Consider the following 57,671-nt stretch of genomic DNA (forward strand, 5'->3'; position numbering starts at 1 on the left):
TTAGAAAGGGGGCGGCAGTATATGAAGGAGAATCGGACTGGAACCCTTCTCCAAATATGTTGGACATTTATGAAAATCAGCCCTGTTACGTTTGGGGGCGGGTTTGCGATGATGCCGCTCATGCAAAAAGAAATCGTTGACAAACGAAAATGGATGAGTGAAGAAGAAATTGTTGATGCCTTTGCGCTTGGACAATCGGCACCGGGGTCGGTAGGGGTTAATTCTTCAGCTTTTATCGGATACCGGATCGCCGGTTTAAAAGGAGCGCTGGCCGCGACAGTCGGAATGATGACGCCGACATTTTTCATTGTCATTGTGTTAAGTTTGCTCTTTTTAACGGTGCGGGATCACGATTTCGTCGAAGCGGCCTTTCGAGGAATTCGCCCCGCCGTTGTAGCGCTTATCGTATATGCGGCTATTACTGCTGCAAAATCTTCCATTTTGGATAAAAGTACTTTCGGTTTAGTGGTGATTGCGCTGTTCTTATTAATTGTCTTCCATGCCCATCCGATTGTTTTAATTTTTGCCGGAATGATCTCCGGTGTTGCGATCCATCGCGTAAAAAGGAAGAGAAAAAACGTGTCCGCATGCAAGTCACAATCGGAAGGGAAGGCTGATTAGATGCTGTTGGATCTGTTTTTGACCTTTTTGTTAATCGGCTTTGTATCTTTTGGGGGCGGATATGCGATCATACCGATGATTCAGCTTGAAGTGGAGCGCCATGGCTGGATGACTTCCCAAGAACTGATCGATGTTATCGCGGTGGCGGGCATGTCCCCAGGACCAATCGCCACAAATACAGCGGTTTTCATTGGATTTCATGTGGCGGGGTTTTGGGGCGGAGCAACGGCGGCCCTTGCCATGACACTGCCTTCCGTTTTGATCGTTCTTTTGCTTGCTTCTTTTTTTTACAAAATCAACGAGGCTCCTGTTGTTCAATCCGCTTTTTACGGCATGCGCCCGATCATCACGGCACTGATCATCTTTGCCGCTTTTTCATTTGCCCAATCAAACGGGCTGCTCGCTTTTACAAAAGATTCTTTGATTGGAGGTCTGCTCTTTTTACTTTGCTTACTTGCTTTGCTGAAATACAAATGGCATCCGATGTTGGTCATCGTGGTCGCCGGAGGGCTGGGCATTCTTCTTTACTAAATGGCATAACAAAGTTGCGCCTCTTTCGTTGCTGGGCTAATCTAGTATCACCAGGCCAGGCAACAATCAAGGGAGGTGCATGTTTCTGTTTAAAAAGACTGCTCTGTTACTCGCAATCTTTTATCTGTTCTTTTTTGTTACAGCATTAGCAGACACTGATCAGGAAGTAAACGGCGGTAAAGAGACGGTGCCTGACATTCGGGAACAACACGTTCTGTTAGTAGGATTCGATCCGAATTTTCCCCCATACCAGTTTGAAAAAGATGGCGAATACACCGGATTCAATATCGATTTTATGAATAAAGTGGCCAAGCACAGCGGTTTTCGTGTGAAATATATCCCGATGAATGTTGAAAAGAGCATTGAAGCGTTGCAAAAACAGGAAATAGACATCATACTCGGGGTTCCCTTTACGGGGGATTTAAGTGAGCGTGTGGAATTTTCCGAACGGTACATCGTGTCTGCAGCGGGTGTGCTTGTCCCAAAGAACAGCCCGGTACAAAGTGTAACCGATTTGCAAGAACAGCGGATTGCGATTCAATATCGGACGCCGGAATATGATTTTTTACGAAATATCCGGGATATCCATTACCATTCGGCCCATCAGCCTAAAACAGCTATCAACATTTTGTTTAAAGAGCGTGCTGACGCTTTTGTTGGAAACTATATTACTGCGAAATATTTTTTGGAAGAAAATGGATTGGAAGACAAATATCAGTTGATCAACACCCATTTGCTCCCCCTCGAATACTCTTTTGCCGTTCAAAAGGGAAACTACTCGTTGCTGCACCAACTAAACCTTGGAATCCGGCAAATCAAACTGACGGAAAGTTATTCCGATATCTATCATAAATGGTTCGAGAATTTTGAATCGCCGCTAAGTGAAAAATTGAAGAAAATAAGGGAATTTCTCATATTTATTGTCATTTTCGCTATTGTAGTATTTTTAGTCGTTTATAAGTGGAACCGCGAACTGGAGAAAGAAGTGGCTTTAAAGACGCATGATTTGCAAATGATGAATGAATCTTTAAAGCGGCAAATTCAAAAAACCAAAAACAGTGACCAACTAAAAGAACAGATTCTGGAGTCAAGCGCGCGGGGGGTTATCACTTTTTCCCTGTACGGATACATTACATCCATTAATAGAATGGCCATGAATATGCTCGGTGTAGAACAGAAGCCGACCGGCAGGCGCATGAATGAATTTTCTTTCCTGTCCAAGATGCTGAAAGGGCGAAAACACGCTGTGCTTGGTTCTGGTAAAAATATTATGGGAGAGGAATTAAAAACCACATCGCCAAGCGGGGCACCCGCCATTATCCGATATGACATCCATCCTCTCTATGATATTGACCAAAGCATTTCAGGAGTATTGCTCATGTTTGAAGACGTTACAGTTGAAAAACAATTAAAGGACCAATTACAAGAGGAGGAAAAAAGCCGGGCACTCATTCAATTAGTAGCCGGAATTGCCCATGAGATTCGAAACCCGCTCACTTCTATCAAGACATTTGTCCAACTCATTCCAAAAAAAATGGAAAATGCGCGGTTCAGAAATGAAATAGCAACGCTTGTCCCAAAGGAAATTGATCGGCTCAATCAACTAATTGAAGGGTTAATCCATTACGCCAAGCCGGTTTCCAAGGAGAAAAAACGGTTTGATATCGGGCCATTATTGAAAAACGTCATTCGATTGTTTAAACAGAATATGGAAAATAAAAATATCAAAATCGAATATGACATTGTGCCGAATCTTTGGATTGAGGCCGATGAAAGCCAGGTGAAGCAAGTATTGATCAACCTTTTTTTAAATGCCATTGAATCAATGGAACATGTGCGGCGAGAAAAAACATTATATGTAAACGCTTTATGTTTGGGAGATGAAGCCGTCATCACTATTAGAGACAAAGGGGAAGGCATGACGGCTGAACAGGCAAAGAAGATTTTTGAGCCCTTCTATACTTCCAAAGAACATGGCACCGGATTGGGCCTTTCACTTTCCAAACAATTTGTCATTGAGAATAACGGGAGTCTCGCTTTGGAGAGCAAGCTCGGGGAAGGGAGCACTTTTATTTTAAAATTCCCAAAAAAGGAGAGCAGGCATCATGAAATTGTTAATCATTGATGACGAAGCAGCCATTTGCTCATCCCTCCAATTTGCATTGGAAGATGATTTTGATGTACAAACTACCACTGATCCATTAGAAGGATTACAACTGATCAAGCAGGAAGAAGTGGATCTCTGTTTACTCGATTTAAAATTGGGGCATACAGATGGCTTACAAGTATTGGAAGATATAAAGAGTATCCAGCCTGAAACGATTGTCATTATGATGACAGCCTATGGTTCTATTTCGTCTTCTGTTGAAGCCATTAAAAAAGGGGCGTATTCATATCTTACCAAACCTCTTCATATGGAAGAATTGTTTTCCGTTCTTAAGCAGGCGGTCGAATTTTTACAGTTAAATAAAAGGGTTGAACAATTAAGCCAGGAACTGGAAAAAAGATATGCTTTTGAAGGAATGATTGGAACATGTCCCAGCATGAAAAAAGTGTTTGAACTGATTGATAAAGTAAAAGATATTGATTCTACTATTTTGGTAACTGGCGAGAGCGGGACGGGAAAAGAGTTAGTTGTCAGAGCCATTCACTTTTCGGGTAAAAGGAAAAAAGAGCATTTCGAGGTTGTCAATTGCTCCGCCATTCCCGAACAATTACTGGAAAGTGAGTTGTTTGGCCATGAGAAAGGCGCATTTACAGGCGCTTTGTATAAAAGAGAAGGAAAATTTCAGTTGGCGCAAAAAGGAACCATTTTTTTGGATGAAATAGGGGATATGCCACTTTCCTTGCAGGCCAAACTGCTTCGCGTCATCCAGCAGAGGGAAGTTACTCCTTTGGGCGCGGACAAGGCGATAAAACTTGATGTGCGGATGATTGCCGCGACCAATAAAGATTTAAAAAAAGCGGTTGAAGAAGGAACATTTAGAGAAGATCTATACTACCGTTTGAATGTGATGGAAATCCGAATGCCCCCTCTTCGGGAAAGGCGGCAAGATGTGCCGCTTTTACTGAATCATTTTATTGCAAAGTTTAACAAAGAAATGAATAAAAAAGTAGAAGGCTTTTCCGAAGAGGCATTAAAGTGGCTGATCAACTATCATTTTCCGGGAAATATTAGAGAATTGGCGAATATCGTCGAATCGGCCATGATTGTCGTACAAGGAAAAACGATTCAGTTACATGATTTGCCCAACCGGTTTATCGACGAAACAAAAGCTGGCGTCCTTCGACAACATGTCGATACGGCAATCGACACGCTCGTTGGCTTGCCGTTAAAGGAAATCGAAGAAAAAGTAATTCTTGCTACACTGAAAAGGAATGAAAACCACAGAAAAAAAACAGCAAAAATGTTGGGAATTAGCGAGAGAGGTTTGCGGGAAAAATTAAGATGTTACAAAGAAAGCGGCAAAACATTCCGGTAAGCGGAAAAATTTGCCGCTTTTTAACGGTCTTTTTTATGTAAGCGCTATATATAACAAGAGGTTTGAAGATGGCATGTTTTTTGCAATTTTAACAATGAGCGAACAAACAATAGAAAGAGGGTCAAAAATGAAAAAAATATCGGTTTTATGTTTTGTTTTCATTCTGTTTTTGGCTGCCTGCGGGGGTGGTGAGAAGACTTCCGGAGGAAAAGATAATGGAAAAGACGGAGAGGCTTCATTTGAAGATTTATTTGTGACGATTGCGACCGGAGGTACTTCTGGAGTGTATTACCCGTTGGGAGGAGCACTTGCCACGCTTTTGCAGGAAGAGTTGGGAGCGGATGCCTCTGTACAGGCGACACAGGCATCAGTAGAAAATGTCAACCTTGTTTTAAGTGGAAGGGCGGAACTTGCTTTTATTACGGGAGACACTGGATTCCAGGCATATGAAGGATCAGGCGCTTTTGAAGGCGAAGACCCGAAAAAAGATTTAAGGTCGCTTGCGGCATTTTATCCAAATTATCTGCACATTATTACGACAGCAGACTCCGGTATTGAGTCTTTTAGCGACTTAAAAGGAAAAAAAGTGGCAGTCGGAGCACCAAATTCAGGAACGGAGTTGGCTGCCCGCGTCTTATTTGAAGGGCATGGGTTGAGCTATGATGACATTACACCAGACTACTTATCTTTTGCGGAAGCGGTAGAACAAATGAAAAATGGCATTGTTCATGCAGCAGTGCTCAGCAGCGGCATTCCAAACTCGGCGATCATGGACTTGGAAACATCTCATGGTGTAAAAATCATTCCCATAGAAGATGATGCCATGGAATATTTGACAAAAGAGTACTCATACTTGGGTAAAACTGTTATCCCGGCCGGAGCATACAGCAATAAAGAGGACGTTCCAGCTATTTCCATTACCAATGCCATGATTGTCAGTAAAGATTTAACAGAGGAAGAAGTCTATCATATGACGAAAGCGATTTTTGAAAATCTCGATGTGTTAAAAGATGCCCATAGCGCGGCAGAAGACATTGATATCCAACATGCGACAGAAGGTTTGGGCATTCCGCTTCATCCTGGTGCGGAAAAGTATTTTAAAGAGGAAGGCGTATTAAAATAGAAAGCATTCCAAGCGAAAGAAGGGGTTTTTGGCGTCCCCTCTTTCGAAAAAATGTACTTTTTGTTAGCGCAATAGCTGTCTGTCTTATGCTTATCAATTTATTATTTGCGATGAAGAAGCCGCTCCAACTCGTGATCTGTGACAAGGACACAGCTGAGGAATGTGTAAGAGAAACAGTTTACCCCGGAGATGAAATTGTTATCCATTGGCGGCATTCTGTTGAAAAAACAATCTGGGAAGAAAAGTTGTTAATTGAAAAAAACAAGACTTTTACATTAATCGAAACGAAGTTTCAATCTTTTGGGGCCGGCGTGCCGAATGAAAAGGAAGGAAGCGTGAAAGTGGAAGATGGATTTGTCATTATGGGGGATTTGCATGAAACGAAACCCGCATACTACTGGATCCATTCACAAATTGCCGAGCTGACCGTTTTGCTAAACGGAAAAAAGCTCCTGCTTCCTGAAGCAATTCCCCATCATCATAAAGTGGAAATGACAATAGAAAAGGGGTGAGGTAATGGAGAAAGCAGTAAATCAAGACGAGCATACTCCAGATGGACATTTGAAAATTTTAGAAAAATACGATACGGAATCTCGGTTCAGGGTATTTAAAAATAAAAAAATGACACTCGTTATCACTCTGATTGCCGTCGGTTTTTCCTTATATCATTTATATACTTCGGTGTTGGGGGCACCTCCAACATTAAAACATCGTTCGATACATGTTGCGTTCGTATTGGCGCTCATCTTTTTGCTTTATCCCGCCCGCAAAAAAGGGAGCCGCAGCCAGCTTGTTTGGTATGATGTGATTTTGGCGCTTTTATCGGTGGCGACAAGCGTTTATATTTTTGCGGATTATTTAGGGATCATTCAGCGGGGAGGTATACCGAACAATACCGATATTGTATTTGGTGTACTACTTGTGGTGCTCGTATTGGAAGCGGCAAGAAGGGTAACAGGATGGGCACTGCCGGTTTTGGCCGTTCTCTTTTTCTTGTATGCGCTATATGGGAGAAATTTTTCAGGCATATTCAGGCATCGCGGTTATGAGTGGGACATGGTCGTCAACCAGCTTTATGTGACAACAGAGGGAATATTTGGAACCGCTATCGGTGTTTCCGCCACTTATATTTTTCTGTTCATTTTATTTGGTGCCGTGCTCGGCAGGTCGGGAATGGGACAATTTTTCAATGATTTTGCCCTGGCGGTTGCGGGCCACACAAAAGGCGGACCCGCCAAAGTAGCTGTTTTGGCGAGCGGCATGCTTGGCAGTATTAACGGCTCGGCCATTGCAAATGTAGTGACGACCGGGGCTTTTACGATTCCGCTGATGAAACGGATCGGTTACAAAAATAACTTCGCTGGTGCTGTAGAAGCGACCGCCTCCGTCGGGGGGCAAATTTTGCCGCCGATCATGGGAGCCGCAGCCTTTATCATGGCAGAAGTATTGAGTATTCCGTATTCTACCGTTGCCCTTGCAGCCATCTTGCCGGCGGCTTTATATTATTTGGGCATCATCACCCAAATTCATCTTCGGGCTTCCAAAGAAGGATTGGAGGGAATCAAGCGTTCAGAGTTGCCGAAAATATCAGAAGTGATGAAAGAAAGAGGACATTTGTTTTTGCCGCTCGTATTTTTAATCTACATGCTCTTTTTCAGCGGAAAGACAATCATTTTTGCGGCCTTTTGGACGATTATCATCACTGTCCTTGTTGCCCAATTAAGAAAAACAACCAGAATGTCTTTTAAAGATATTGTGGGCGCTTTGGAAGATGGGGCCCGATCCGCGTTGTCGGTAGCGATCGCATGTGCCGCCGTGGGCATTATTGTCGGAGTCGCAACATTAACCGGCTTTGGCTTAAAGCTTGCAAATGGGATCGTTGCGATAGGTGGAGAAAGCTTAATGTTGACTCTTATCTTCACGATGATCGCCTGTATCATTTTGGGAATGGGACTGCCTAGTATCCCCACTTACATCATTACTGCGACTATGGCCGCTCCCGCCCTTGTAAAATTGGGAGTTGAACCATTCGTCGCTCATATGTTTGTCTTTTACTTCGGACTGTTTGCAAACCTGACCCCTCCAGTGGCGCTCGCCGCTTTTGCTGCGGCAGGTATTTCAGGGGGGAGTCCGATGCGAACCGGCTTTGTGTCGATGAAACTGGCCATCGCCGGGTTTATCGTACCGTATATTTTTGTTTACAACAATGCATTGCTCATGATAGATACAACCTTTTTAGAAGGAGCGGTGGTAACACTCACTTCCATCACGGGTGTCATCATGCTCGGAATCTCTGTGGAACGCTACTATTTCGTTCCGCTCAGTTGGCCGCTAAGAATCATTATGTTCCTTGGCTCCATCATGCTGATTACGCCAAACATGCTTCAAGACTTGGCCGGCTTAGTGATCTTAATCATTATAACGATCCTTCAATGGATGAAAATGAAAAAGAATCATCAAGAACTTACGGCTGCATCCTAAATGGGATGTGGCTAGCCCTTCAGCTTGCAGAGGAAGTGGATGGCAAGCCGTAAGTAAATCGAAAAAAATGGCAGTCATTATCTGAATCGGCGAGTGAATGGGAACATGACGAATTATTACCTGAATCGGCGAGTGAATGGGAAAAGTGGACAGTGACTTTCGGCGTCGCGAGTGTATAGTGATTTCCAGAAGCCGCAAGTGAGTCTTAAAAGTGGATAGTAACTTCCAGAGGTGGTGAGTAAATCGTAAAAGTGGCTAGTGACTTCTAGAATTGAAAAGTACTTCCAGAAGTTGCGAGAAATCGAAAAAGTGGATAGTAAATCGAAAAAGTCGCTGGTTAACCCCAAAAAAGACGAGTAAATCCCAAAGGGTGTAACGATTTGCTGTCAATAAGCTTTTGAGGGTTTCTCGACAATTTGGGGCTGGGACACAACTAAATCAGCTGATGAAAAAACGAACAATAAAGTGAAACTTCATTTCTTGGTATGCCTTTTCCAAGAAATGTTAGTTGAACCAATCGGGCATTTAGGTGCCGTTTTCTCCCACTTAGACCTTTTGTATCAACTCAGGTCTTGAAGTGGTGTATATGGCACCTTACATGCGGGATAAAGTGAAACTTCATTCAGTAGGGCTCCTACTGAATGTTAGTTGAACGAATCGGGCATTTAGGTGCCGTTTACTCCCACTTAGATCTTTTGTATTCACTCAAGGTTTTGAAGTGGGAGTCTTACGGCACCTTACATGCGGGACAAATTGTCCTAGGTAAATACGCAAGCTTTTAGCGTAGTCAAAATAGGTAGACTCCTGCGGGAATAGCTCGAGCTGAAGATCCCGCAGGAAAGCGACCTTTGCTTTTCGAGAAAGCTGAAGAGACCTGCGGAAAGCGAAATATTTTGACGTAGCGATGATAGGGCTTTTTTTTACACAAAATTTAAATGAATTGTTCGGTTTTTGCTATTTCGTATTTGCTTATGTCCCAGCTTCTTTTTGCACAAAGGATATAGGGGAATGTATTTCATCATCGCGGACATGTTCATGACTCAAGTATAGGCGCAACTGGGAATGATCCCCTGTTGCGCCTTAAACGGTTTCGCGCTTTCCTTATCATGCACATGAAAGATCTAAATTGGTCTGCTTAAAGAATAAAAGCGGTCACCTAAAGAGAACGATTTACATAAAAAGATAATAAGGTTACAGGATGAACTTCATCCGGCCTTGTAAAGGCGACAACACCTATTGACTGCACCGTCCTTCTTTTTTTGATGTTGGCGATCCATTAACTGACGTGAGGTGCTTTTTCATAAATACAGTTACGGGCATTATGATTCTCTGTAACTGTATTTCGAATATATGGATACATGAAATATTCAGAAAATTTTCTTGTTCAATAAAATTACTTTTGTTATACTAGCACTATATCCAAAGGATCTAAAGAAATAAACTGCAGTTATATTGAATAACATTTTATGAGTACGCTTTTATGAAAACGCTATCAAAAAAGGGGGAATAAAGATGCATAGGAAAAGAAGGTTGGGTTTCCTGGTGCTGATGATGGTGGTTATGTTGACCCTGGCCGCATGCGGGGGAACCGGAGAGAAGAAAAAAGTGGCGATAGGACCTCCAGCCAGTGAGACAAACACTGCTTCGAAGTTGATTTTAGACGCGTATGGGATTGAAGAAGGGCATTTTGAAGAATTTCAGGAAGGATTTGGTGATGCGGCAGAAGGGGTACAGGATGGGAATATTGATGTGTCCGTTGGTATTCTTGGGTTGCCTGCTGGAAGCATCGAGAGCCTCCAAGCATCAGTAGGGGATGTGAAAATGCTTGAGCTTTCAGATGAAGCCATACAATACATTGAAGAAAACAGCGGCTATAAAAGGTATACGATACCGAAGGATACGTATGATTTTCTTGATTCGGATATAGAAACAGTGACAGCTTACGCTATATTAATGGGGAATACGAATACGATTGACGAGGAACTTGGTTATGAGCTGGCTAAAACGATGATTGAAAAAGCGAGTGAAAATACACACGCCCAAGCGGTACACATGACGCTTGAAAATGCGTTAAAAGGCGCTGAAGGGATGCCGATCCATCCCGGTGCGAAAAAGTATTATGAAGAGCAGGGAATAACGGTGGATAATCCAGTAGCGGAATTGAAGGCTGACAAGGGAGATAGAAAACAAGAATTGATTTTGGGCACGGGAAGCCAAGGCGGCACCTATTACCCGCTCGGTGGAGAAATGGCCAATATTTGGAATAAGTATTTGGACGGCATTAATATTACAAATACTGAAACTGGCGCATCCATTGAGAATCTGTCCAGCATTCGCGATGACAATATGGATCTGGGCATGACTGTCCATGTACCAGCTCTTGCGGCCATAAAGGGAGAAGGGGACTTTGAAGGTGCCGAAGCGGGAAATGCGGCATTTATCGGCCATATTTATCCTGAAGTCATTCAAATTGTGACTCGTGAAAAAACGGGAATTAACAGTTTGGAAGATTTAAAACAGTAATCGGTGAAGAGAATGGAACAAAAGCGAGTAGAAGATTGAATCGTTACCAAGGAAATACGCCTGAGAAACTTAAACACCAAATTAACAAGAACGTATCCAGTTGTATACATGAAAAAGCGTATTACATCAATACACAGAAGTCTTTTAAGCGTTAAAAGAAATTCTATCACACTATTTAATGAAGGAAAGAGATGATTTGAAGTGGTCATCTCTTTCTTGCCTATTACTTCTAAAGGTGGTGGCTTGCGCGCATGAACGAAAACCTCAATAAAAATGCCCAGGAAATCCTGGAGAGATATGATAGAGAAAGTCAATTTAGACAAAGAATAGGGAGGTGGAAATGGGTAGTCACGTTTTTAGGTGTTTATTTGACGGTCTTTCACTTATATACGGGCTACTTTGGCACACTCCCTTCTCAAAAGCAAGGAGCTGTCCATCTGGGAACAGCCCTGGGAATCATTTTTTTGTTATATCCGGCCAAAAAAGGTATGCACCGGTTACAAAAAAATGTGCCATGGTATGATGTTGTGTTGGCTTTTACGGCCATGTATGTTACCTACCATAAAATCATTTTTTTCGACGCCCTCTTAAAAAGCCGTGTGACAGGGTACAGCACAATCGACATTATTATTTCCGCCATCGGCATTTTACTCGTACTGGAGGCAACCCGCAGAACAGTCGGCGTACCGATTGTTGTAGTGGCGAGCATTACGATTTTGTATGCCATTTTTGGCAAACACATTCCGACTACGATATTATCTCATCCGGGCTTTTCGATTGACAGGATTGCACCCAACATCTGGTATCAGGAAAGTGGTGTTTTCGGGACCCCGATTCAAATTTCAGCAAAATTTATTTTCCTGTTTTTATTTTTCGGGGTCATGTTGATTCATACGAAAATTGGTCAGTTTTTTAATGATTTGGCTTTTTCCTTGACAGGGCGATTTACGGGAGGTACGGCAAAAACAGCTGTGGTGGCAAGTGCCTTGCAAGGAATGGTCTCCGGAAGTTCTGTCGGAAATACGGTTGCCTCAGGGTCTTTTACGATTCCCATGATGAAAAAGTCCGGATTCAAGCCGGAGTTTGCCGGCGCAGCAGAAGCCTCTGCTTCGACAGGAGGACAAATCATGCCGCCCATTATGGGGGCTGCCGCTTTTATTATGATGGAATATTTGGGCGTTCCTTACTCAACCATCATGCTGGCAGCGATCATACCAGCAACATTGTATTTTACGGGAATCTTCATCGGCACCCACTTCGAAGCAAAAAAGCTAGGTATTTTTGGAATGAAAAAGTCTCAGCTTCCTGTATTTAAGGATTTAATGCTTCGCAACGGCTATATGTTGCTTCCGATCATTCTCATGATCGGCACCATTCTTTCAGGATTTACGCCGCAGCGTGCCGCGATGTTGGGGATCGGCGCCGTTTTCGTCATCAGTTTTTTTCAAAAAGGCACAAGGCTTTCTTTCCGGAAAATCATTCATGTTTTGGAGCAGGGGGCAAGGGTAGCCCTCCCGGTCATTGCCGCGGTTGCTACCGCGGGGATTATTGCGGGAGTCGTCAGTATTACAGGACTAGGAGCCAAATTTGCAGCAGGGATCATCGCCTTATCCGGAGGACACTTGATTTTGGCACTTTTTTTTACAATGATTGCTTGTATCGTCCTTGGGATGGGCCTTCCGACGACGGCCAACTATGTTGTGACAGCAACTGTAGCGGCACCGGCGCTTATTAATGAATTTGGACTCGCACCTATTGCCGTCCACCTGTTTGTGTTCTACTTTGGTATTGTCGCTGATATTACGCCGCCGGTTTGTTTGGCTGCTTATGCCGGAGCGGGGATTGCCCGGGCCAATCCATTTAAAACCGGAGTAACGGCCGTAAAACTGTCTATTGCGGCATTTATCGTTCCGTATATTTTTATTTATAATCCCATATTTGTGTTGGTGGACGTTACACCAATAAAGCTCATCATTGCTTTAATGGGCGCTATCGTCGGAATGATTGCCGTCAGCAGCGCCGTTATCGGCCACTTTTATCGCAATTCCCTTCCTTGGGAGCGCATGGTCCTGTTTGCCGGCGGCATCATGATGATTTTCCCCGAAACCATTTCGGATTTGGTTGGCGCCGCGCTGATCATCGGAATATGGTTTATACAAAAACAACGAAAGGATGTTGAGAGGGGAAGCGCGAATGAGAGGGCTTCCGTATAGCGTTCGTCATGGTCTGCAAAGGAAGTGGTTTATAATCATAAGCTGGGAAAAACCTATAAAAATGAACAAACCGCATGAAATCAAATGTAAATACCTTGATTTCACGCGGTTTTATTTTCACGATTTGCAGGGAATTTCAATTTGTTTTCTACTAATGTCCCAGCTTCAACTTATGTGGTCAATGGTTTATTCATTGGTATGATTGTAAATCCTTCACTCTAGCAATCTATTTTTACTTTAAATACCAACGCCAATAAGGTTTTCAGCGGCAGAGCAAATGGTATTTCACTTTACGAATCTATTTTACTTCTAAATACCAACGCCAAGTGAGAAGAGAATGACTGCGAGAATGACGGTGATGATGGGAACGGCCACTGTCATAGCTCCAAACGCGGGGTATGCGTCTTTATGAGTTTCCCCTGATATCGCCCTTATTGTCGTCACGGCATATCCGCCATGCGGAAGAGAATCGAGTGTGCCCGATGACATGGCGACCGTCCGGTGCAGTGCTTCTGGATTGACACCCATATCTAAATAAAAAGGTCCTAAGATGGGCAAAGCAATCGATTGTCCGCCAGAAGACGAACCTGTTAATCCGGCGATTACCATGACCGCCAAGGCCCCTCCAATTAAAGGGTCTCCGGGAATACTTGTCATGAAATCAACTGCGGATTCAAAAGCAGGGGTTATTTTGGCAACTCCCCCAAACCCTACAACAGCAGCCGTATTTCCAATGGCAATGAGAGCGCCTATCGTACCTTCGCCCACCGCAGCCGAAAAGTTTCTAAAATACTTTCTATTTAATATCCATGTTGAAAGAATACCGCTAAGCAACGCTAGTATAAGTGCCGACTGGGCTAATGTATCATGAAAAATGAAAGAAACGATCAGAACAAATAATAAAGGAATCAAACTGATAAGTGGATGCGGCAAATCGTTTCTGATTTCGGTATGATCGGTGGCCCTCTCCATAAAATGTTCACCGTTCCTAACGGCTTTTCTGATCATTTTCATCAGCCACCAATAGCCGAAAATAAGCATAAACATCGCGGTGATGAAACTTACTTCCCATCCGGCATATGGGCTTGTACCCAGGTAGGGGATTGGAATCCAATTTTGAATTTCGGGTGAACCCGCAGATGTCATTGTAAACGTCGTGGAACCAAAGGCCATTGCGGCAGGAATAAATCTCCTGGGCAAATTGGCTTCCTTGAATAAGCTAACTGCCATAGGATAGACTGCAAAGGCTACCACAAACAAGCTGACTCCGCCATATGTCAGTACGGCACAGGCAAGGATGATGGCGAGCACAGCATTTTTCATACCGATTTTTTCGACAATCCAGCGGGAAACGCTATCTGCAGCCCCGCTGTCCTCCATTACCTTTCCGAAAATGGCCCCTGCCAAAAACATCAGATACCATGATGATATAAATCCGGCGAAACCATCCATATATCCAGTGATAAAGTCCGTCTGGTCTTCAGAAGCAAACGGGGGAAAGAGAGGGATTCCATTCAACACTGCTACGAAAAATGCCGAAAGGGGAGCAACGATCAGAAGATTCATCCCTCTCATCACAAGAACGGTTAATAAAATCAGTCCGCCAATCAATCCGAACATATTGATCATAAAAGGCACCTACTTTTTTTAAAAAACATAAATTATTTCCCTTTATTTCCATATTTCCGAACGCGCAGTAAAGCCTGCTCCGCGTGACCGGAAAAATTCTCCAATTGGCATAGCCTTGCCGCATATTCTCCAATAAAGGCACTTTGTTCTTTCGAGGTGATTTTTTGATAAGTGACCGTTTTAAGGAACTTTCCTACCCAAAGTCCGCCTGTATATCTGGCCGCCCTTTTTGTCGGCAACGTGTGGTTTGTTCCGATTACTTTATCTCCATAGGCTACATTTGTCTCAGGACCCAAGAACAAGCAACCGTAATTTGTCATATTCTCCAAAAAGAAATCAGGATTTTTTGTAAGGACTTCCACATGCTCAAATGCTAATTTATCAGCTTCTACTAAAGCTTCCTGTTCATTTTCCACCAGGATAATTTGTCCATAATCCTCCCATGACGCTTTGGCCACATCGGCAGTAGGCAATATTTCCAACTGCCTCTTGATTTCCTCGAGGGTTTGTTCGGCAACTTTTCTGGATGTTGTAATTAACGCTCCTGGTGAAGTTGGTCCGTGTTCACCTTGCCCAAGAAGATCCGTTGCGATCATTTCTGGATCACTTGTTTCATCGGCAATCACCAATGTTTCCGTAGGACCAGCAAACAAGTCAATTCCTACACGGCCGAAGAGTTGCCGCTTGGCTTCCGCGACGAAGGCGTTACCAGGGCCCACAATCATGTCGACTGCTTCAATGGTCTCGGTTCCAATAGCCATTCCAGCCATCGCTTGGATACCACCAAGAATATAAATTTCATCCGCTCCTGCTTTATGCATGGCATAGACCGTCGCGGCTGGAATTTGTCCATTAATAGGAGGGGTACAGGCAATTACTCTTTTGACTCCGGCTACTTTTGCGGTTAGCACACTCATATGCGCGGAGGCTACCATTGGGTAACGACCGCCAGGAATGTAACATCCTACACTGTTTACCGGGATGTTTTTATGCCCGAGAATTACGTTTGGCATTATTTCCACTTCGATATCTTGCATCGATTTTCTTTGTTCTTCTGCAAACCTTCTTATATTATTTTGGGCAAATTCAATATCTTTGGCTGTTTGCTGAGGAATGGAAGATACGATTTCATAGATTTGATCATTACTTAATCGAAAGCTGTTCGGGTTCCAATGATCAAACTTGAGCGACAATTCCCTGATTGCCCGATCCCCTCCTACTTCGATTCTCTTAATGGTAGAGCTTACAATTTGAGAAATTTTCTCATCGTCTTGTTGAATTGCTTTTGCTACTTTCCCTTTCTTTAAATAAGTTGCCATTTTTTTCTCTCCCTTTTGGTGCATACGTATGCAAGGCATGGTAAAAGGTTTTGCATACGTATGCAATTCAAAATATATGTTTAAAATATTATATTAACCGTTTTCACTTGTCAACATGTTTTTATGAAAGTGATAAGAAGCCCCGCGTAAGGGGGGCCCACGCATAAGGGAGAATACCCACGTATAGAGAAAAATACCTGCGCATAGGGGAAAATACCCGCGCATGTGGGAAAAATACCCGCGTATAGAGAAAAATACCCGCGCATAGGGGAAAATACCCGCGTATAGAGAAAAATACCCGCGTATAGGGGAAAATACCCGCGTATAGAGAAAAATACCCGCGCATAGGGGAAAATACCCGCGTATAGGGGAAAATACCCGCGTATAGGGGAAAATACCCGCGTATAAGCAGAAATACGCGCATATAAAGCAAAATCCGCGGATGAGCGGAAAGTTCTTGACATGCGGCGCTCCGTTTTTTCAATATGTGACTTTCATTAAATTACGATCTTCTCTTTTGCAGATCGATCTCTCCTGCTTCCTAAGAAGGCCTCTTTTCATGTAGTATGAGATGGCCTTCTTTGAGAACAGGGTTTTTAAACGGTTGTGTTCCGGTGAATAAAGTGTCCCTTCACTTTGATTGTTTGCGGCTCTTTTCTTTGTTTACTGGACATTAAGATATTGATCGTCTCATCAACCATTTCCTGAACTGGCTGGATCCATGTGGATAAAGCGTAGTTAGGCCAAGAAGACATTCTAATATCATCGAATCCAATAACTGCCGTCTCTTTGGGGATGCGAACGTTTTTTTCTTTAAGCGCGTCCAGCGCACCCAGGGCGGTTATATCATTAGCGCCGAAAATGACCTCCGGTTTGTGCCCGTCTTCTATGAATTGTTTTGTCACATGGAATGCTCTTTCGTATGTATAATCTCCCTCTATTATTTTTACATCTATTCCTTTTTCTTTTAGATATTCTGTGAACCCTTTTTGCCTGTCTCTATTGGTAGATGTATTGATTTTTCCAGTAATATATACGATATCTGTGTACCCTTTTTTATAGACATAAGCCGCAATTTCCCTTGCTGCATATATATTATCACAGCTAACCGAGTTGCATAATAAACTCTTTTCATACCGATTGAACAATATGACAGGGATATCATTTTTCCTTAGCTGTTCGACCAGCTTCGAAGACAAGAGGGCATCTGTCACAATGATTGCTTCTACATTGTATTCCAGGAAATGATGGATTTCATCTTGCTGGATTTCTTCATTTTCCGTATAAACGAATAATACAAAATATCCTTTTTCTCTAAGCTTTTTTGAAAAAATTCCTAATACCTCATGGTAGAATGGGTTTTGAATATCTTTCATGGCCAGGCCAATGATATTCGTTTTTTTGGTAATCAGGCTTCTAGCTAAGGCATTCGGATGATAATTCAGTACTTCTGCGGCTTCGAGCACTTTTTTTCTTGTTTTTTCCGATACACTAGCTCCTGGGGTAAATACCCTAGATACCGTTGATTGCGATACATTGGCTAATTTAGCAACTTCAGTGGCTGAAACTACTTTCTTTACCATTTAAAATACTCCTTAAACTGTTCCAATGAATTTTTAATGTGACATGATAAATCGGTTTTAAATGGACATCTCTCGCTAATAACATCATTCAAAATCTCAATTCAATTAAATCAAATGATGACACTTCGGCTAAAAGCTGTGCCGGGAGTGCGTTTGTCACCTATATGCGCTTATTTTACCCAAGCTCCCGATCGGAAACAATGACGCCATCTTCATCGGCATACACGTAATCTCCGGGTTTCCATGTAACTCCTCCAAACTCCAAAATACCTCCGCGTTCTCCTTTTCCCTCTTTTTTACTTTTCAAAGGGTTTGTTCCAATGGCTAATATGCCGACATTGATATTGGCTAGATCCGCCGAATCTCTGACACAGCCGTTGATAATCACTCCAGCAAGTCCTCTGGCTGCGGCGATGCCCGCCAAACGATCTCCCATTAAAGCGCAGTTCCTGGAACCTTCTCCATCAACCACCACAACCGAATGTTCAGGGACATTTTCCAGTGCTTGTAAAAAAAGGACGTTGTCTTCATGTACTTTTACAGTCTCCACTTTTCCGAAAAAGCGAGCTTTTTTCCCGTATGAGTGAAAGTCTATTTTACATACTTGCACATGCTCGGAATGATGGTCGCATAGATCCGCCGTTTTGAAATTTGTCATGGAATCTCTCCTTCTACATCATTTCAGCTTTGTCGTATACCTTTAGTATACAAAGTTTTGGAAAATTTGTCGCAGCTCCTTCTTATTTTGGCCTGCCTTTCATAAGCCAATGACAGCATCATAGAGCGTTATCATCATCAAAAAGGGTTTTTTAACCCCTTTTTTAAGAGCGGACAAAAAAATTCACCATTTGGAGGTGGATGAGTCAACTATTTTCGTTACAGCATCAGCTAAGCTCATCATCAAAGAATGGAGGTAAAACGTTGCTAAGTGGGGAGCAACTGCCCAATAAAGGCCCGATTAATCCGGGTAGACAGACAAGTAATGTTTCCAGTGACATTCCCAAGCTTTCAAGGGTGCCGCACTCACAAAGGCGAAACGATGTTTGTTCCAAGCCAAGAGGGTTCGGGTGTAGCAAGGTTGTCATTGCCTTTCCGTTCCTTATCATCATTCCGCTATTGCTTCATTCCGTTACCGCTTCAAGGCATTGACAACCGCCAAGTATTTTTTTCCTCCCAAAGATTGTTGCAACCCGCGGCAATCACAATACACAAACATTGACAACCGCCAAGTATTTTCCTTCTTCCCAAAGGCGCCGTGACGTACAGGTGTGTTTGTGCACAAGACAAGCAAAGTTTTGATCGCATCGTCAAGCCGCGAAGATAAAGAGTAAGTTTTATCCAGAGTCTCGCCGTCTATGCATCTTGCCAACAGCGCGCTTTGGTCTGAGCCTTTGTTCCGCGTCTTAGCAGTGGGGTTTTGAGTTCGCTGACTCAACATTTTACTTTGATGGCTATGGATACAGCTCTTGATGTTGGCGTTTCGAGGTTTTACTGGCCAACATGTTACATCGTGCGGCCATGTTCCGAGGGCTTTTTCCTACTACTCCTTAATTCCCTTTTTGATAAAAGTCTTTTAGATGCTGTAAAAACGCTTGAATAGCTGTTGAAAAAATCATTCCTTTTCGATATATTGCGCCTATTTCCATAACCGGAACGTTGTCTGCTATTTTAACCAATTTAATAGGCAGGTCAGTGGCGTAATCTGCATAAAGCTTGGGAAGTATAGTAAAACCGTTGTTCAGAATGGACATTTTAATGAGTGAGTTTGTATCGGATAATTCAACGATCGGCTCTAATCGGAAACCGGATTTTTTACTAAATAAATCTACCTCTTGGCGGATCAAATATTGTTCAGGCAATAAAAACAGTGGGTACTCTTGTAGTTCTTGCAAATGAACTGTGTCTTTTTCGACTAATGGGTGATGGTTGGATAATACGACATATAGCTTAGAGGAAAAAAGTGGAATGGTCTCTATTCTTGGATGATGAATCGGCAAAAAAACGATGCCCAGGTCAAATTCGGAATTCAAGAGCCTCTCGACGGTTTTTTCAGTTTTAAGGTCAAAGACAGAAATTTTAATGTTGGGATATTGCTTATGAAAGGAAAGCAATGATGAATAAATGAGATGATTTCCAGAGCTCCCTATTCGTAATTTTCCCCGGTTCAGCCCCTTCAATTCTTGAATAATCGTTTTTGCTTGATCCAATTCGAAAAACACTCTGTTCACGTGCTCCAACAGAATCCTTCCGGCTTCAGTCAATTCAACCTTTTTCCCGCCTCTATGAAATAAGACAGTGTCTAACGTGCTTTCAAGCAAGCGAATTTGCTGGCTGAGTGTGGGCTGGCTAATTCCCAGCCGTTCGGCGGCCCTTGTAAAGTGGAGTTCCTCTGTAACGGCCCAGAAATAGTTCAGCAAACGCAGTTCCATGTTTTCTTCCTCCTTTTTCATAGATCATATCTATCAAAAGTATAGATGTAATCGTATTGTACTGACGTCCTAATGGAATTACAATTTAATTAACGCGATTTTCATTTTTCAAAAAATAACAGAAGGGTGTAGTGGACTTGAGTATGTATACAACAAGTAGAGCATTTCTTGAGGCTTTGCAAGAAGCGGGGGTATCATACCTTTTCGCCAATTTTGGCAGTGATCACCCGGCTATGATAGAAGCATTGGCTGATGCCAAAAGAGAAGGTCGAACATTGCCGGAGGTCATCATTTGTCCACATGAAATGGTCGCGCTCAGTGCCGCCCACGGCTATGCTCAGATAACCGGAGAACCACAGGCAGTCGTTGTCCATGTTGAGTGCGGAACGCAAAACTTGGGTGCGGCTATCCATAATGCTTGGAAAGGCCGCGTTCCAGTTCTCATTTTTGCGGGAACCTCACCTATTACGCAAGAAGGAGAGCTTTTAGGAAGCAGAAATGAATTTATTCACTGGATTCAGGATGTTCCCGATCAACGAGGCATTGTAAGGGGATACATGAAATATGATTATGAAATCAAAACGGGAACGAATCTAAAACAAATCGTACATCGGGCATTGCAGATTGCCAAGACAAGTCCCCAAGGCCCGGTTTATTTAATAGGTTCACGAGAAGTAATGGAAGCGGAAACCGAACCGGTAAGCATCAATCCAGAGCAGTGGGAACCAGTGGCGCCGCGCGGTTTGGCGCCCATGGAAATACAGCCGATAATAGAAGACTTGAAAAAAGCTGTCAATCCTCTGGTGGTTACTTCGTATATTGGAAAAAACGAAAGGGCGGTAGAACAATTAATCGCATTTTGTGAAAAATTGGCGATCCCGGTACTTGAGTCTGTTCCCAATTATATGAACTTCCCGTCTGATAACATACTCCATTGTGGTTATCAGTGGAATACCCCTGCGCAAAATACCGTTCTGGAAGAAGCCGACTTCATTCTCGTTATTGATAGTGATGTTCCTTGGATTCCCTTTAAAAACAAGCCATCAAGGGATGCTGTCATTTATTATATCGACGAGGACCCATTAAAAGAAGGCATGCCGCTATGGTACATTCCCGCAAAACGTTTTTTCGCCGCTGATGCGGAAATAGCCCTTCAGCAATTAAACGCGGCCTTGCTTACAACCGACATTCATAGGGAGCAAGTTATAAACCGAAGACAGCGGATCAAAGAATATCATGATGCGATGCGCGGGAAACAGGTTGCCGCGGAGAAATATCCAAAAGATGTTATTACGCCCGAATATCTGTTGGCGGCGATCCGGGAATTATGTGATGAGGACACCATCATAACCAATGAGTTAATTTCAAGTTATGAAGTATCGTATACCCATTTGAACCGGAAGAAGCCCGGTTCCATATTGGGCAGCGGGGCTGGGGGACTTGGCTGGAATGGAGGCGCGGCCATAGGAGCCAAGCTTGCAGCCCCTTCCAAAACAGTGATCAACTTAATTGGTGATGGGTGCTATCTGTTTAGTGTACCTTCTTCCGTCCATTGGATTTCCCGTAAATATAAGTTGCCCTTTCTTACAGTTATTTTTAATAACAGGGGCTGGAAATCTCCCAAACTTTCTACTCTGGGTGTTCACCCTGACGGGATTGCCAAGCAAATGAATGAGTTCTTTGTAGATTTTACGCCGCATGCAGATCTTTCGAAAATCGCGGAAGCAGCAGGAGGAGCCTATGCAAAAAAGGTTACAAGACCGGAAGAAGTGAAAGCAGCGTTAAAAGAGGCGCTTCAAGCAGTAAAGTCTGGCAGGTCCGCTGTTTTGGATGTCTATTTGCAAGCTATTAATAAAGAAAATGAGGAAGGAGATTGAGTATGCAGAGCTTTGAGCAGATGACCCACAGTTTTATCAATGGAGAATGGGTTGCAGGAGACAGCGGGAGAACATATCAGAATATAAATCCTTACGATGGTTCACTGATTGCCGAAATGAATATCGCATCCAAGGAGCAACTCCAGGACGCTTTCCAGGTTGCCGAAGAGGCCCAGAAAAGCTGGGCTCGATCTTCGGTTGAGGAACGAAAGCAAGTCATTGAAAAAGCAATGGAATACATGAATGAACATCAGGAAGAAATTGTTCAACTCATCAGCAGGGAAACCGGTGGAACGATTTTAAAAGCAAATGTGGAGCATCAGCTTGCTGTGGGAGTAATGGCAGAGGCGCTCAACTATGCTCATGAAGTGGGAAAAGCCTGGGAGGTTCCCGGCGGTCCGGAAGGAAAAATCAATAAGGTTTATCGTCTGCCGCTCGGTGTCATTTCATCCATTTCTCCGTTTAACTTCCCAGTGAATTTGTCGCTTAGAACAATCGTTCCGGCCATCGCGCTTGGAAATGCGGTTGTGCATAAGCCAGATATCCAAGTGGGCTTGGTTGGCGGTGTCGTACTGGCGAAAGCATTTGAATATGCAGGCCTTCCCCCCGGCGTGTTTAACATGTTATTAACCGATATAGAAGAAATTGGAGATGAAATGATAGAAAACCCCGTTCCCCGCCTGATCAGTTTTACGGGCTCTACAGCGGTAGGACGCCGTATAGGAGAAATAGCAGGAAGGAACTTAAAGAGAGTCGCCTTGGAGCTGGGCGGCAATAGCCCGTTTGTTGTCCTATCAGATGCCAATGTGGATCAGGCAGTAAACGCATCCATATTCGGAAAATTCATACACCAAGGGCAAATATGTATGATCATTAATCGAATCATCGTTCACAAAGATAAGTATGAGGAATTTGTGGAAACATTTGCGGCCCGAGCGAAAGAACTTCCATGTGGAAACCCCCAAGATCCACAAACAGTTATTGGCCCGCTGATTAATGAGCAGCAATTGAAAAAAGCGGCGGGCTATGTAGAGCTGGCTAAAAAAGAAGGAGCCCGGACCGTTCTGGAAGGAAGCATTGAAGGCAATGTGATGACCCCTTTTATCTTTGCCGATGTAAAAAATGACAGTGATATTGCGCAGACAGAATTATTCGCTCCAATCGCTCTTGTGATAAAAGCGGAGACGGATGAAGAGGCCATAAAAATTGCTGGTGAAACGGACCGTGGTTTAAGTTCCGCCATTTTCACCAGCGATTTGGAAAAAGGAGAACGGTATGCCTTGGAACTTGATGCCGGGATGACTCATATCAATGACCAAACAGTAAACGATGCCCCCAATATTCCCTTTGGCGGCACGAAAGCCAGTGGGCTTGGCCGGTTTGGAAATCCCTGGGTAGTAGAAGAATTTACTAGCGCAAAATGGGTGTCTGTACAAACGAAAGAAAGGGAATTTGCTTTTTAACCAATAAAAACTTCTATTTTCATATAACAGTTTTAAACTGATCAATTCCCTAGAGGTGGGAGTAATCGTGAAGGTCTCGATCATTGGGGGAGCCGGGACTCTCGGCTCCGCAATTGTTTTTTCGCTTGGGCCAAGTTCGGGAAAGGAATTATGCTTGCTGGATCTCAATGAACGACTTTTGTTACATCATTTGCTGATCTCCAAAGTGTGTGCCGATAAAGAAATGTCCTAAGGGAGAATGTAGCGATTTGGCAGGAAGTCATATGATAATGATTATTGCAAGAGTTGAACCGAAACGATGTTGTATCAAACAGGACTTTTTTAAAAGGGAATATCAAGCTCTTTGAGCAATCAATGGCAAACAAATGAAGGAATGATGCAAAAGACGCACTGGTGATAACCGCATCCAATCCCGTAGTACACTGAATTATTTTTTATACAAACGCTTTGCTTTCTCGCCTGGCAAATACGTTACATGATTCTCTCCAGTTTGAAGGTTTTATTAGGGGTGTTCAGGTGGGGAACCGATATACAGCCCGGTAATCGGGGAGCTTGGGAGTTCTCAAGGTCCTTTGTTTAGCAAAGTGCCAGTAGATTGGAAACAAACAGTCATAGCAAAAGAAGACAAAGAAAAGATGAACGCTTGTTTAAGAGACTTCTTCATTTAAACATAAATCGTACGATTGGATGGGCAACTGCTTCCTCATGGCACGGATCATAGAAGATTATCTGCTACTTGAAGAAAAAGTCGATACGTTAGGGTCTGTTCTATTAAATGATCCATACGGCATTCATGATGTCAGTAGTGGAGCACCTGTCACAATGAGCCGACAAAGGAATCGAATTCATTCATGAATGGAAACGGAGCTATCGGGAGCTGATTGATTACCAACATTCGGCACAAAAATAAAGGAATTAAGCGAGTCCATTACACATTCATAGGGCCATTTTTTCTGATCCAATCATTTTAGTTCCATATACAGGAATAATGCGCTCATTTGTAACCGCTATCACAGCTATAATCAAATAAAATGAGGAGGATTTAGGTTATGAGAAAAAAGCTCATTTTTAAGCTGTTGCTATCTTCTATCATTTTGGTCATGTTGTCAGGGTGCGGCCAATATTCAGCAAGCAATACTTCCAATGACAAAAAAGGAAGTAATCAATCCTCATCTGTAAGTAAGGCCACTTACCAGTTTAAGCTTGGTCACCAGGCTCCTGAAAATTCAAACTACCAGAAGTTTTCCCAGTTGTTTAAAGAAAAGCTGGAGAAAAAGACGGATGGAAATGCAAGCGTTTCCATTTATCCCTTTAGACAATTAGGGGCGGATCGCGAATTGCTTGAGGCTATGCAATTACAAACACTTGACTTTGGCGTCATTAGCGGACCGCCGGTTTCACAATTTGCCCCGCAAGTGTCGCTAGTAGACTTGCCTTTTCTATTCAATGATTGGGAACATGTAAATCAATTTGTATTTTCTGATGCTGGAAAAGAGTTTATGGGCTTAACAGAGGATGCGAATTTAAAAATGTTGGGAGTTATGAACAGAGGATTTCGTCACGTTACGAATAATAAAGGACCTATTGAAACAATCGAAGATTTTCAAGGTCTGTCCATACGGGTCATTGAAAGTGATTTTTATACTGCTTCATACAAGGCATTGGAAGCAAACCCGCAACAAATGAACTGGGGAGATGCGTATACGGGGCTTGAACAAGGGGCAATCGATGCGCAAGAAAATACGTTGGATATCATTCATGATGAAAAAGTGGATGAAGTTCAAAAATATGTTTCCAAGACAGGCATCCATTTTGTCTTTGCTTATTTAATGGCGAGCAAGCCGATATTGGACAATCTTCCGGATGAAATACAACAGGTAGTGATGGAAGCCGCCGCCGAGGCCGGACAAGAAATTTCTAAAGAAAATGAAGCCAACGATGAAAAGTATGAGGAAATCTTAAAAGAAAAAGGCATGGAGATCAACGATTTTGACAGGGGCCAGTTTGATGGGAAATTTGATGAAGTATATGAACTTTACACAAAAAAATATGGCGACGACTTACTAAAAAAGATTCAATCTATTGAATAAGTCAACCGGAGCTAACCGAAAAGTCATATTGCAGCTTGAAAACTAAAAAAACAAAACCCAAGAATGCTGTAAAATCAACATTCTTGGGCTTTGAATTTTAGTTGATTACTCTACATGAGACTTTTTAGACAGGCCCCTTATTTTGAATATATAGGGAGTTGGCAGTGATGAAGAAAATAATGGATAAGATCAGCGATGGGATAGATATGGTGACCAGAGCATTCATTACTTCTCTTTTGTTCATGATGACGATTGTGTTAGCCATTCATATTGTTTTACGTTACTTTTTTCAAGGAGGCATTCTTTGGTCTGATGAATTATCTCGTTTTGCAATGATTGGCATCGTCTATCTCGGGGCAGCCTCCGCCACCCGCGACAACACTCATATTACGGTTTCCATTTTTGAAGACAGATGGCCAAGCTTGCGCAAGTGGCTCACTCCTGTTCAAGGGGCCGTGATGATTGCTTATTCCTTTTTTCTTATTATTTTTGGAATTCAAGCTCTTGAAGTTGTTGGTACACAAAGCTCGGCGAATATCGGGATTTCAATGGGGTGGATCTATTCGGTTATTCCAATATCTGCTGTTATCATGATGATTCATATATTGGCGAAAATAGGTGCAAAACGACATGCCGCGACAGAGGAGGAACAATTATGGTAGCCATGTTTTTTATCTTAACAGTTGTGTTCTTTTTACTCGGTGTTCCGATGGCAATCACAATCGGTTTTTCATCTATTATTTACATAATCATAGCTGATATAACACCAACCATTGTGATCCAGCGTTTATTTTCCGGTGTAGATGTGTCAGCTTTGATGGCCATTCCCTTTTTCATCCTGGCGGGAAATCTGATGCTCACTGGAGGATTGGCTCAAAGAATTTTGGATTTAGCGAATTCTATTGTGGGCAAAATGACAGGTGGTCTGGCATTGGTAACGATACTTGGGTGCATGTTTTTTGCGGCTATTTCGGGAAGCTCTATCGCAACAGCTGCGGCACTTGGCACCTTGATGATCCCGGCAATGGTCGAAAAAGGTTATGACCGCGGCTTTGCCACCGCGATTGTGTCTACGGCAAGTCCTATGGGGGTTATCATACCGCCCAGTATCTCTTTAATTATTTATGGCAGTCTTTCGGGGGCCTCTATATCAGATTTATATGTAGCCGGTTTGCCGGCAGGACTGATCGTTGGCATCTCGCTGATGATCGTCGTTTATATCATTTCAAAGAAACGAGGTTATAAAGGAAGCAATGCGCCATTTACCTTTAGTCAATTTTTGAAAGCATTAAAACGTTCTCTATGGGCATTGGGCACACCACTTATATTATTGGGCGGAGTGTTTTTGGGCATTTTTACCCCGACAGAGTCCGGGGTCATAGCTGTCGTTTATGCAACGATTGTCGGCTTTTTCATTTATAAAGAATTAAAGATGAAAGATGTATGGAAAATTTTTTTAGATTCCTCTAAATCTACAGCTACGATCATGTTTGTGATTGCCAATGCCGCATTATTTGCCTATGTCTTGGCTTATGAAAACATTCCAAACACAATTGTCAGCAGTTTCTTGTCATTGTCGGAAAATCCGATTGTTATTTTATTAATCATCAATGTCATTTTGCTTTTTTTTGGCGCTTTTATGGATACAATGGCGATTCTAGTTATCGTTGTTCCTATGTTTCTCCCGATTATCCATATGCTTGGGATTGATCCAGTCATTTTTGGCATCATTGTGGTAGTCAATACCGCCATTGGAATGGCAACACCGCCGTTTGGGGCCACGCTTCTCATCTCATCGAACATAGGAAAGTCGCCGCTTTTGACAGTATCCCGTCATTCTGGATGGATGTTGCTGGCTTTAATAGTCGCATTGTTGGTCATCACCTATATTCCTGTTTTGGTCATGTTCCCTATTTGGGGCTTTTGATGGAAGGCCTGCCTCCATTTTTCGGGCAGGTTTTTATCTAAAAATGATAAATTGATAAGGAGACGGAAAGATGAATATTGCCATTGTGGGTGCCGGAGCAATGGGATGCCGGTTTGGGGCTGCGCTGTTTACAGCCGGTTATGAGGTGATCCTTGTTGATCGTTGGCAAGCTCATGTGGAACAGATTAACCAATACGGGTTGAGCGTAGAAAATGAGGATGGAGTTCATCAAGTACGTATAAAGGCAGTCGCTCCGGAATGCATAAACACTCCTATCGATTTGATCATCGTTTTTACAAAGTCAGTTGATACTGAAGACATGATGGCAAGATGCCAAGCTATCATAGACGAAGACACGAGCATCTTAACGTTGCAAAATGGCATAGGAAATTTGGATATATTGGCGCGCTATGTTCAAGAAGAGCAGCTGTTTGCCGGAACGACAACGTATGCGGCAAATTTACAAGGGCCGGGGAGTGTTGCGGCATTTGGCTCTGGCTATAGTGAAATCATGCATATGGGTGGAAAAAGGAAAAACGGCGCCGAACAGATCGTTTCCCTGTTTCAGCAAGCAGGTTTACATGCCGGTGTGTCGGAAAATGTCATCAAAAGTATATGGGAAAAAGCGGCCTTTAATTCAATCTTAAATCCTCTTTGTACGCTGACATTAAGCTCGGTTGCCCAAGTTGGTTCATATTCAGGCATTTCCGAAGTCATTGATGGAATGCTAAATGAAATAGATCTTGTCGCCAAAGCGGAACAGGTTGATTTTGATAAGGAAAAGGTAAAGCAAACCATATATCGTGTATGTCATCCCTCTATGTCCGGAAATCATTATTCCTCTATGTATTATGATATTCAAAATAGGCGTAAGACAGAGGTTGATTTTCTAAATGGAGCCATATGGGCAAGGGCGAAAAAACATCATATACAAGTCCCGCACCTATCACTTCTCTATCATTTGATGAAAATCCTTGAGCAGAGCGCGTGTAGGAGCTGATGGTTAAACGTTTTACAAAACTACTAAACACATAGGTACTATGAAGATGTAAAAGGTTTATTGTACAACTTGCATGGCAAGCCCCGTGTGAGTGAAAGCGCATGAATCAAACAATAAAGTAGAGAAAGGATAAATGAACATGAAAAACATACATACAATCAAGGTGGCCTTTGGAGATACAGATGCGGCCGGGATCGTCTTTTATCCAAATTTTTATCGCTGGATGGATCAGGCCGCTCACGAGTTGGTCGGAGCGGCACTGATGCCTGTATCAAAGTTGCAAAAAGAGAAGAACATCATTTTGCCATTATTGGAAACTTTTTGCCAGTTTAAGTCTCCTTTATTTTTTGAGGATTTGGTAGAAGTCCATTCACAAATCATTGACATGAAAGAGAAAGTATTTAAAGTAGAACATGTATTTCAGAGGGAGAACAAGATTGTTGCCAAGGGCTATGAGGTGAGGGCTTGGACGTCGATTGAAAATAGTCAGCCGAAAGCCGTACCGATTCCAAAAGAAGCACAAGAAGCATTTGGATTTTTTAAACGCGAAAAATAAAAGGAGTCTTTTGGCAACATTTGGGAGCGCGTAAAATGGGCTGGGGCATAAGCAAATAAGAAATAGCAAAAGCCGAACAATTCGTTTAAAATTGTTCGGTTTATTTGTGTTTAGAAAAACTTGGCTTGTCGCCAAGCTTTTAGCGAAAGCCATCGTTTTTCTTATACTATAAACCATAAACCATAAACATTTTATACTCTCTTATAGTGTAAAAAAATCCCTATCATCGCTACATCAGCATATTTCGCTTTCCGCAGGTCTCTTCATCTTCCTGGGAAAGCAAAGGTCGCTTTTGAGGTCTACTTATGTGATGACTTTTGGAAAATACTCTCCATTTTTTGAATTGCTCGCCACCTTTGGGAAATACTCTCCACTTTTTCGAATTACTTGCCGATTCCAGTAATTCCTCCCCATTTTTTGATTTGCTTTTTTTTTTTTGGGAAATACGCCCACTTTTTTGATTTACCGACGACTTTTGGAGATACTGCCCATTTTTTTGATTTACCTTCTACTTTCTATACAAGTACAACCCTGTTTTTTTAACAGGTTTTTCCTCCCTTTGGTATGTTGGTTCATTCCATTTGTAATGAGTTCCGCATACAGGAACAATCCACTATTTTGGAAACGCTATCCCGAATATAATGTAGTCAAACAAATGAAGGGATAGAAGAATATGACAATCCATAAATATGATGTGGTTGTAGTCGGCGCGGGACCTGTTGGACTTACCGCCGGGTTGGCGCTGCAAAAAAAAGGGATATCTTGTGTGGTGATTGAAGCCAACCCTAAAGATCATCCAAGGCCGGGAAGCCGGGCGATTTATTTGCATAGTGCCACTTTAAAGCTGCTGGAGGAAACCTCGAAAGGACTTGGCTTTGAATTGGCCAGAAACGGAGTGATTTGGCCCGTTAAGCGGACGTTGTACCGTGGGAAAGAAGTATATGTCCGGAATTACGGCATAACGGACAATCAAGATCCGAATACATTGCCGCATTTTACTTCACTTCATCAGCATGAAATTGAAAAGTATATGTATGAAGCGTGTGTGGAAGCAGGGGTACCATTCATTTGGGGAGAATCTGTTGAGAAATTGGACATTCAAGAGGACGATGTTTATATTACAACTGATTCTGGAAGCAAGTGGAAAGCGAAATACGTGATTGGCTGCGACGGTGCGCGCTCTGTTGTAAGAGAACAAGCGGGTTTGAAATTTGAAGGTCCCCGAACACATGACACTTTCCTTGTTGTTGATTTGGAGGAAGACGAGAATGATCCGCTGCCGATCGAAAGGGTATTTCATTACCAGCATCCGGCAATGGGCTATCGCAATGTGATGCATGTTCCATTCAAAGGCGGCTGGCGAGTTGATTTACAGCTATTAAAAGGTGACGATGTGGAAGAGTTTACTAGTTTAGAAGGGGTAAAAAGCTGGATTCCCAAAGTGATGGATCCAAAATATGCAGATAGAATTACGTGGGTTTCGAGTTATCGTTTCCACCAAGTAGTGGCCGATTCTTTTACAGATGATCAGTGCCGAGTGCTTTTAGCCGGTGAAGCGGCTCACTTGTTTGCGCCCTTTGGTGCGCGGGGATTAAATTCGGGTGTTCCTGATGCATTGATTGCTGTCCGCGGTATTGAAAAAGCGCTGCATGCAGGAAACGAGGAGGAAAGAAGGGAAGCCATTTTGACGGCGGCCAATGAAAGGAGAATCGCCGCTAAATGGAACCGGGATGCTTCCACAACCGCTTTACATCATCTGCAGGGAGACTCACCGGAAATGAATATGAAAAGGGAACTGGCGGCTTCGCTTGTCTCCATTGTGCCAAGACTGGGCCGCTGGCTTGACGAGGGGCCATATGGACCGAAATTTGGACCTCCTGAATTGACAACCAAATATTAAATGATACTTATCCAAAAGGAGGATGAAGAATGGCTGTGATGCTCAATCAAGACCAATTCGGGGTGTTGATCAATGATCTTGCAGACAGGTTATCAAAAATAGAGTGGTATAAAAATGCAGGTAAGTCTCATGAACAAGCTGAAGTATTATTGCGGGATTTTATGAAAAAACTACATGTAACCGATTATGTGGTCAAGTGGATTTCCAAGGCGGAAGCGGCAGAGACGATCAGCAAACTGCGTTTTGAAGAGAGCCCATTATGGGAAGTGCTGAGCGCGCTTCCCGATCAGTTTAAAAAGAAAGTGGATGAACGGGGGCAGGGGCAGTTGTTGGAAAAAGCAGTGGACGCATTGCCCGAATTTGTATTCCATGTTGCTTTTAAAAGGGCTTTTTCCGTCTTTCAAGAAGAAAAGACCGTCCGTTTTTTGACGGGTCATGCCATGTATATCGCCGTATTGATTGCTGCTGCGGAAATAGCCGGACAATCGGAATTGTTTTCGCCATTGATGGAGTTGCTTGAGCATGGCCACGTTCCGCTTGGACTGGAAGGAAACGTTATATACTTGTTATAATAGTAAAAAGCTGTACCGGGAAAATGTCCGGACAGCTTTTTGCGCTTCTCATATTGTAATTCTGTTGTTCCGTTGATCCATAACTCGTTTCGCTTTCATGGAAAAGCGGGGTAACACGCCTGGCTCAACAGCTTCTGTTTCAATGCGAAGCCCAACACGTTCACGCAGCTCGCTTGAAAGCTTCTTTTCAACTCTGTCATCTGTCGTTTCGAATTGGACTTTGATTTGATCCATGTCTCCGCTTGTATAATAAATAATCCGAAATTCCTTGATTTCCGGATATTCCCGAACGATTGCTTCGATGGAGGATGGATAAATATTAATACCGCGAATGACGACCATATCATCGGCGCGGCCGATAATGCCGCCCGGCAAGAATCGAAAATGATTTTTACACGGGCATTTTTCCTGATGGTTGATCACGACATCCCCTGTTCTGTATCTGATAAGCGGATATCCGTAACGCCCCAAATTGGTTAGTACGAGCTCACCTTTCTCACCATGTTTCACAGGTTCACTCGTCTCCATATTCAAAATCTCGACAATAAACTGCGATTCATTCACGTGAATGCCGTTTTGTGTCTGGCATGAATAACCGTAAGCTCCCATTTCCGTCATACCAACATGGTCATACAACTTTGCTCCCCATGCTGTTTCAATTTGCCTGCGAATCGATGGAACAGATCCACCCGGCTCTCCCGCGGTGATAATCGTTTTAATGGATGAGTTTGGAAGATCAAGGTCCATGTCCTCGGCAACTTCGGCTAAATGAAGAGCATAGCTTGGTGTGCAAAGCAAGACAGTTGCATTATTTTCCATCATTGTTGCCAATCTTTCTTTCGATGTTTGGCTCCCAGCGCAAATTACAAAAGCTCCAATCTTTTTTGCGGCCTCAAATCCACCCCAAAAACCGATAAACGGGCCGAAAGAAAATGCCAGGAAAACGGTATCATTTTTATTAATACCACTTGATCGGAAAACTTCTTCCCAACATGTTTCCCACCATTCCCAGCTCTCTTTTGTGTCAAGCACTTTGAGTGGCCGTCCGGAAGTACCCGATGTCTGATGGTAGCGCGCATAGCTCTGGATGGGATATGTGTGGTTTTTCCCGTAAGGAGGAAATTGCGTTTGATCGTCTACCAATTCTTGCTTTGTCGTAAAAGGAAGCTGTAATAAATCATCCATGGAACGAAGAGGTAATGTGATTCCGGTTAATTTGCTGCGATAAAATTCATTTTCTTTTACAAGAAAAACAAGCATTTGATTGAGTTTGTGTAATTGGTAGCTTTCAAGAGTCGTATGAAATTCATAGACAGGATAAGCTGTATGACTGGCCATGTTAAAATTCTCCTTTCGTCCGGCATATAAGTCATTAACTTTATGTTATGGATAGAAAGTGCTTTTAAAAACTATATAGTTCCTCTATATGGAACTTTCGAAAAATTCATCACTTCAAAATATAAACGAGAGGAGGATCTTCCATAGAAAGAGGCTTGGTGGTCGCGAATTTTTCAGTCGAAAATGATGTTTCCATACGTTCTTTTCTATAGTGCAATCGGTACTGCAGGTGTACTGGTGATGCCATCTTCCTTGGAATAGTTGCGTGGATTGAAAAGTTGGGGAAAACAATCATTTTATTCCGCTACGTAATGGAGTCTCCTCGACTTCGGAATGGACCACAACAGGAACGATTATAGGCGGAGGTGGGGAAGGGATGAAGAATTCTGTCAAGGTAAGCAACTTGGCTATGGGTTTCCCGACCTTTTAAGACTGACGATTTATAGAAAATTGGACATAAGCGCTTTAGGGCGCGATTGCTTGGTCTAGGAACAAAATATCCCTGGGAAGAAAAACAAGCCGTATTTGCGATTTTCATTTCACGCGCTTATTTTACTCTGCTTATTCCAGTGCTTTTTCATTCAAAGCTGTGTTTACTGGCTGTTGATGATTTTGTCCTTCTTTTATCCGTTCACTGGGCGTTGGTATGATAATGGGACTGTCTTTCCAGATATAGTGACTGTGGTATAAGCAAGTTTTATGGAGGGATGTCGCAATGGCCACGGGATAGAGCGGCTTCGGACGGGGGCTTTTTTTCAAGCTTTCCCGAAGCGCTGATCGGGCTTTTTTCGATATCGGCATTGGGGGAGGCGCACTTATCGCCGGTGCATGGAAAGGATGATGGAACTTGGAACGATTTACGCCGGCAGTTCCATCTCTATTTTTACGAGTGCGTCGTCGCATGCGTGGATTGGAATAAAAAATCATCCTCTCGCGCCAACACCGGTCGCACTCTATACGGTGCTCTCTGTTTATTCCTGACTCAAAAGAAATTTAGCTTTCTTTTTGCCAACCAAAGCATTCGGAAAGTTCGAACGCCTGTTCAATTACGAATGTACTCATACCATTTTCATGGGAGGTGGGAATAAGCTGGGTAAAGCCAACGATCGTAATACAGCCAATCATATCGTATTTATAGTCGAGTACTGGAACGCTGAAAGAGGATATCTGCTTTACGAGTGGTTCAGCCGCATATGAAAAATAATGCTGTTTGATGTTGGGCAGTTCTTCTTCAAGCTGTCGTTTCGACTCAAAGGGCATGTACTCCAGCCCTTTCTGTTTCCATTCTTTGACGGCGGCTTCATCTTTAAAAGCCAAATAGGCTTTCCCCGCCGATGAAAGAACGGGCAGCCGAGTCCCAATTTGCGCGCCGATATTCAGTCCCGGTTGACTGTTCCAAATATTGGCGATGACAGGGCCATCATGTGTCCAAACGGATAATAATGCGGTAAGTTGCAACTCCCGGCTGATCTTTTTTAAATAGGGGGTCGCCTTCTGAATTAAATCCACACTTCCAATTGCAGCATTTCCAAATTCGATTAATTTACTTCCAAGATGGTATGTTCCCTGGTCTTTGTCGCGATGCAGCAATCCTGTAATCGTTAATGTGTTTAAGTATTTATGCAAGTTGCTTTTTGTGATGCCCGTCAGCTCCTGAATTTCGGAAAACTTTAGGGGCCGGTCTTCGCTTACAAATAATTCCAGTATGCCAATCCCTGTTTGCAGTGACTGTATAACAGGGAGTGTTTTCTTTTTTTCCACCCCAAAAACACTCCTTTTAACGTTTGAAATTATCATGTCATAATTTTATTCATCTGTCCAACTGTTGTTTTTTCAATATTGACATCTGAAAGCGGATACGATACATTTTATTTAAGAGAACAATGTTAACTATAAGTGAATTAAGAGGAGAGGATAAAATGAAGCTGGTCACTTTTACACACAACGGTTTTACAAGAATCGGCGCGGTTGAAGGGGAACAAGTCATTGATCTGAATGCGGCGTTTCAAGCGAAGTTGCAAGCAGAAGGAAAAATCAGGGCCGAAAAAATTGCAGAAGCCTATATTCCGACTGATATGGAAGGTTTTCTGCAAGGAGGAGAAGAAAGTCTTGCATTTGCAAAAGAGTCTGTTCAATATGCTTTGAACAATGAAAGCGCTGTGCCGCTTGTTTTCGGAAAAGGAGATGTAAAAGTAGGGGCTCCTGTAACCAATCCTGGAAAAATGATTTGTGTTGGCCACAACTACCGGGAACACATTTTGGAAATGGGACGTGAATTACCGACACATCCGGTTGTTTTCGCGAAATTTGCCAATACGATTGTCGGACCGGAAGATCATATTCCATTTTTTCCAATCTCTGAACAGCTTGACTATGAAGCTGAATTTGCCTTTGTTGTAGGAAAGCGTGCAAAAAATGTCTCTCAAGAAGAGGCGCTTGAATATGTTGCGGGTTATACCATTGTCAACGACGTCACATACCGTGACATTCAGCGGCGGACGATTGAATGGCTTCAAGGAAAAGCTGTAGACGGTTCTGCGCCGATGGGGCCTTGGCTTGTTACATCTGATGAGTTGGCCGACCCTTCCGGACTTGAAATTTCCTTAACGGTTAATGGAGAGGAAAGGCAACGCTCTAATACTGCGAATCTCGTATTTACTGTTCAGCGTCTCATAGAGTTTTTATCAGAATTAATGACGCTTGAACCGGGAGATGTCATTTTGACTGGTACACCGGGAGGAGTAGGTGTGGCGAGAGAACCCCAAGCGTTTTTGAAAGATGGAGATGTCGTTCGTATTGAAGTCGATAAAGTAGGAGTTCTTGAGAACAAAGTAAAAAGAGTGGAGGGATAATGGGCATGACCGGAAAAATCCAACAACAAGCCATTCGTGATGTGGAGAAAGCAATCAATGAGATGGTGAATACGGTAAAAGATCTTTCTGAAGATACGATCCGTTGGAAGCCATCAGCCGAAGAATGGTCGATTATGCAAGTGATCGCACATGTAGCTGAAGCGATTCCTTTCTGGCTGGGAGAAATTCGTCAAATTATTCAAAGCCCCAAAGATGTGTGGGGAAGAGACCATACAAATAAGATTCGTTTAGAAGCTGTAGACGAAGCGGCGGTAGATCAGTTGGCAGTTGAAAATGTCATCAAAGATCTAGAGAACATTCCGGCTCAAACAGAGGAAACGTTAAGTAAATTGACGGATGAACAGCTTCAATTGATCGCGCCAAGCCGCAATCCGAACTTTGACGGAAAACCGGTCCAATTTATTATTGACAAATTGATCGTCGGGCATATCCAAGGTCATAATGAACAGATTCAACGCAATTTGTCCAAGATACAATAAAGGGGAGAAGGAAAATGGCTGAAAAAAGTTCGTTTTTTGAAAGCAGTTTAGTCCAGGATTTTAATAAAGACATTGAGCAATATCACCTTGGACCGCTATGGAACGCAATCCCTGATCTGATGAAGCATACTCCCGAACCGCATGCGCAAGCATATCTTTGGAAGTATGATCTGCTCCATAAAAAACTAATGGAGGCAACCGAGATTTTTACACCGGACCGAGGCGGCGAACGGCGTGCGATTTATTTGCAAAACCCTGGATTGAATTACCGCAAGCCTTGGGGATGGGCATCCACGACGCAAACCCTGTATGCGGCAGTTCAATTGATTTTGCCTGGTGAAGAAGCACCATCCCACCGTCATGTGCAAAATGCTTTAAGATTTGTCATGGAAGGAGAAGGAGCCTACTCCATCGTTCAAGGAGAGCGCCTGTTCATGGAACGGGGCGACTTTTTAACAACACCAAACGGACTTTGGCACGGGCATGGACACCCTGGTGACAAACCGATGATTTGGATGGACTGCCTTGATATTCCAACCATCTACTATCTTGGCGGAACATTTTTTGAGCCTTATCCCGAAAAACTTGAGAAGCCTTCTTTGCCGGATAACTATTCCCAGCAGCGTTATGAAGGTGGAATGGTCCGTCCGATTGGGGATCGCTATGAGAAAAAAGCGCCGCTCGGAAATTTTAAATGGAAGCATACCGAAGCTGCGCTCCAAGGTTTGAGCAGATTCGAGCCAGATCCATTTGACGGCTATGCTGTCGAGTATATCAATCCTTCCAACGGAAAAACAGCTTGTCCGACCATTGCCGCCTGGATGCAAAAGTTGCCGAAAGGATTCCATTCACAGGCACATCGCCATACTCATGCGTCCATTTATCATGTTCATGAAGGTGCTGGTTATACGATCATAAACGGTGTCCGTTTTGACTGGGAAAAAGGCGACTACTTCGTTGTTCCAAACTGGGCATGGCATGAGCATGTAGCAGAGAAAGACGCATACCTTTTCCAAACAAACGACCTGCCAATCCTGGAGAAATTCGGTCTCGAAAGAAAGCAGGAGCTTGATATGAATAATGGCCATCAGGAAGTGAAATCAGAATTTAAGCCTGTCATCGTGTAAAAATAAATGAAAGTCCATTTCCGAGAAAAGCTTTGGAAATGGATTTTTTTGAGCGGAAAAAAACGGTGTATATATAGAGAGAAGGAACTCGACTTTGTAAGATTGGATTCATTCTTGAGGTGATGTGAACAAAGGAGATAGATTTATATAATCTGGCGCAGTTTGGCAATATCAGCCTCTTGATCAATCGAGCGCCGTGAAAGCAAGTCCAGTGTGCGTTCGTGTTTTTCTTGGGTTTCTTCCATTCGTTTGACTGCCTCTGATATTTCCATGACAGCCATGTTGATGTGGGGAATGTCGGCAACATCGGCAATATCTTCTTTTGTCACCATCGTTTGTTTGATGGTTGATATCTCCTCTTTCATCACTTGTTGTTCTGCTTCTAAATGAGACACTCTCATTTCAATTTTCGATATTCTTGTTTCCAACAAGTCAAAACGGCTGTTCATGTTAGATTGTAAATCTTGAATCTTGTCGAGAATTTGCACCATTAGTTTTTCCATTATTTCACCTCATTTCTGTTCCAGTAGTAATACAGCTATTATAGCATCAAACGGTGTGGTTTTATAGAAGGCTTGCGAAAAGGTATGAGGAACAAATAAAGGACCCACCACATAGGAGAGTCCTTGTAAAATCTCTAAATTTTATTTCGTTATGGACGGCAGCCAAAGCGTTAAATCAGGCCAATATGTGATCATCAGCAAGGCGATGAATGATGCGATTAGAAATGGCCAAATAGCTTTAATAAGGCTTTCCAGCTTGACTTGTCCAAGTGATGATGCAATATATAATCCCGCACCGACAGGAGGAGTTAATAAACCGAGCGTCAAGTTGATACAAATTATGACGCCGAAATGAACTGGGTCAATTCCATAGTTGGCGATAAGCGGCGAAAAAATAGGGACAAGGATAATGAGTGCTGCAATCCCGTCCATAAACATACCGACGATCAGCAAGAAAATATTCACGATTAATAGGAACAACAGAGGGTTTTCAGTTAAGGATACCATCCAGGTGGCAATGTTTTGTGGAACTCTTTCGAAAGAAAGCATCCAGCCAAACAGGTTCGCCATGGCGATTAGTAATGTAATGGTTGCTGTTGTTACGGCGGTATTGATAAATATGGAAGGAAGATTCTTTACTTTTAACTCCCTGTAAAAGAAAAACCCTACAATGAGCGCCACAATACAGGCAATGGCTGCCGATTCTGTCGGTGTAAAAGCTCCGCTCAAAATGCCAAGGACAATTATAGCAGGTGCTAAGAGTGCGGGAATTACTTTGATGAATGAGATCATTACTTCAGATATCCGTTCACGCTTTTGTGTAGGCCATTGTCGCTTTTTTCCAGTATAGCCGATCAGGATGATAAATGTAATGGCAAGCAAGATTCCGGGAAAGATGCCGGCCATAAACATGTCTCCGATGGAAGCACCCGATTGGACACCATAAATAATAAACAGCATACTTGGCGGAATAATGGGTCCCAGCAAGCCGGCAGATGCTGTCGTAGCGGAGCTGAATTCTCGGGAGTAGCCCTCTTTTTCCATTGAAGGAACCATTATCCGGCTCATCATCGCAATTTGGGCGGTGGCCGATCCAATAATCGAAGCCAAAAGCATATTGGCGATAACGTTCACGTACGCCAATCCACCTCGAAAATGGCCCACAAGAGATTTGGAAAAATGGATCAGCCTTTTTGTAATTCCCCCGGAGTTCATCAACTCGCCAGCAAGCATGAAAAGGGGAATCGCCAGTAGACCGTAGTTCTCCAGACCGGAATACAGCCGCTGGGGAGCGGTTTCCATAAGCCCCATATTGTTTGATACGATAATATAAGCGATTGTTGTAATGCCAAGAACGAAGGCGATAGGTATTTGCAAAAGCAATAAAATAATAAAAACGAGGAGTGCAAGAGTCATGCTTCATGTCCTCCTTCGCTGTTTTTGAGATTGTTGACGAATAATTCGATGGTATGAATCATCATAAAGAAAAAGCTTACAGGAATGCTTGCATAAGCGTAAATCATCGGCATCCCCATAGAGCTTGAACGTTGGATGGCAATGTTTGAAGAAGAAAGCCAAATAAGGGAAAAATAAAAGATATAGATTATAAAACCTGTCATGACGACGATTCCAATTCCTAATAAAGCCTGGCGGAGTTTTCCTTGTAATTTATCCATAACAATGGAAACGGCGGCAGAGTCCTGCCGTTTAATGCTCATACTGCCGCCTATAAAAGTAAGCCAAATAAGAGAAAAAATCGCTGTTTCATCCGACCAAGTAAGTGGAGAATTGAGGACATAACGATATAAAACGCCAGCTGATAATGAAATCAGCATGACGGAACAAAGAACGATAGCTAATTGTTTTTCAACTTGATAAAGAATGTCGCTTAATCGGTGTAACAGTTTCATGCTTGTTCCCCCGTCATTTCTGTACTTCTTCGAGGAAAGATTTTATTACTTCGGACTCTCCCTCGTACTTGTCGGTAATTGTTTTCTTTGTAGAATCAAATAAAGAAGGGTCTTTTAATTCTTCTACTTTTACGCCAAGCTTTTTCAACTCTTCGAGATTTTTCTCTTCGCGCGCAATCGCTTCTTCTACTCCCCAATTGACTGCATTGGTCATTGCTTCTTTAACAATCTTTCGGTCTTCTTCCGAAAGGCCTTCATATACCTGCTTGCTCATGACAACGACCGTTGGAAATGTCATATGGTTTGTTAATGTTAAATTTTCGGCGTTTTCATAATATTTTTCTGTTACAAGCGCATCCAAGTCAATATCAATTCCATCAATGACCCCAGTTTGCAGCGAGGTATATACTTCAGAAAGCGGCATGGCAGTAGGACCTGCGTCAACTTCTTGCCAGAAATCCTGCATTGCAGGGCTTCCGATTATTCTGATTTTCTTCCCTTTTAAGTGATCAGGTGATTGAACAGCTCCATCTTTAAGAAGTACGTGGCGGTTACCCGCAAACATAAAGTCCAAACCGACGAGTCCTTGACTGTCGAGTTCTTCAAGCATTTGTTTTGCTGCATCGGACTCTCTCATCGCCGCTGCTTCTTTCAAGTTTTCAAAGGTAAATGGCATAAACCAAGCATTTAATGAGTCTTGGCGTGTGCTCATATAGGCATTTGTTAAAAATCCAAAGTCCAATGACCCCGTTTCCAATTGTTGAACCATATCTTTCTCTAAACCTAGCTGGGAACCGGGAAAGATTTCCACGCTCATTTTTCCGTCAGATAGCGTTTCCAACTCTTCGCCAAACTTTTCGACTGTTTTATGCCAGACATGAGATTCTTGTGTAACATGCGAAATTTTAAAAGATGTTGTTTCCCCATTTTTAGACTGATCCGATGAAGCCCCGTCGCTGCTTGCTCCACCTCCGCATGCAGCGAGTGCGAGCATGGCCGAAACTACTAAAGATGTTTTTACAAGCACCTTTACTTTCTGAGTGTAGCCCACTTTCATTCCCCCTTCTCGATGTGTCGTAAGCGAAACGGTTTGTCCACTTTTGGTGAACTATATTCACTAATTGTATAAACAATGAACCTGCTTGTCAATTCATTTTTTTATCTTTTTAGAAAATTTGTTTCTTTTCTCCTTTAAAACCAAAGGTCTTCGATACTAGATAAGCTACATGTTCACGTGCTGGCTGATTTCATCTATGTAACTTTTTGGTATAAGGGGAAAAGCCAACGACAGAATGTCTTGATTAGATTGTTATTAAAATCAAAAAGGGAGGCACTGAAGGAAGAAGATGTTAATTAAAAGGTTCTGTAGAATGCGATAGATGACTTTTTGTCATACCGGTTAACGTTTGGATTTACGAAAATCCTTCATCGAGGAAAAGAACCAGGATGAAAATTTCCGAACTGTAATGATTGAATGTCTTTGTTATTCGGCTGTTTTGTCATTTATTTGGATCATCTTTTTGCTGAATCATTTTGAACCTTAGTGGAACAGCATATCCACGAGAAAAGTGAGTTTTTTCAAAATACAAGATTGACATTTACCCTCATACCCGTTAAGTTTATCCATAAATAGTATACATAGTTCTCTACTGGTGGAGTTAAACAGGGGGCATGGAAAAAGGGGAGCTTTATATGAATGATGTAAGCGATGTAATGGTTGTTGGAGGAGGAATTGGCGGGTTGGCTGCCGCTTTGGGTGTGGTTGAATCAGGAAAAAGTGTTGCAGTTCTTGAACAAGCTCCGGAATTTGAGGAAGTGGGTGCGGGAATTCAGCTTGCTCCGAATGCGCTGGCTGTTTTGGATCGCTTTGGCGTGTTGGAAGATATTTTTAAAGTTGCTGTTTTTCCCAAGAGGCTTGTTTTAAAAGACGTTTATTCGGGAAGTGAATGGGCCGCTTTGGATTTGGGAGAAGAATTCCGTGAACGTTACGGATACCCTTATATCGTTGTACATCGCTCGGATTTGCACAATGTTTTACTCCAGGCATGCAAGAATAAGCCGGATGAAATCAAGCTTTTCAATGGTCAGGCCATTCAAATAGCAAAAGAAAGTAAAAACGATGTCGTTGTGACCAACCAAAACGGACAAACATTTCATGCAAAAGCATTGATTGGTGCAGACGGATTGTGGTCAAATATGAGAAAGCTATTTTCAGATGACAAACCGGCCTGTTCCGAATATGTTGCATACCGTGGCACGATTCCCATTGGGGAGGTTTCGGATGCCAACCTGGAAGACGTTGTTATGTGGATCGGGCCTAACCTGCACCTTGTACAATATCCTGTTCGCCGGGGAGAGTTGTTCAATCAAGTTGTTGTTTTTAAGTCATACAACTACAAACCGAACTCTGATGATTGGGGTACGCCGGAGGAGATGGACCGCCGTTTTGCAGGTGGGCATCCCCTGGTTGAAAAGGCACTTTCGTTTATTGACCGCCAAATTCGTTGGCCCATGTATGATCGTCTGCCATTGGAAAATTGGACGAAGGGAAATATTACCCTCCTTGGCGATGCTGCCCATCCCATGCTTCAATATTTGGCTCAAGGCGGGTGCCAGGCATTGGAAGACGCTTCGGTGCTTGCGGACAGTTTGCTCCGGCAAGATGACTACTCATCCGCTTTTCAAACATATCAAAAAGAACGGATACCGCGGACAGCCAGAGTTCAAGCGAACGCCAGGCTATGGGGGAGGTTTTTGCATGCGGAAGATCCCCTGATTCTCATCATGCGGGACAAACTATTCCAGTCCCACACATCACGAAACTATCAAGTTACTGATTTTTTATACGGATCTCATAAAAGAAGATGGAGCGAAACTCCCATCAGCGTTCATATTGATCGTTAGTTGGTTCAATGGGGCTAATACCGGGAGTTGATTCCCGACTTATCATTCTCGTTTTTCCTCGAATTCTTGAAATCAGAGTCTTACAGGCAACTGATCCCCAAATCTCGATTTCTTGGAGTAATGGGAGCTTACTGCCAGTTAAAGCGGAAAAAAATAGAGCCGCACGGTTTAAAGGGGAGCGGCTTTAATAGTGTCCGAGATGCCGTGATATTTTTTGGGCCGCATTTTGGATTACTGTTATAAACATGTCTTGTTTTTTCTCTGTAATGCGGCTGGAATGTCCGATCACTGAAAGAGAAGACACGACCGTGCCTGTATAATCCCGGATAGGGGCTGCGATGCTTGTATAGTTCTCATAATAAGTATCTTTCATAATACAATAATCGTTTTGTTGAATATCGGCAATGAGGGCGCGAAGATCGTTTGGATCGGTAATCGTGCAGGGTGTATAAGGATATAATTCGGAATCCAGGAGCTTTTGTGTTGTTCTCTTGTCCTGAAAGGCTAAAATACAAAGTCCTTCACTTGTACAGTGAATGGGATTTTTGCGGCCGATTTGTGTTAACAGTCGATCTGGATGACGGCTTTCCACCCTGAATAAATAGACGACATCCATATTCTCCAGCAAACAAATATGAGCCGACTCATCCAATGTTTCAGACAGCTTTTTCACGATGGGAAGAGCTTCCTTATATAATTCGCGATGGCTGAAAATGACACCGCCGAGACTTAGAATAGCCAGTCCGAGACGGTAATGGTTGGTTCGCGGATTTTTTGACAGAAAGCCTTCCTTGACCAAGGTGGCAATCATTCGATGTGTACTGCTTTTTGGCAGGTTTGTATGCCTGACAATATCCGTAAAGCTTAGCTCTTGTCTTTTGGGCGTAAAAAGTCGAAGGATCCGTAAAGCATTTGTAACAGATGAGAGAGTTGATCCGTTCATTTTACATCACTTCTTTTTCTCAATGTAATCATCTCTGTTAATTTACCGGACGCTTTTTGCAGAAGGGTTACATATCTATTTTTTATCCTGTCTGATGAAACTCTTTGTGTTAATGCTGTAATGCTGAGGGAAGCCATAACTTGTTTCTTATCATTATACACAGGCACGCCGATTCCGGTAATACCGTCCCGATATTCTTGTTCAGATATGACAAAGCCGTTCTTTTGGACGTCTTTTAATTTTTTGAAGAAAGCGTCGGGAGATGTGATTGTATTTACGGCATAAGTCCGCAATTGGCGTGAAGCGCGCGCCGCCGTCTTTGGATGAAAGGCGAGGATTGCCTGGCCGGCACTTGTGCAAAAAGCGGGCTTCCGATTTCCCAAATGGATGTAATCAACAGACGAGTAAACTCCATCAATCGTTTGCAAGTACACAACATCGAGCCCCTCCAATATCGCCAAATGGGCATTTTCCCCGATTGTTTCCACAAGCATATTTAAAATCGGAACCGCTTCATTGGCTATTGGAATTTGTGAGTTGACAATTTGAACGAGTGACAAGATGGAAGATCCCAGGCTGTAAAGGTTTGTATGCGGGTCTTTATACACAAAGCCTTCCGAAGCGAGTGACGATAAAAGGCGGTGGGATGTGCTTTTTGCTACTTGAAGCTTCCTCGAAACATCGGTGACGCTCATTTCCGGCTCGTCCATGGAAAAAAGCTTCAAAACATGCAATGCGTTCTCGAGGGAAGTTCTTTTCCGTTCCTCCGGCATTTCTTCACCTTTTTTCGAAAATTTTCTTATATTCATTTTAATGCCAGACATCCGATCGGTCAAACCAAGTTCTAACGGGAAACACATATGTTTAGTACGATTGTAGAAGTGAACATGTTGCATGCTTTCTTTTTTCTTGTGAACTGTCACTTTAGGAGGATCCCGTACATGTAAGCTGTTTACAATTTAAATCAAATCTTGCGTGTTGCATATGAAAGTTCATGTTGACAATGTTCGTAAAATACTTCATTTTAAAAATGAGTGAGTAGCTTACTTAAATAGTGAAAGAAAGAGGGTATGTTCGAATAAAAAATGAATATATCCGGCAAGAAACCATTCTACGAAAGTAAAGTGGAGTTCTTTTTAACAATCAATTACAATTTTAACGGAAAACACATGCTTGATAGGAACAAAATATATGCCTCTATGTTAACGGAACGTGCTCGTAAAACTGATCATGTTCCCGAAAAAGTTACACCAATCTTTGAAAAATTAACAAATGTTAAATAATTCCCACCTCCATGATGAAATAACTGGGAATGGCGGTTTAGTAGATATAAGTGGTATATGGATATTTATTAACATTATAGAGCAAATTGTGACTGTGAAAAAACGGAGCTAGATTCAAGATGAGTTTTACTGTAGTCGTCAACCTACGACCCAATTATATGAGTGCGATTTTATAAAACATCTTGTTCTTGGTACAAAGTAATTTAAATCCTGCTCATATTATAATAAACACGACGATTGGTTTACAGTGTTTTCATTCCAGTATTAACTACGCTGCTTTATGTTGGTAAGCAATATATAGAAAAGTAGCTTTTCAATAGAAGCGGCTTCATATCTTAAAGAAGAAGGGAAAATGTCTTTTGAGTTTAAAACATGAGAAACATATAAGGACAGAAAAAGCTGCCAAATCTTATTTGACTAAAGGATGGGGCTATGTTGCAGCTTTTGCGTTGTTGCCGTATGCGATTTTAAAATCGCTTTGGGCATGGGGATCAACCGTGGGGCTTACAACAAAACAAGCTGCGCAAGATGTCGCAGCGTTTGGTGATACATTAAAGGAAGGACCTGCTTATACTATCGGAATAGATTTCACAGCTGTCTTGGCGATACTGGCATCTTTATTTGCTTTAGTTTTCGTGACTTCCTGGGGGGAGAAACTGCCAAAATGGTTATTAATCATACCAGGATGGTCAATTGGGGTGTTGACTGTTCTTATTTGTTTCATGACAACTCTTCAATTTTTCGGAGTGCTTCCAAAAGGATACACCGAAGGGTTAGCCATTTGGGTATATGTGGTAACGTACGGAGGATTGTTCGTGTGGGGAGCAACTGTATTTATTGCGACTCTATCGTTCCAGCATCGGATTAAAAACAAACAGTCTCTCCAAAAAGGTACTTATACCTTATAATGTATTTTGAGTGCGTATCTTGAATATCTTTGCAGATGATGGTGTTCTGCGGCAATTTTCAACGAATAGGCGGGATTGTGGCATATTGATTGGATTTTTTAAAGACTGTATTGTTACTTCCATGAGTTCGATTTAGTAATTAATCAATAACTTTATTTTTAGCTTCAACATAAACAGCGTTTATGATCAACCCAGCTAATTTCACTGTAAAGATAGCTGGGTTTTTATGGATGTGCAAAATACCGCCTCAAATAAGTGAAAAATAACTCTGAAAGTTACATTGTGAACACTTTGTCCTATAATAAATGGATAAGAGAGGAGCGTTTTACAATGGCTGAAGCTCAAAGGGAAAAGGTTATTAGAAAAGTTGAACAGCATTTGAGAAAAACGTCGCGCCAATTAATTAAAATAGATACCGAAGAACAAGCATTGCAATATTTGAGTGACTCGTTTCGCGCGAAGTTATACTGCGATTTTGTCGGTGTGGTATTCGTTGAAGATGCGCATTTTGTGCCAAAGACGTGGAGCGGAAATATCAATGAGGTGAGGGGTTCGTTTCCGCTGAGAGTGGACGAATGTTCCACTCAGTTGCTTGAACGCAGTTTAACAAATAAAGAGGTAAGTTCAGCCGCCGTGAAGTGCAAACTTTTTTCCTTATTAAAAAATTCGAGCGTGCAAACATGGTTTACGGTGCCCATCAAGGATGAACTGCATACGTTTGGATTTTGCATGATCGGTTTCTTACGTTATGTCCCGCTTTTTGAAATGGGAAAGCATTTTGATGAATTCGGGAAGGATGTTGCATTAGCCATTTCCATGACGAGAAGCAAGGAAATACAATTAAAAAAAATAGAAGGTATAGAATGGATTACAAAAAATCTTTCTATTGATGCACCGTTTGAAGAAAGCATTGAAGAAATTACAACGCGAGCTGGAAAAGGGACAAATGCCGAATTTTCCTGTATTTATCTTTACAACGACCCTGATAACTGCTTTATTTTTCAACCCCCTTCATATGGGAAAATGACTGCTCCAAAGCAGGTGAAGATCGAAGATAATTATGTATTAAAAGAATATTTTCCTTTTTTGGAAAAAATAGGCGGGGACCAAATAACGATCCCCATTTCCATAGATTTAAAAACGATCGGCGTCCTTCATGTAGAAAGGAAGAAATCCGGGGTATTTGTAGAAGAAGATTTTCATATGCTTCGCCTGCTTAGTAATCACATAGCCGCCATTTTGGAGAATGCCAGGCTCTATAATAATGAAAAAGAAAATCGAAATCGCTTACATTTCTTGTTGCAATATCAGCAGGCGCTCGTAAAAGAAACGATCAAGCAAGCAGGGTTTGCCGGAATCATCTCCATGCTTGGCGAACTGTTTCGTTCATCAGTTGTTTTATTCGACCGTTTTATGCGGCCGTTAACCTTCGTAATGGAAGATGGAAAGGAAAACCTGATCCCCCATTTGCGGACGGAGGCCGAAAAGGCGAGAAGAAAGAATCATTCTCACATCGTTCTTGCGGAATTCAATCAAACATTTTCACTCTGGGCCATTAATAGCGGGAGTGATTTACTCGGATATTTGGCGGTCGGCATGTCCGGTGATAAACTGGATGACTATGACCAAATCATGATTGAAATGGCCCGAAACATTTGCTCCATTCAATTTATTAAGCAAAAACTGGTGTTGGATGCGACAGAGCAGGCAAAGGAAAACTTCATCAGCAAGCTTCTCGCGGAGGAGGTTGAAAATAAAGAGAGCATCCTTCAGTATGCCAACTTGTTTTTGTGGGATTTGTACAATCCTCATCGTGTGGCATTGCTGGCGATTACACTTTCGGAAACCGAATTAGCAGGCTGTAACTTGCTGGAGCAACAGGAAAAAAAATCAATTGTTTGGGATTATATAAAAATTTTTGTCGTGGAAAAAAGGAAAGACATTTTAGCCGCCACGTTTAAAGAACAATATGTATTCATTGTACCGGCAGAAAAAGATGCGCAGGGGTTTTGGCCGGATTTTTACAAAGGTATTCAGGAGGCCGCCAAAAGAAGTGGAATTCACTGCGATGTATTGCTGGGAGTTGGAGGACAGACAGACAATATACAAGGTTATTATGAAAGCGGCGAGCAGTCGAGACAAGCATTGAATATTGTTCAAAGCCGCTTTAAAGAAAAGGGATATGCCTTTTTTGAAGAACTTGGTTCCTATACGATTTTGCATCAACTTGAAAATGCGCAAGCAACTAAATTATTTATGGAACATCAGCTCGGGCGCTTGGAAAAGTATTCAGAAGGGAAAAACATGGATTTGCTTCATACTTTGAGAGTGTACTTGCAAAATAATGGAAATGCCAAAAGCACTGCGGAAGAATTGTTTATCCACCGCAGTTCGTTATTATACCGCTTAGAAAAAATAGAAGCACTGCTTGGTGAAGATTTAAGAGATGCCGAAGTCCGGTTTAACTTGATGATGGCTTTTAAACTGTACGATATGCGCGGGAAAATGAGCTGAAAAGAAAGAACAGTTAGGTGTGGAGACTGTCTAAAAAGTCCAAATTAGGGTAAATGCACTAACATTTAAAACCCAAGAATGTTGATTTTACAGCATTCTTGGGTTTTAATTTTTTTAATGCTCAAGCTGCAATCTTACTTTTCGGACAGCCTTTTAAAGGATGTCTCGCGGAGTTATGGGGGGACTTCTTGGGTAGAGTTAGTGCAAATCTGGAAAAATCCCTGTATCGTTTAGTCTTTGCGGAAAATGTTTTTGAACAAATGTCGAAATGAGACCATCTTTTTCCTACAATGTGTATGTACATAATCGTACATTTAACATTTATAATTTAGTTAATGTTTTGAATGATGAATAGAGGAGATGGAATCATGTCTATACAAACGATTGGGGTAGTTGGAGCCGGCTCAATGGGGTCAGGTATTGCCAATCTCGCTGCTCTGAACGGTTTTCATGTGATTTTGCGGGATATCGAAGACCGCTTTTTAGATGGCGCTTTATCCCGGATGGAAAAATTTATGTCCAAAAGTGTCGAGCGGGGCAAAATGACGGAAGAGCAAAAACAAGAAACGCTAGCCCGGATTCAAACAACAACTAATCTGGAAGAGATGAAAGATGCAGATATCGTTATTGAAGCGGTTTTGGAAGACATGGCTCTGAAAAAAGAAGTGTTTTCCCTACTGGACGAGATCACTCGCGCAGATGTCATCTTAGCTACAAACACTTCCTCAATGTCTATTACGGAAATTGCTTCTGCAACGAAGCGCCCGGATCGGGTTGCAGGCATGCACTTTTTCAACCCGGCACAATTGATGAAGTTAGTGGAAGTCGTTCGCGGATTTGAAACGAGCGCTGAAACTGTCGAATCGTTGAAAGCGCTATCTACCCGCTTGAAAAAAGAAGTGGTGGAAGTTAAAAAAGATTCACCCGGCTTTATTGTCAATCGCGTTATGATTCCGCAGTTTATTGAAGCAATCCGCCTATTGGAAGAAGGCGTGGCTACGGCGGAGGATATCGATAAAGCAGTAAAATTTGGCTTGAATTATCCAATGGGGCCATTTGAGCTTCAAGATTTTGCCGGGATTGATATCGGCTATTATGTCATGGAATACTTTCAAAAAGAATTCAACGATTCCCGTTTTTCACCGCCGCTTCTCATAAAGCAAATGATGAGGGCGGGAAGGCACGGGAAAAAGACTGGAGCTGGTTTTTATGATTACAACAAATAAACGGGAGAAAAAAGATCTGGAATTTGTACTTTGTGACATCGAGAATCACGTAGCGGTTGTGACAATCAATCGTCCGCCGGTAAACCCTTTAAACACAAAAGTATTTAAGGAGCTTTTGCATCTTTTCGGACAATTGGATGAGGATGAAGATGTCCGGGCAATCGTCTTGACCGGCAGCGGCGAAAAAGCGTTTGTAGCAGGCGCGGATATTAACGAAATGTCCGGACTCGATCTTGTGGGTATTCATAAAATGAACAAGGTTTCCAGAAATGTTTTTACGCAAATTGAGAATGTAACGAAGCCGGTTATTGCCGCGATTAACGGTTTGGCTCTTGGCGGCGGCTTTGAACTAGCCTTAGCCTGCGATCTGCGCATTTGTTCTGAAAGAGCGAAGTTTGCTTTCCCGGAAGTCGGCTTGGGAATTATCCCTGGCGGAGGGGGAACGCAGCGTCTGCAAAAAATAGTCGGACAAGGAATAGCGAAAGAACTCTTGTATTTTGGTGATATGTTCGATGCTGCCCGCGCTCATGAATTACACATTGTAAACAAAGTTGTACCGGCGGACGAAGTGCTCGCTGCGGCAAAAGAGTGGGCCGCAAAGCTTGCCCAAAAACCTCCGATTGCACTTCAAATGCTGAAAGTTGCTGTGAACGCGGGAAGCAATACGGACATGGAAACAGGTTTAACGATTGAAAACACTTGTTTCGGTAATGCTTTCTCTACAGAGGACCGAAAAGAAGGATTGACTGCGTTTGTTGAAAAAAGAAAGCCTGTATATACCGGACGGTAAGGGCGGGTTTATGGAGTATCCGGATATACAGCCTTCTCTACTCATTCCGGATGCTTCTTTTTTAACCTTAGCGATGTGAAAAGTACAGTAAAACTTGAAAAGCGGATCGCCTTTTATGGGTATCAAAGGAGTTGAGCGAATGACAACAAAAAATGCGGGTATTAAAAACTTCTTGGACGGCAACATCTTCCCCGAAGACATTTTTACTCCCGAAGATTTTTCAGATGAACATAAAATGATTGCGGAAACGGCCGAAAAGTTTGTTGTGAACGAAGTCATGCCGGCTTTGGAAAAAATCGAAAAGCAGGAATTTACTGAAACAGTCCGCTTGATGAAACAAGCCGGAGAACTCGGATTGATCGGAGCGGATATTCCTGAGGAGGAAGGGGGATTGGATCTCGGCAAAGTCAGCGGGGCGATCATTGGTGAAAAAATGGCTTTGGGCCGTTCATTCTCGATTACGTTCGGTGGACAAACGGGGATTGGCGTGTTGCCGATAGCTTATTTCGGCAATCAGGCACAAAAAGCCGCCTATTTGCCTGACCTGCTAAGCGGCGAAAAAATAGCAGCTTATGCATTGACGGAACCTTCTTCAGGGACTGATGCAATGAGCTTAAAAACAACGGCGGTTTTATCTGAGGATGGCAGCCATTATATGTTAAACGGTGAGAAACAGTGGATTACGAATGCTGCTTTTGCCGACATATTTATTGTTTATGCCAAGGTGGACGGGGAAAAAATGACCGCCTTTATTTTGGAAAAGGACTATGAAGGGTTGGCCACGGGACCGGAAGAGCAAAAAATGGGCTTGAAGGGATCATCAACCCGTTCGCTCATCTTGGACAATGTGGCTGTTCCCGTTGAAAATGTGATTGGTCAAATTGGCCGCGGGCATATCATTGCCTTTAATGTGTTGAATATGGGCCGTTTTAAAATTTCTGCATCGGCATTGGGATCTTCTAAAAGAGCTATTGAACTTGCCGCCAAATATGCAAATGAACGCAAACAGTTTGGCCAGCCACTTTCGAATTTTAAATTGATTCAACAAAAACTTGCCGACATGGCCATTCAAACGTATGCAAATGAAAGTGCCATCTACCGAACAGCGGGAGCAATGCAGAAAGGGTTTGAAGAAATGCAGGCGCATGGCGGTGATTATGGAAAAACGCTTGCCGGTTTTGCGGTCGAATGCTCGATTAATAAGGTAATGTCAACTGAAGCACTTGATTTTATCAGCGATGAAGCTGTTCAAATTCACGGCGGATACGGATATATGGCGGAGTATGAGGTGGAGGCGATATACCGCGACTCTCGGATCAACCGGATTTTTGAAGGAACGAATGAGATTAACAGGGTGATTATCGCAGCGAGTTTATTGAAAAATGAGAAATCGAAAGCTGATGATCAGCCATTCGAGAACGGCCCGCTTCAACAGGAAAAACAGACTCTTGCGCTCATGAAAGAGTATGGCCATTCAACGATTCAGGCTCTCAAGCAGTCCGAACTGGCCGATATGAATGAAGAACAGGAAGCGGCAGCGTTTTTGGCTGATCTGATCATCGCCATTTACACTGGTGAAAGCGCGGTGTTACGCGCCGAAAAATCGCTTGCCAACTTGGGTGAGGAACAAAGTGCCCAAATGGTTGATTGCGTCAAAGTGTATGTTCATGAAAAAGCTCAATGGTGTTTCGTTAATGCTTTAAATATTCTCCACCATCTCCATCACCACCAGGAATCACTTTTTCATACAGCAGGCCGCCTGATGAGCAGCACTCCTCATAATATCGTAGAACGGAAGCGTCGTATCGCCGCGAGAGTGATTGCAGCGGAAAAATACATCATTTAAACATGATTGCACTTTAAATAAATCTATAATAGTCCGGATGAGTGTGGGGATTCTCTTTAATATGTGTACCTAAGCCCTGCGGAGTGGTCCCGCTTGTACGTTGCTCAACGGGCACTTGCCCTTTTTTTAAGACATTTACTGACATCTGTTTGAAAGGCTTGCGCTTTATGTGAAAAATTCATTTCCGAGATGCGCTAGAATATGAAAGAGGTGGAAACAATGAGTCACATTGTAATGGTAGAAGGCGCGCGAACCCCCTTTGCAAAAATTTCGGGCTCCTTTCGAGAGATAAACGCTACGGAGTTAGGGGTTATGGCCGCAAAAGAAGCGATTAAAAAATCAGGAATCAGTCCTCAAGAAATTGATCAGGTTGTTTTCGGAAATGTACAGCAATCCAGCAAGGATGCCCACATGCTGGCAAGACATATCGGCTTGAAATCAGGCGCCCGCTTGGAAGTTCCCGGCGTTACCATCAATCGTGTATGCGGCACCGGCATTGAGACCATTCTGACCGGGGCGAGATATATATTAACCGGTGAAGCGGATGTTGTATTGGCAGGCGGAACAGAAAATATGAGCCAAGTGCCCCATGTCATTCGCGGGATGAGGTGGGGAAGCCCGCTTGGTGGTCCTATTGTTGAAGACTGGCTTTGGGATGGGCTTCTTGACACAAACTGCGGATATACAATGGCCGAAACGGCTGAAAATGTAGCTGAAAAATACAATATTTCACGAGAAGAAGTGGATGAACACGCACTGGGAAGCCACACGCGGGCAATCAAGGCGAGAAGTAAAGGTTATTTTAAAGAGGAGATCGTTCCGGTTATGGTAAAGGGGAGAAAAGGTGACGAGATAATAGAGCATGATCAGTATATTCGCGAAACAAGCAGGGAACAATTAGCGAAATTGCCGGCGAGGTTTGTCGAAAATGGAGTCGTCACACCGGGAAATGCGAGTGGCATGGTGGATGGCGCCGCAGCCGTCATTATCACCTCAAGTGATTACGCTGAAAAGAACGAACTGAAACCGATCGCGCGTCTCGTCTCATGGGACGTTGTGGGAGTTGAACCAAAATATATGGGAATCGGCCCAGTTCCAGCGATTCAAGGTGCTTTGAAAAAAGCAGACTTGCGGCTGAAAGATATTTCTTTGATCGAGATTAATGAAGCATTTTCAGCCCAATATGTAGCTTGCCAAAAAGAACTTGGGTTTGATCCGGAAATTGGAAATGTAAATGGAGGAGCCGTAGCATTGGGGCATCCATTGGCGGCCAGCGGGACAAGAATCTCCTATACGATCGTCAAAGAGTTAAAAAGAAGAAAGGAAACATACGGTGCATCAGCTGTTTGCATTGGGGGCGGACAAGGAATCGCGGCCATTTGGGAAGCGCTATAAGTATGACCCGTGCAAAAGCTATCACTTTTTCCATGGAAAGGAATGCCATTACAGAAATCGGGTGAGGAAATGAAACAATTACAGAAGACTCTCAATGTCAGCAATACACTGAAGGAAGCCGCAAAAACATTTTACGACAGGGAAGCCGCCGTTGTCGGTGAAAGAAGAATGACTTACGGCGAGCTTGACCAGGAAGCGACGAAGCTTGCCAATCAATTGATCCAACTTGGTGTTAAAAGTGGAGACCACGTCGGGATTGCTTTACAAAATTCATTGGAATTTATAACCGCATTTTATGCCATTGCCCGTGCCGGTGCTGTCATCATTCCGATCAATCCTTTTTTTAGTAAAGAAGAGAGTGCCTATGTTGTTGAACAATCGCAGGCAAAGCTTATTTTTTGTGGAGAAAAAGCTTATTTTCAGGAGCTTCGATATGAGATTGAAACGCTTGAAAATTTGATTTCAGTCGGCTTTGAAGAGGATGAGTTTATTTCTTACTCGAGACTGATGATGCGCGGATCACCAAAAGAACCGCTTCATGTGGAGCCAAAGGAAGATCTGTTTGCCATTCTGTTTACCTCTGGAACGACTGGGCGTTCCAAAGGAGCGATGTTGACACATGAAAACGTGCTGTATAGTACATTATCAGCCGCCAAGGTAATGAAATGTACCGAAGAAGATATTTTTTTAATGCCAAATCCTCTTTTTCATATTTTTGGCGTTACATTTATTCTTCGGGCAGCCAGTTGCGGAGGAAAACTGATCGTGATGGAGAAATATTCCGTTACAAAGGCGCTGGAATTGATAGAAAAAGAGAAAGTAACTGTTCATCCCGGTGTGCCGACTATGTTTACTTTGGAGCTAAACCATCCGGATTTTAGCAAATATAATGTAAGCTCGTTACGTACTGGTGAAATGGCGGCTGCTCCATGTCCGGTGGAAGTGGTTAAAAGAATCAGGAAAGAAATGAACTGTAATGTTCTTGTGGCATACGGGATGACTGAAACGTCAGCAACCCTTACGATTACAGGCTTTGAGGACAGTGATGAGCTTCGCTCAGAAACTGTGGGACGCCCCATTCCCGGTGTACGTATCAAAATCGTCGATGAAAACAGGGAAGAGTGTGAAACAAGACAGGTTGGAGAGCTCGCTTGTAAGGGCCCAGTGGTGACAAAAGGATATTTCAATATGCCGGAAGAAACGGCTAAAGCCATTGATCATGAAGGCTGGTTTTATACGGGGGATATTGCAACAATTGATGAAAGCGGTTACGTACGCATTGTCGGGCGGAAAAAAGAAATGATCATTCGCGGCGGGTTCAATATTTATCCACGGGAACTGGAGGAAAGCTTGCATCAACACCCAGACATTGTTCATGCAGCAGTGATTGGGCTGCCTGATGAAATTTATGGAGAAATCACTTGTGCTTGTGTTGTTTTAAAAAAAGGGTCGAAAGCAAGCGAAGAGTCCTTGACGGAATATATGAAACAGAGATTTGTAAAGTACAAAATTCCGGATACATTTATGATATTGAATGACTTACCTGTTACGCCTTCCGGAAAAATAAGCAAATTAAAACTGAAAGAAGAGATTGAACAACAAAGGGGTTTTTAATATGAAAACTGTAGACGCAAATGAAATCTATGATAAAAGCGGCTTTAAACCCTTTCATCTGAATTTGCTGATGTGGTGTTTTCTCATCATTTTGTTTGATGGGTATGACACGGCGATTTACGGAGCTGTCGTCCCTGTATTGATGGATGAGTGGTCGCTTACCCCCGTCCAAGCAGGAGCAATCGGCAGCTATACGGTCATTGGAACCGTCGTCGGGGCTGTTGGAATGAGTATCATTGCCGACAGAATCGGCCCGAAAAAAATTGTCATTGTAAGCGTAGTGATGTTCAGCTTGTTCACATTCTTGTCAGGATTTGCAAACACTCCTGTCTCTTTTGCTATTTTGCGCGTTCTTGCGGGACTTGGCCTTGGCGGTGTTATGCCGAACGTGGTTGCATTGTCAACCGAGTTTGCCCCAAAGAAAATAAGGAGCACAATGGTGGCTCTTATTTTTTGTGGCTATTCTGTCGGCTCGATGCTCATCGCTCTTATCAGCAAATTTGCTATTGAAACATATGGTTGGAAGCCACTTTTTTGGTTGGCGGCGATCCCGCTTTTACTCATTCCTTTTATGGTAAAGGCGCTACCTGAATCATTGCGAATATTGGCTAGTCAAGGAAGAAGCGATGAAATACGAAAAATATTGACAAAGACTGTTCCAAGCGAAAGGCTTAGTGAAAATACAATCTTTTCAACCAGTGGCAAAGAAGCAAAGGGCGTATCTATTAAAGTGCTGCTTAGTGAAAAGCGTGCGCTTAGCTCCGTCATGTTCTGGGCCATTTCTTTCAGTTGTTTTATTTTGATATATGCAATGAATACTTGGTTGACAAAGTTAATGATTCAAGCAGGTTATGATCTTAGTTCGAGCTTGCTTTTCTTGGCGCTGCTCAATGTTGGAGCGATTATCGGCACGATTGCCATTGGGCCCTTACTGGACAAATATGGTGCCAAAAAAGTGCTTGTTCCATTGTTCTGTTCAGGAGCCCTGTCACTCATATTTATTTCGGTCGCCAAGCATATCGTGCTGGCTTATCTACTTGTTGGCGTGATTGGAGCGGCTTCGATTGGAATTCATAACTTGCTTAATCCGGTCGTTTCACAATATTACCCGCCGGAGATCAGGTCGACAGCACTTGGAGTGATGATGGCCTTTGGAAGATTGGGAGGGATTTTGTCGCCGACTTTGGTAGGTCTGCTTATGTCGCAAAATTTGACTGTCCAGGGAAACTTTATGGCTATTAGCTTAGCCTGTGTTATTGGTGCCGTTGCTATTTTGCTCGTTCAAGAAAAGTATGCGTATCAATATCAGTGTAAAGGTAGTCAAGGAATTCCCTTATATAAGAAACAGTCCAGTTAAAACGCCCTTTTGACACAGAGAAAGTGAGCGAATTTTAGAAAAACAACATACCAATCGTGACAATTGATCCGCAATGTCTATAACATTTTTAAAAATGACGATCCCGGCTTTGGACTGAAATTTGTATACGTTTGCATCAGCTTATTCAGAAAGGACGAGCTTTCAAGGCAAAAAGACCGTGTCACATTCCACGACTCCTGCTATTTGATTTGGCTGGGCAATGACATTTGAATAGCGGTTAAACACTTCAAAAAAACCCCGCAGAAACTTATCTTCTGCGGGGTTCGGTATATATCATTATAAAGACTTTTGAATGTCAAGAATCGATTCTTTCAGGATGCTGACAAAGTCGTTTACGTCTTGTTCAGTCATGCAAAGTGGAGGGGAGTAAACGATTGTGTCTTTTTCCCAATAAGTAACATTTCTCAAGATGAGTCCACGCTCTCTTGCTTCTGCGACAACTTTTCCAGAAAGTTTTTCTTCGAAGCGTTCACCTGTTTCTTGGTTTTTGACGATTTCTATAGCGCCGATTAATCCGAGGTAGCGAACTTCACCAACGATATCTGTTTCGTTTTGAAGTTCTTTTAGCTTGCTGCCTAAAAGCTCTCCCATGACTCTGGAGTTTTCAACCATGTTTTCAGACTCTAAGATTTCGATGTTTTTCAAGCCGACGGCACAAGCTGTTGGATGTCCGCTGTAAGTGAATCCGTGCATCAATACCCCTTTGGAGTATTTGATTAAGTCTTGATGGATATGCTCACGTACAACAACTGCACCCAGTTGGATATATCCGCTCGAGATACCTTTTGCTAACAGGAGTACATCCGGAACGATGCCGAAATGTTCGCATGCAAACATTTTTCCTGTACGTCCGAATCCGTTAATGACTTCGTCTGCAATGAACAGAATGTCATGCTCGTCACAGATTTTACGAATTTCTTGGAGGTATCCTTCTTTCGGGAAGTTAACGCCTCCCGCACCTTGGATAGGCTCAGTTAAAAATGCAGCAATGGTATCTGCGCCTTCTTCTTGAATAGCTCTTCTGAAATCTTCTGGATCGTCCGGATCGATGTGAACAAATCCTGGCGCAAGAGAAGTAGTGAATTCATGGAAAGATTCGATACCTGTTGCACTTGTAGAGCCGGAAGCTACTCCATGATACGCTCTTCTGCGAGCGATGATTTTTGTTTTTTCTGGTTTGCCTTTTACTTTCCAATAATGACGTACGAGTTTATATGCCGAATCGTTTGATTCAGAACCACCGGACGTAAAGAAAACACCATTGAGATCTCCAGGTGTCATTTCAGCTACTTTAGCAGCAAGGCGAATGGCTGGCTCATTA

General features: G+C 42.8%; 47 protein-coding genes (1 of these 47 only partly in view). 33 read left to right on the forward strand and 14 right to left on the reverse strand.

The genetic code is table 11. From position 1 onward, the window contains the following. Nucleotides 1-21 precede the first annotated feature (21 nt). From JOC94_RS05890 to JOC94_RS05930, 9 genes are all read left to right on the forward strand, one after another. Entirely contained in the window at nt 22-621 is a 600-nt protein-coding gene (locus JOC94_RS05890) for a chromate transporter (protein WP_077113099.1), read from the forward strand. Further along, nucleotides 622-1,152 carry a chromate transporter gene (locus JOC94_RS05895; protein ID WP_077113100.1) on the forward strand — a complete coding sequence of 177 codons (531 nt, stop codon included), beginning with the start codon at nt 622-624 and terminating at the stop codon, nt 1,150-1,152. A gap of 79 nt (nt 1,153-1,231) precedes the next feature. Then, a complete protein-coding gene (locus JOC94_RS05900; protein WP_077113101.1) occupies nt 1,232-3,277 on the forward strand; it encodes a transporter substrate-binding domain-containing protein in 2,046 nt (681 codons plus the stop codon). After that, a complete protein-coding gene (locus JOC94_RS05905) occupies nt 3,258-4,634 on the forward strand; it encodes a sigma-54-dependent transcriptional regulator (RefSeq protein ID WP_077113102.1) in 1,377 nt (458 codons plus the stop codon). Before JOC94_RS05900 ends, JOC94_RS05905 begins: the two co-directional genes overlap by 20 nt. A gap of 127 nt (nt 4,635-4,761) precedes the next feature. Then, a complete protein-coding gene (locus tag JOC94_RS05910) occupies nt 4,762-5,757 on the forward strand; it encodes a TAXI family TRAP transporter solute-binding subunit (RefSeq protein ID WP_077113187.1) in 996 nt (331 codons plus the stop codon). Between the two features lie 86 nt (nt 5,758-5,843). Beyond that, on the forward strand, nt 5,844-6,269 hold the full coding sequence (locus JOC94_RS05915) for a DUF1850 domain-containing protein (RefSeq protein ID WP_077113103.1): 426 nt from the start codon (nt 5,844-5,846) through the stop codon (nt 6,267-6,269). 4 nt (nt 6,270-6,273) lie between these two features. Further along, nucleotides 6,274-8,238, forward strand: a complete 1,965-nt coding sequence (locus JOC94_RS05920; RefSeq protein ID WP_077113104.1) for a TRAP transporter permease — start codon at nt 6,274-6,276, stop codon at nt 8,236-8,238. 1,512 nt (nt 8,239-9,750) lie between these two features. After that, the gene (locus tag JOC94_RS05925; protein ID WP_077113105.1) at nt 9,751-10,761 is read left to right on the forward strand and encodes a TAXI family TRAP transporter solute-binding subunit; all 1,011 of its coding nucleotides are present in this window, start codon (nt 9,751-9,753) and stop codon (nt 10,759-10,761) included. Nucleotides 10,762-11,012: 251 nt separating this feature from the next. After that, nucleotides 11,013-12,974 (forward strand): TRAP transporter permease, encoded by a 1,962-nt coding sequence (locus JOC94_RS05930; RefSeq protein WP_077113106.1) that lies wholly within the window; start codon nt 11,013-11,015, stop codon nt 12,972-12,974. 309 nt (nt 12,975-13,283) lie between these two features. On the opposite strand, the gene JOC94_RS05935 is transcribed toward JOC94_RS05930, so the two are convergent. The 4 genes from JOC94_RS05935 to rraA form a co-directional block, all read right to left on the reverse strand. Continuing rightward, nucleotides 13,284-14,603 (reverse strand): GntP family permease, encoded by a 1,320-nt coding sequence (locus JOC94_RS05935; RefSeq protein WP_077113108.1) that lies wholly within the window; start codon nt 14,601-14,603, stop codon nt 13,284-13,286. Between the two features lie 32 nt (nt 14,604-14,635). After that, the gene (hisD, locus tag JOC94_RS05940; protein ID WP_077113109.1) at nt 14,636-15,922 is read right to left on the reverse strand and encodes a histidinol dehydrogenase; all 1,287 of its coding nucleotides are present in this window, start codon (nt 15,920-15,922) and stop codon (nt 14,636-14,638) included. A gap of 596 nt (nt 15,923-16,518) precedes the next feature. Continuing rightward, complete coding sequence (locus tag JOC94_RS05945) at nt 16,519-17,505, reverse strand: LacI family DNA-binding transcriptional regulator (RefSeq protein WP_077113110.1); 987 nt, start codon at nt 17,503-17,505, stop codon at nt 16,519-16,521. A gap of 175 nt (nt 17,506-17,680) precedes the next feature. Then, nucleotides 17,681-18,163, reverse strand: a complete 483-nt coding sequence (gene rraA / locus JOC94_RS05950; protein WP_077113111.1) for a ribonuclease E activity regulator RraA — start codon at nt 18,161-18,163, stop codon at nt 17,681-17,683. A 200-nt stretch (nt 18,164-18,363) separates the two neighbouring features. On the opposite strand from rraA, the gene JOC94_RS05955 reads away from it, so the two are divergent. Beyond that, nucleotides 18,364-18,654: a hypothetical protein gene (locus tag JOC94_RS05955; RefSeq protein ID WP_171973974.1), complete on the forward strand. Its 291-nt coding sequence runs from the start codon at nt 18,364-18,366 to the stop codon at nt 18,652-18,654. Nucleotides 18,655-19,052: 398 nt separating this feature from the next. Here JOC94_RS05955 and JOC94_RS05960 read toward each other — a convergent pair whose 3' ends face one another. Further along, entirely contained in the window at nt 19,053-19,934 is an 882-nt protein-coding gene (locus tag JOC94_RS05960) for a LysR family transcriptional regulator (RefSeq protein WP_171973975.1), read from the reverse strand. A 143-nt stretch (nt 19,935-20,077) separates the two neighbouring features. Here JOC94_RS05960 and JOC94_RS05965 point away from each other — a divergent pair, with 143 nt between their 5' ends. The 11 genes from JOC94_RS05965 (at nt 20,078) to JOC94_RS06015 (ending at nt 31,319) form a co-directional block, all read left to right on the forward strand. Further along, a complete protein-coding gene (locus JOC94_RS05965) occupies nt 20,078-21,811 on the forward strand; it encodes a thiamine pyrophosphate-requiring protein (RefSeq protein ID WP_077113113.1) in 1,734 nt (577 codons plus the stop codon). A gap of 2 nt (nt 21,812-21,813) precedes the next feature. Continuing rightward, nucleotides 21,814-23,274: an aldehyde dehydrogenase family protein gene (locus JOC94_RS05970; protein WP_077113114.1), complete on the forward strand. Its 1,461-nt coding sequence runs from the start codon at nt 21,814-21,816 to the stop codon at nt 23,272-23,274. A gap of 67 nt (nt 23,275-23,341) precedes the next feature. Continuing rightward, entirely contained in the window at nt 23,342-23,506 is a 165-nt protein-coding gene (locus JOC94_RS05975; RefSeq protein ID WP_171973976.1) for a hypothetical protein, read from the forward strand. A 473-nt stretch (nt 23,507-23,979) separates the two neighbouring features. Next, entirely contained in the window at nt 23,980-24,129 is a 150-nt protein-coding gene (locus JOC94_RS05980; protein ID WP_171973977.1) for a hypothetical protein, read from the forward strand. Nucleotides 24,130-24,323: 194 nt separating this feature from the next. Beyond that, nucleotides 24,324-25,364, forward strand: a complete 1,041-nt coding sequence (locus tag JOC94_RS05985; RefSeq protein ID WP_077113115.1) for a TRAP transporter substrate-binding protein — start codon at nt 24,324-24,326, stop codon at nt 25,362-25,364. Nucleotides 25,365-25,531: 167 nt separating this feature from the next. Beyond that, entirely contained in the window at nt 25,532-26,026 is a 495-nt protein-coding gene (locus tag JOC94_RS05990; RefSeq protein WP_077113116.1) for a TRAP transporter small permease, read from the forward strand. Next, a complete protein-coding gene (locus tag JOC94_RS05995; protein WP_077113117.1) occupies nt 26,020-27,291 on the forward strand; it encodes a TRAP transporter large permease in 1,272 nt (423 codons plus the stop codon). Before JOC94_RS05990 ends, JOC94_RS05995 begins: the two co-directional genes overlap by 7 nt. Before the next feature lie 70 nt (nt 27,292-27,361). Further along, nucleotides 27,362-28,291, forward strand: a complete 930-nt coding sequence (locus JOC94_RS06000; RefSeq protein ID WP_077113118.1) for a ketopantoate reductase family protein — start codon at nt 27,362-27,364, stop codon at nt 28,289-28,291. 139 nt (nt 28,292-28,430) lie between these two features. After that, nucleotides 28,431-28,847: an acyl-CoA thioesterase gene (locus tag JOC94_RS06005; protein WP_077113188.1), complete on the forward strand. Its 417-nt coding sequence runs from the start codon at nt 28,431-28,433 to the stop codon at nt 28,845-28,847. A gap of 673 nt (nt 28,848-29,520) precedes the next feature. Continuing rightward, nucleotides 29,521-30,747, forward strand: coding sequence for an FAD-dependent oxidoreductase (locus JOC94_RS06010; RefSeq protein WP_077113119.1), 1,227 nt, complete (start codon nt 29,521-29,523; stop codon nt 30,745-30,747). 29 nt (nt 30,748-30,776) lie between these two features. Continuing rightward, entirely contained in the window at nt 30,777-31,319 is a 543-nt protein-coding gene (locus tag JOC94_RS06015; RefSeq protein WP_077113120.1) for a hypothetical protein, read from the forward strand. A 48-nt stretch (nt 31,320-31,367) separates the two neighbouring features. Here the strand turns inward: JOC94_RS06015 and JOC94_RS06020 are convergent, their stop codons facing one another. Both JOC94_RS06020 and JOC94_RS06025 read right to left on the reverse strand, forming a co-directional pair. Further along, nucleotides 31,368-32,657, reverse strand: a complete 1,290-nt coding sequence (locus JOC94_RS06020; protein ID WP_077113121.1) for a phenylacetate--CoA ligase family protein — start codon at nt 32,655-32,657, stop codon at nt 31,368-31,370. Between the two features lie 993 nt (nt 32,658-33,650). Beyond that, nucleotides 33,651-34,418 (reverse strand): IclR family transcriptional regulator, encoded by a 768-nt coding sequence (locus tag JOC94_RS06025; protein WP_077113123.1) that lies wholly within the window; start codon nt 34,416-34,418, stop codon nt 33,651-33,653. Between the two features lie 158 nt (nt 34,419-34,576). On the opposite strand from JOC94_RS06025, the gene JOC94_RS06030 reads away from it, so the two are divergent. The 3 genes from JOC94_RS06030 to JOC94_RS06040 are packed head-to-tail and all read left to right on the forward strand — an operon-like array spanning nt 34,577 to nt 37,136. Continuing rightward, nucleotides 34,577-35,509, forward strand: a complete 933-nt coding sequence (locus JOC94_RS06030) for a fumarylacetoacetate hydrolase family protein (protein ID WP_077113124.1) — start codon at nt 34,577-34,579, stop codon at nt 35,507-35,509. Nucleotides 35,510-35,514: 5 nt separating this feature from the next. Next, nucleotides 35,515-36,009, forward strand: coding sequence for a DinB family protein (locus JOC94_RS06035; protein WP_077113189.1), 495 nt, complete (start codon nt 35,515-35,517; stop codon nt 36,007-36,009). A 14-nt stretch (nt 36,010-36,023) separates the two neighbouring features. Beyond that, the gene (locus JOC94_RS06040) at nt 36,024-37,136 is read left to right on the forward strand and encodes a cupin domain-containing protein (protein ID WP_077113125.1); all 1,113 of its coding nucleotides are present in this window, start codon (nt 36,024-36,026) and stop codon (nt 37,134-37,136) included. 143 nt (nt 37,137-37,279) lie between these two features. On the opposite strand, the gene JOC94_RS06045 is transcribed toward JOC94_RS06040, so the two are convergent. The 4 genes from JOC94_RS06045 to dctP all read right to left on the reverse strand — a co-directional run bounded on the left by JOC94_RS06045 (nt 37,280) and on the right by dctP (nt 40,606). Next, on the reverse strand, nt 37,280-37,639 hold the full coding sequence (locus tag JOC94_RS06045) for a hypothetical protein (protein ID WP_077113126.1): 360 nt from the start codon (nt 37,637-37,639) through the stop codon (nt 37,280-37,282). Nucleotides 37,640-37,780: 141 nt separating this feature from the next. Next, nucleotides 37,781-39,055, reverse strand: a complete 1,275-nt coding sequence (locus JOC94_RS06050; protein ID WP_077113127.1) for a TRAP transporter large permease — start codon at nt 39,053-39,055, stop codon at nt 37,781-37,783. Beyond that, nucleotides 39,052-39,549, reverse strand: a complete 498-nt coding sequence (locus tag JOC94_RS06055) for a TRAP transporter small permease (RefSeq protein WP_077113128.1) — start codon at nt 39,547-39,549, stop codon at nt 39,052-39,054. Before JOC94_RS06055 ends, JOC94_RS06050 begins: the two co-directional genes overlap by 4 nt. A 13-nt stretch (nt 39,550-39,562) precedes the next feature. Then, entirely contained in the window at nt 39,563-40,606 is a 1,044-nt protein-coding gene (gene dctP / locus JOC94_RS06060) for a TRAP transporter substrate-binding protein (protein WP_077113129.1), read from the reverse strand. A 635-nt stretch (nt 40,607-41,241) separates the two neighbouring features. Between dctP and JOC94_RS06065 the strand changes: the two genes are divergently transcribed. After that, the gene (locus JOC94_RS06065; protein WP_077113190.1) at nt 41,242-42,453 is read left to right on the forward strand and encodes an FAD-dependent monooxygenase; all 1,212 of its coding nucleotides are present in this window, start codon (nt 41,242-41,244) and stop codon (nt 42,451-42,453) included. A gap of 184 nt (nt 42,454-42,637) precedes the next feature. Here JOC94_RS06065 and JOC94_RS06070 read toward each other — a convergent pair whose 3' ends face one another. Together JOC94_RS06070 and JOC94_RS06075 are read right to left on the reverse strand one after the other, a co-directional pair. Then, nucleotides 42,638-43,396, reverse strand: coding sequence for an IclR family transcriptional regulator (locus tag JOC94_RS06070; RefSeq protein WP_077113130.1), 759 nt, complete (start codon nt 43,394-43,396; stop codon nt 42,638-42,640). Next, the gene (locus tag JOC94_RS06075; protein WP_083717655.1) at nt 43,393-44,319 is read right to left on the reverse strand and encodes an IclR family transcriptional regulator; all 927 of its coding nucleotides are present in this window, start codon (nt 44,317-44,319) and stop codon (nt 43,393-43,395) included. The genes JOC94_RS06070 and JOC94_RS06075 overlap by 4 nt, the downstream gene beginning before the upstream one ends. Before the next feature lie 719 nt (nt 44,320-45,038). On the opposite strand from JOC94_RS06075, the gene JOC94_RS06080 reads away from it, so the two are divergent. From JOC94_RS06080 to JOC94_RS06115, 8 genes are all read left to right on the forward strand, one after another. Next, complete coding sequence (locus JOC94_RS06080) at nt 45,039-45,587, forward strand: hypothetical protein (protein ID WP_077113132.1); 549 nt, start codon at nt 45,039-45,041, stop codon at nt 45,585-45,587. Between the two features lie 330 nt (nt 45,588-45,917). Beyond that, nucleotides 45,918-48,101, forward strand: a complete 2,184-nt coding sequence (locus JOC94_RS06085) for a helix-turn-helix domain-containing protein (RefSeq protein WP_077113133.1) — start codon at nt 45,918-45,920, stop codon at nt 48,099-48,101. A 368-nt stretch (nt 48,102-48,469) separates the two neighbouring features. Continuing rightward, nucleotides 48,470-49,327 (forward strand): 3-hydroxyacyl-CoA dehydrogenase family protein, encoded by an 858-nt coding sequence (locus tag JOC94_RS06090; RefSeq protein ID WP_077113134.1) that lies wholly within the window; start codon nt 48,470-48,472, stop codon nt 49,325-49,327. Further along, on the forward strand, nt 49,311-50,117 hold the full coding sequence (locus JOC94_RS06095) for an enoyl-CoA hydratase/isomerase family protein (RefSeq protein ID WP_077113135.1): 807 nt from the start codon (nt 49,311-49,313) through the stop codon (nt 50,115-50,117). The genes JOC94_RS06090 and JOC94_RS06095 overlap by 17 nt, the downstream gene beginning before the upstream one ends. A 139-nt stretch (nt 50,118-50,256) precedes the next feature. Continuing rightward, entirely contained in the window at nt 50,257-51,963 is a 1,707-nt protein-coding gene (locus JOC94_RS06100) for an acyl-CoA dehydrogenase family protein (RefSeq protein ID WP_077113136.1), read from the forward strand. A gap of 219 nt (nt 51,964-52,182) precedes the next feature. Continuing rightward, a complete protein-coding gene (locus JOC94_RS06105) occupies nt 52,183-53,358 on the forward strand; it encodes an acetyl-CoA C-acetyltransferase (protein WP_205178870.1) in 1,176 nt (391 codons plus the stop codon). A 69-nt stretch (nt 53,359-53,427) separates the two neighbouring features. Further along, nucleotides 53,428-54,972 (forward strand): class I adenylate-forming enzyme family protein, encoded by a 1,545-nt coding sequence (locus tag JOC94_RS06110; RefSeq protein ID WP_205178872.1) that lies wholly within the window; start codon nt 53,428-53,430, stop codon nt 54,970-54,972. Between the two features lies 1 nt (nt 54,973). Beyond that, entirely contained in the window at nt 54,974-56,329 is a 1,356-nt protein-coding gene (locus JOC94_RS06115) for an MFS transporter (protein ID WP_205178874.1), read from the forward strand. 297 nt (nt 56,330-56,626) lie between these two features. Here JOC94_RS06115 and JOC94_RS06120 read toward each other — a convergent pair whose 3' ends face one another. Beyond that, a protein-coding gene (locus tag JOC94_RS06120) for an aminotransferase family protein (RefSeq protein WP_077113139.1) crosses the window boundary here: on the reverse strand, nt 56,627-57,671 show its 3' portion. Its footprint extends 281 nt past the window's final position; the window shows 1,045 of its 1,326 coding nt (coding positions 282-1,326); the start codon falls outside the window, past its right edge; it ends in the stop codon at nt 56,627-56,629.

This window comes from Siminovitchia thermophila (assembly GCF_016909185.1).
Classification (GTDB): Bacteria; Bacillota; Bacilli; order Bacillales; family Bacillaceae_C; genus Siminovitchia; species Siminovitchia thermophila.

What these genes read in the sequence shown, in the direction of transcription:
- JOC94_RS06040 (WP_077113125.1), top strand. Translation starts at nt 36,024, where the DNA reads ATGGCTGAAAAAAGTTCGTTTTTTGAAAGCAGTTTAGTCCAGGATTTT.
- JOC94_RS05980 (WP_171973977.1), top strand. Translation starts at nt 23,980, where the DNA reads ATGGCACGGATCATAGAAGATTATCTGCTACTTGAAGAAAAAGTCGAT.
- JOC94_RS05945 (WP_077113110.1), bottom strand. Translation starts at nt 17,505, where the DNA reads ATGGTAAAGAAAGTAGTTTCAGCCACTGAAGTTGCTAAATTAGCCAAT.
- JOC94_RS05925 (WP_077113105.1), top strand. Translation starts at nt 9,751, where the DNA reads ATGCATAGGAAAAGAAGGTTGGGTTTCCTGGTGCTGATGATGGTGGTT.
- JOC94_RS06035 (WP_077113189.1), top strand. Translation starts at nt 35,515, where the DNA reads ATGACCGGAAAAATCCAACAACAAGCCATTCGTGATGTGGAGAAAGCA.
- JOC94_RS05995 (WP_077113117.1), top strand. Translation starts at nt 26,020, where the DNA reads ATGGTAGCCATGTTTTTTATCTTAACAGTTGTGTTCTTTTTACTCGGT.
- JOC94_RS06115 (WP_205178874.1), top strand. Translation starts at nt 54,974, where the DNA reads ATGAAAACTGTAGACGCAAATGAAATCTATGATAAAAGCGGCTTTAAA.
- JOC94_RS05935 (WP_077113108.1), bottom strand. Translation starts at nt 14,603, where the DNA reads ATGATCAATATGTTCGGATTGATTGGCGGACTGATTTTATTAACCGTT.
- JOC94_RS05960 (WP_171973975.1), bottom strand. Translation starts at nt 19,934, where the DNA reads ATGGAACTGCGTTTGCTGAACTATTTCTGGGCCGTTACAGAGGAACTC.
- JOC94_RS06045 (WP_077113126.1), bottom strand. Translation starts at nt 37,639, where the DNA reads ATGGAAAAACTAATGGTGCAAATTCTCGACAAGATTCAAGATTTACAA.
- JOC94_RS06030 (WP_077113124.1), top strand. Translation starts at nt 34,577, where the DNA reads ATGAAGCTGGTCACTTTTACACACAACGGTTTTACAAGAATCGGCGCG.
- JOC94_RS06110 (WP_205178872.1), top strand. Translation starts at nt 53,428, where the DNA reads ATGAAACAATTACAGAAGACTCTCAATGTCAGCAATACACTGAAGGAA.
- JOC94_RS05910 (WP_077113187.1), top strand. Translation starts at nt 4,762, where the DNA reads ATGAAAAAAATATCGGTTTTATGTTTTGTTTTCATTCTGTTTTTGGCT.
- JOC94_RS06000 (WP_077113118.1), top strand. Translation starts at nt 27,362, where the DNA reads ATGAATATTGCCATTGTGGGTGCCGGAGCAATGGGATGCCGGTTTGGG.
- JOC94_RS05895 (WP_077113100.1), top strand. Translation starts at nt 622, where the DNA reads ATGCTGTTGGATCTGTTTTTGACCTTTTTGTTAATCGGCTTTGTATCT.
- JOC94_RS05970 (WP_077113114.1), top strand. Translation starts at nt 21,814, where the DNA reads ATGCAGAGCTTTGAGCAGATGACCCACAGTTTTATCAATGGAGAATGG.
- JOC94_RS05930 (WP_077113106.1), top strand. Translation starts at nt 11,013, where the DNA reads ATGAACGAAAACCTCAATAAAAATGCCCAGGAAATCCTGGAGAGATAT.
- JOC94_RS06015 (WP_077113120.1), top strand. Translation starts at nt 30,777, where the DNA reads ATGGCTGTGATGCTCAATCAAGACCAATTCGGGGTGTTGATCAATGAT.
- JOC94_RS05985 (WP_077113115.1), top strand. Translation starts at nt 24,324, where the DNA reads ATGAGAAAAAAGCTCATTTTTAAGCTGTTGCTATCTTCTATCATTTTG.
- JOC94_RS06055 (WP_077113128.1), bottom strand. Translation starts at nt 39,549, where the DNA reads ATGAAACTGTTACACCGATTAAGCGACATTCTTTATCAAGTTGAAAAA.
- JOC94_RS06065 (WP_077113190.1), top strand. Translation starts at nt 41,242, where the DNA reads ATGAATGATGTAAGCGATGTAATGGTTGTTGGAGGAGGAATTGGCGGG.
- JOC94_RS06100 (WP_077113136.1), top strand. Translation starts at nt 50,257, where the DNA reads ATGACAACAAAAAATGCGGGTATTAAAAACTTCTTGGACGGCAACATC.
- JOC94_RS05920 (WP_077113104.1), top strand. Translation starts at nt 6,274, where the DNA reads ATGGAGAAAGCAGTAAATCAAGACGAGCATACTCCAGATGGACATTTG.
- JOC94_RS05915 (WP_077113103.1), top strand. Translation starts at nt 5,844, where the DNA reads ATGCTTATCAATTTATTATTTGCGATGAAGAAGCCGCTCCAACTCGTG.
- JOC94_RS06070 (WP_077113130.1), bottom strand. Translation starts at nt 43,396, where the DNA reads ATGAACGGATCAACTCTCTCATCTGTTACAAATGCTTTACGGATCCTT.
- JOC94_RS06090 (WP_077113134.1), top strand. Translation starts at nt 48,470, where the DNA reads ATGTCTATACAAACGATTGGGGTAGTTGGAGCCGGCTCAATGGGGTCA.
- JOC94_RS06050 (WP_077113127.1), bottom strand. Translation starts at nt 39,055, where the DNA reads ATGACTCTTGCACTCCTCGTTTTTATTATTTTATTGCTTTTGCAAATA.
- JOC94_RS06020 (WP_077113121.1), bottom strand. Translation starts at nt 32,657, where the DNA reads ATGGCCAGTCATACAGCTTATCCTGTCTATGAATTTCATACGACTCTT.
- rraA (WP_077113111.1), bottom strand. Translation starts at nt 18,163, where the DNA reads ATGACAAATTTCAAAACGGCGGATCTATGCGACCATCATTCCGAGCAT.
- JOC94_RS06085 (WP_077113133.1), top strand. Translation starts at nt 45,918, where the DNA reads ATGGCTGAAGCTCAAAGGGAAAAGGTTATTAGAAAAGTTGAACAGCAT.
- JOC94_RS05905 (WP_077113102.1), top strand. Translation starts at nt 3,258, where the DNA reads ATGAAATTGTTAATCATTGATGACGAAGCAGCCATTTGCTCATCCCTC.
- JOC94_RS05890 (WP_077113099.1), top strand. Translation starts at nt 22, where the DNA reads ATGAAGGAGAATCGGACTGGAACCCTTCTCCAAATATGTTGGACATTT.
- dctP (WP_077113129.1), bottom strand. Translation starts at nt 40,606, where the DNA reads ATGAAAGTGGGCTACACTCAGAAAGTAAAGGTGCTTGTAAAAACATCT.
- JOC94_RS05990 (WP_077113116.1), top strand. Translation starts at nt 25,532, where the DNA reads ATGAAGAAAATAATGGATAAGATCAGCGATGGGATAGATATGGTGACC.
- JOC94_RS05965 (WP_077113113.1), top strand. Translation starts at nt 20,078, where the DNA reads ATGTATACAACAAGTAGAGCATTTCTTGAGGCTTTGCAAGAAGCGGGG.
- JOC94_RS05955 (WP_171973974.1), top strand. Translation starts at nt 18,364, where the DNA reads ATGAGTCAACTATTTTCGTTACAGCATCAGCTAAGCTCATCATCAAAG.
- JOC94_RS06005 (WP_077113188.1), top strand. Translation starts at nt 28,431, where the DNA reads ATGAAAAACATACATACAATCAAGGTGGCCTTTGGAGATACAGATGCG.
- JOC94_RS05900 (WP_077113101.1), top strand. Translation starts at nt 1,232, where the DNA reads ATGTTTCTGTTTAAAAAGACTGCTCTGTTACTCGCAATCTTTTATCTG.
- hisD (WP_077113109.1), bottom strand. Translation starts at nt 15,922, where the DNA reads ATGGCAACTTATTTAAAGAAAGGGAAAGTAGCAAAAGCAATTCAACAA.
- JOC94_RS06105 (WP_205178870.1), top strand. Translation starts at nt 52,183, where the DNA reads ATGAGTCACATTGTAATGGTAGAAGGCGCGCGAACCCCCTTTGCAAAA.
- JOC94_RS06010 (WP_077113119.1), top strand. Translation starts at nt 29,521, where the DNA reads ATGACAATCCATAAATATGATGTGGTTGTAGTCGGCGCGGGACCTGTT.
- JOC94_RS06095 (WP_077113135.1), top strand. Translation starts at nt 49,311, where the DNA reads ATGATTACAACAAATAAACGGGAGAAAAAAGATCTGGAATTTGTACTT.